Raw genomic sequence first — 57,671 nt, forward strand, 5'->3', positions numbered from 1 at the left:
GACGATTCGGATGCGATTAGCATCGACAACCTTACCTTATCTGAAGGCGATGCGTCCACAACGGCATTTACTTTTACAGTCAGTGTGGATGGCGGTGGCAATGCCGCGTCGGACATCGACTTCGTTTATAATACGGCTAATGGTACTGCGACTCTAGCGGATAGTGATTATGTTGCGGTTTCTGGTGGCAGCGGTACAATCACCGCTGGCACCCCGAGCACGACGGTAACGGTGCAGGTTAACGGAGACACGAATGTGGAGGGCATCGAGAACTTTTTGGTCAACCTGAGCGCACCTGTTAACGGGACGATTACCGATGGGCAAGGGGAAGGTACGATTACCAATGACGATTCCGATGCGATTAGCATCGGCAATGTGAGTTTAACGGAAGGGAATACAGGTACTAAGAACTTTACATTTACAGTCAGTGTAGATGGCAGCGGCAATGCCGCGTCTAACATCGGCTTCACCTATAACACGGCTAATGGTACTGCGACTCTAGCGGATAGTGATTATGTTGCGGTTTTAGGCGGTAGCGGTACGATCACCGCTGGCACCCCGAGTACGACGGTAACGGTGCAGGTGAACGGTGATACTAAAATCGAGGGCACCGAGAACTTTTTGGTCAACCTGAGCGCACCTGTCAATGCAACCATAACCGATGCCCAAGGGGAGGGCACGATTACGAACGACGATATTGCTATAATCAGCATCAACGACCCGACACCAGTAAACGAGGGTGATACGGGGACAGCGACACTAAACTTTACAATAACTATAGATACTTCCGACCCTGCCAATGATATAACGGTTGAATATCTGATAAGCGGAGGTAATGAAGACGGCATTAGTGATTTTTTGACTTTTTTGGCAGGTACGAATACATTTTCCCAACAGGTGCCTGTGACCACTAATGGAGATACTGGTGTTGAGGCGGACGAAGACATTAGTGTTTCCCTGAGTGTCCCAAGCGCGAACGCCACTATAAGTACGACCGATAACATTGGTACGAGCAGCTTTACCGATGATGACGCAGCCGGCTTGGTCATTAATGATATTTTTGTAAATGAACAAGACGGTACGGCAACATTTACGATTACCCTAAACGGGAACACTTTTTTTGAGACAACGGTGACCTATCAAACCAGTGATGACACCGCAGTTTCAGGAGAAGATTATACAGCCACGTCTTCATCGGTGACTTTTGTAGCGGGAAATAATCAAACCAGGACCATAAGCATCCCTATTATTGACGATTCTTTGTTGGAATCTGACGAAACATTTTTTGTTAACCTTATTTCTTCCGGCAGTCCTTTCATTTCTATTATTGATCCCCAAGGAATCGCCACTATTGAAGATGACGATAATTGTTTGGCTGCTCCAATATTAGATACAGATGTTTCTACACTTTATTGCGTTACTTCTGCAACTAGTGTAATTGCTGCTAATCTTTATGATTATACAAATACAGAAGCTCCAGGAGTATCTGTATTGACATGGAGCCCAGATTCTAACCCATTAAATATCGGATCCCATTTATCGCTTGACGAAGCACAGAAAATTCCTACTCCGGCTTCTTATTATGGATTCTTCTATGATGTAGCGAATAACTGTGCAAGTGAAACTATTGAAGTGCAGATTGTGCGCAATATTATTCCAACCTTAACGGTGTTGAATTTTGAAAGATGTGGTCCAGGAACCGTTTTGTTAAGTGCCAACTCTAGTGTTGGGGCTACCATAAATTGGTATGAAGCTAGTGATGCAGATACGCCAATAGCCTCTGGTCCAGAATATTCTACTCCAGAGTTAACACAAACAACTTCTTTTTTTGCCGAAGCAACAAGAGGTGGTTGTTTCTCGGTACGCGAGGAAATTATAGTGACCGTAGGGAATCAATCCAGCACGGGAACCGCCACAAATGGTGCCGTATGCAATATTACTACCAATGGTCCAACCATTACCGATTTGGATGACAGATTAACAGGCGCAAGTACAGGTGTTTGGAGCGTAAAAACCGACATGTCAAATTCCGTGACTATCAACGGTAATAATGAAGTAAACTTTGCCGGACTCATTTCTGGGGACTATGTCTTTACCTTTACTACCACCGATTTTACAGCACCCTGTACTGCGGAAACAGTAGATATTATTATATCGGTAAGCGATTGTAATACGGATGATGATTTAGATGGTCTTGTAACTGGACAAGAAGTGGCTTTGGGAACTGACCCTGATAATCCAGATACCGATGGTGATGGTATTGAAGATGGTGTTGAGGTGGGCTCAGATATAAATAACCCTTTGGATGAAGATAATGACGGCATTATAGATGCGTTGGATTCAAATATTTTGGATACGGATAGTGATGGGGTAAATGACCAACAAGATCCCGCCAACGAGAATCCCTGTATTCCTAATAATTCAAGTGCAGATTGCCCAGTTGATTTGGAAATAACAAAAACTGCTGACACCCTTGCGGCGCTTATTGGTGATGTGGTAACTTTTACTATTACGGTTAACAATTTAACGGATAAGGTGGTAGACATAGCTAGCGTAGGAGATTTGTTGGAAAATGGTTTTGAGTATGTTTCCCAATCAGTATCCACAGGGGTCTACGATGAAGTCTCTGGAGAATGGCTGATTGAAAACCTTCCAGCCCTAGGGAGTGCAACCTTAGCTATTGTTGTAACGGTGGTTGAAGGAGGCACGTACACAAATACGGCCCAATTATTAGAATCTACTCCTATAGACGAAAACGCAAGTAATGATGTTTCAGACATCGTGGTCATAGAAACAACCATTATAGAAGGAGTAGATTTGGTCATTACCAAAAATGCTTTAACCGATGTAGCCTTAGTAAATGATGAGGTTGTATATAAAATCACGGTAACCAATGAGTCTGAAAACGATGAAGTCTCGCAAGGTGCAATATCACAAATAATCATTAACGACGCGTTTGACCCAATTTCTGTAAATTTTGATATTATAAGTTCAAGTTTGGACAAGGGAACTTTTGACGAAGCTACAGGAGATTGGAGTATTCCCCAACTAGCTTTAAACGAGACTGCTACTTTGTTCATCACAATAAAAGTTTTAGAAATAGGGGAAATACTAAATACTGCAAGTTTGGCTAGGTCATCACCTCGTGATGGAGATGTTATAAATAATATAGCCACGGTAAGTGTTTCTGTTATTGAAAAAACAGCTGCATTTCCGGGGTTCTTATACAATCAGTTTTCACCGAACGGTAATGGCCAGAACGAAATTTTGCGAATAAATCTAACAAATCCACAAACGGGAATCGATGTTTCTATCAATTATAACATCGTTATTTTTGATCGCTATGGAAGTCAGATTTTTGAAATAAGTAAAGTGAACGACGGGGATGTCTGGGACGGCACCTATAAAGGTAAGGAAGCGCCTAAAGGCACCTATTTCTATGTAATGAAGTACATTCTAGATGGTGCCGCCGAAGTGACGGAAAAAGGTTGGATTCAGTTGATTAGATAAAAGCAATGATGCATACTTTACATTTTAAATTGAAATATACTTTTATACCCTGTTTGCTTTTTATGCTTTGCTCGGTAACGACCGTCGTGTTTGGGCAAAAGGAGCCACAGTACACGCAATATATGTACAATATAGGTAGTTTTAATCCTGCTTATGTGGGTACGGTTGAAACTCCAGAATTGACTGCGCTTTATAGGGCGCAATGGATAGACATTCCGGGTGCTCCTAGAACTATTCGATTTGGGGCGAACCTCCCTTTAAGTAATGAAAAAATGGGTTTGGGTATCAATATTGTTAATGATGGACTAGGTCCTGTTACGCAAACATATGCGGATATTTCATATTCCTATCAAGTAAAAGTGACAGATAAGACCAAGTTGTCTTTTGGAATTGACGCTGGCGGTTCATTTTTGAATGTTGATTTTAGCAAAGGCACCTTCGAAAACCCAGGAGAGCCACTGAGTCTGGAACGTATTAATAATTTCTATCCTACGGTAGGCGCTGGTACCTTTATGTACGGAGATCGGTGGTATATTGGTGCTTCCGTTCCAAACTTTCTTACACAAGGTATTTATAACGACGAAGTAGCCACTGTTGTAGAAGATAAATTACAGTTCAATTTTATTGGTGGATATGTGTTTAATCTATCCGATGGTTTAAAGTTTAAACCTGCCTTTCTAATAAATTCATTGGGAGGTGCTCCCCTTAACATCAATCTATCAAGTAATTTTTTAATATCTGATGTGTTTACGGCTGGTATTTCTTATCGGGTGGAGAATGCGTTTAGCGGTCTTGCAGGATTTCAAATATCAGACAGTATGTTCGTAGGATACTCTTACGACTATAATACAAATCCGTTAGGAGAATTTAATCAAGGTTCCCATGAGGTAATACTTAAATTCTACTTAGGTAGAGGTGGTAGCAGTTCAAATTCAAAGAAAGACAAAAACGGAAACTCAAAAGGGAAACCAAAACAAATAGATTCCCCAAGATTCTTTTAAATAGCAACAGATGAAATGGAACATATTCCTTATTTTTTTTAGTACTGCGACCTTCCTGTGTCTTGGTCAGGAAAACAGGTCTAAAGGAGATAACTACTTTTATGCCTATGAATACCAAAATGCGATTGAAGCCTATACCAAACAACGCTTAAAGCATCCGTTGAGCGATTCCCAAAATCTAAATCTTGCAGATGCCTATTTTAAGATGGAATCTTATAAGAATGCGTCAAAACTTTATTTGGAGGGCAACAAGAAAGACACCACTATGTCTGTTCATAGGTTTAATAAAATGTTACAAAGCCTTACCAGAACCAGCGATAAAGAGCGGGTAATCACTTTTTTGAGAACCAAGTCTACAGTGCTTTCATCGGAATTAATAGAAAACTCAAGCTTTAATTACGAGCTTATGGAAGGCGGTAAGGGTAATCTTCATTTTAATCTTTTTAATGTTCCTATAAATAGTCCGCAAGCAGATACGTCACCTGCATTTTATAAGGATGAACTCTTATTTAGTAGTAGCCGCTTTGGGGATGCTAAAAACACATATATACCCACAGGGGAATCTTACCTAGACATTTATGCCGCTTCAATTGATGAAAATGGAGCTGTCAACAATGCTTCGACTTTTTCGAAAATTCCATTTTCTGAATTCCATAAATCCACGCCATATTATTCGGTTGAATTACAAAATATTTTCTATATCCTTTCCAATACCGAAGATGATGAAATGGCCTTTGATGATAATGGAAAAAATGCCTTGTCATTAGGTATGCTAGATAAGAGCGGTGGTTTTAGATTTCTTTTACGGGATTTGAGTACATCGTTTTACTATCCTTTTTTTGATGCTGAAAGTAATCGCCTTTACTTTTCAGCAAATTTTGATGATAGTTACGGCGGTACAGATATTTATTATGTGACTACCAACAACGGACAGATTATGTCCGCTCCAACAAATCTAGGTCCTAGAATAAACTCTCCGGGAAATGAAATTTCACCTTACCTCTTTAAAGGTGATTTTTATTTTTCTTCTGATGTTTTTTATGGCTTAGGAGGCATGGATGTGTACAAGTCTAATATAACGTTGGATAGCGGTTATAGTATTCCGGTGAATCTGGGTAAAGGGATTAACACGCCTAAAGATGATTTTGGGTTCATTATCAAGGAAAGTGGTGAAGACACGTATTTAGGCTATTTGGCATCGAACAGAGAGGGTGGTAAAGGGGGAGACGATATTTACGGATTTAAAATTAATGGCATTCCTGGCCTAAAGACTTTTGCTTTAAGAGGGAAGACTCTAAATTCATCTTCCAATGATGGAATTAGTCAGGTTCAGATTACTGTTCTAAACACAACAGGAGAGATAATTAAAGAATTATCTTCCAAGGAGGCTGGTGCTTTTTCCTTAGAAATTCCTTGGCAGGAAGGAATTACAATTAAGGCTTCCAAAGAAAAGCATTCCATGTTTTCTATGAGCTTAACCCCGGAACAAATGAGGGATTTAAAAGGTGTTCTGTTTAACATTGGTTTCGAGGTATTTGATGACCTTGTGGAGGAAAAAGAGGGTCAGAAAGTAATAAAACTTAGTGAGTTCTATTTTGACAAGGGTAAAAGTGTAGTCAATGCAGCTATTGCTTTAGAGTTAGATAAAGTGGTGGAGATGGCGCGAAAGTTTCCAGAAATACGACTGGCGATAGCTACCCATACTGACAGCAAAGGCAGCTCTTCAAGTAATTTAAAGCTTTCCCAGAGCAGGTCTAAGGCTATACAATCGTACTTGATTAAAAAAGGTGTTTCTCAGACTACTATAGTTGAAGCTTTGGGTTATGGAGAAGAAAAATTGACTAACAATTGCGTAAACGGAGCATATTGTTTGGATTTTCTACATAAACAGAACGAACGTACCTTTATAAAGATAGTGCGTTGATAAATCATAATTTGTAATAGGTTTCAACTAGAAAATGACCACATAGAAATAGTACAAAGAAAAACAGGATAAAAACACAATTCCTAAGTAGGTCAAAACTCGTAATTTTTTGTTTGGTCTATGTTCCAGAGGAATGTCGTTACTCATGACATTCTTTAAGTTCATGTAACCTATGATTGGGGCTACTACAAAAGAAACAAACGTTGCGAGAGCCACAAGATTTCCCATATTTGCTCCGAACGCAGCTATAACTATAAAATTGATAACTGCCAATACGACCACTCCAATCGCAAAGTTCACCTTGGTGTTTATTGAGGGTTTATTGTGTCTCAGTAAACCTATGATATCCAAACTAACTCTAGTTACGGCATCGTGGGCCGTCATGCAGGTACTGAACATGGTGGCAAAGGCCGAAACGGCAATAAATAGATAGGCCCATGCCCCAATGTGAGTTGTAAATAGCTGCACCACCTGATCCGCAAAATTAACGGCATTACCACTGAGAACAGTATTGGTCCCATAAAGTGTAAACCATCCTATAGTCATAAAGAATAGTGCTAGGATACCCGTTAGAATATACCCTAGGTTAAACTCTTGAAGGGATTGCTTTAAAGAAGGTTTTTCTTGGTTTTTCCATTTTTCAATACTCCACAGACTTACCCAGCTAGAGGCTTCTACAGTGGTGGGCATCCACCCCATGAGGCCAATAAGAAATAAAATCCCTACTTCGTTGAAGATTGGTGTAGGCCTAAAGTCTGCAACGGTTTCTACCTGTCCTTGAAAAACCACTAAGGCGGTAGTAATGATCAATGCTATAAACAGAATGCTGACCACAAATTTTAAGCTTATTTCAAGAAATTTATATTTACCTATGATTAACAAGCCACTTATAAGCACAAATAGACCTAAGGCAATGGAGCTTATCGCTATAGCATCAATTTTAAAAAGGTTAATAAACAGACCGGCAGTTACCGTGTATAAGGCGGCAAGGATGGTAAAGGTGGTTACCAAGGTAATTGCCGTGTAGAACAACAGGTATCCTTTGCCTCTGTTTAGGTACCCTTCAATAAGGGTTTTGTTGGTAATGCTAGTGTAGCGTACCCCAAACTCGAAAAATGGATATTTTAAGACATTTGCTAAAATTATAGGAATAACCATAAGCCAGCCATATTGTGCACCCGCTTTGGTAGAGAGTACCAAATGTGAGGTTCCAATGGCCATGCTTGCAAATAGAAGGCCTGGCCCTAGGTTTTTTAGAAGTGCTTTTGTCTTGGACATGGGTTTTAATTTAATGTTTATGATGCAGGAAATGAGTTATTCAATGGTGATTTTATCTCCGTAAAATCGTGGTTGTACTTTTAGTGCGAGATCTAAAAATACTTTTACTCTTGCAAAATATTCCCGAAGTTGAACGCGTATTCCGGATTCGAAGGCAATATCCGTTGCATTAAAACCAATGGCTTTTAATCCTTTTTTTTCAGCGATATAGATAGCTCTTTCGTTATGAAATTTTTGAGATATGACCGTAACTTGGGTAAGCCCGAATACTTCTTTGGCTCGTACCATGGAGTCTAAGGTTCTGAAGCCCGCATAGTCTAAAAAAATATACTCTTCTGGAATTCCCTTAGCAACCAAATCTTTTTTCATGGTGGTGGGCTCGTTGTAGTAAATACTTCCATTATCACCGCTTACTAGGATGAAATTTATTTTGTTCGCATTATACAGGGCAACGGTAGCCGAGATTCTATTTTCATAATATGGGTTGGGTTGACCTCCTATTATTCTTTTAGAAGTTCCCAGTATCAGCCCAACCTGATTTTTTGGAATTTCTGAAGTGCTACTGTAGGTTTTTCCTTCTGCAAACGAGTTGATGAGGGAGTTACAGATTAATAAGGCTAAAAGGGGAACTGAAACTAAAACAATCCCAATTCTTAGTAGTTTTTTTCGCATACAAAAGCCTTATTGTCCTAAAGGCAGGAAAATGAAGTCATACCTCTAAGAGCTACAATGATACCATTGTTTTACTTTTTTAGGAAACAATTGTCTTCCTAAAATTATAGGAACCCTAAGCTTTTTATTAAAATCATGCTTTTCTTTTGTTTAAAGTAGTGATTCTGCTTAAAATCTCTACTATTTTAAAAAATACCAGGGTATTATTCACATGTGTTGACTTTATTGACTAACGAGAAAAGTCTTAAATTTGAGAGAGTCCGGTAATTCTAAATCCTTAATAATGAAAAATATAGCCGCTTACAAGCCTGTTCATAAAATAAGAATTGTGACGGCTGCTTCGTTGTTTGATGGGCATGATGCGTCCATCAATATCATGCGAAGAATAATTCAGTCTACTGGCGTGGAGGTTATTCATTTGGGACATGATCGTAGCGTTGGGGAGGTTGTGAATACCGCCATCCAAGAGGATGTGAACGCTATTTGTATTACATCGTATCAAGGAGGTCATAACGAATATTTTAAATACATGTATGATCTGCTCAAAGAGCGAGGCAGTGAACATATCAAAATATTTGGAGGTGGTGGAGGTGTCATTCTTCCACAGGAGATTAAGGAATTAATGGACTACGGTATCTGCCGCTTGTACTCCCCAGATGACGGTAGGGAAATGGGATTACAGGGAATGATTAATGATTTGGTACAGCAATCGGACTTTCCAGTTGGTGATAATATCCATAACGAGGCTGAAAGGCTTCCCGAAAAGAATCATAAGGCCATAGCCAAACTTATTTCTGCAGCAGAAAATTTTCCGGATTTGGCTAAAAATGCATTAGCATCGGTTGCCCTTGCGGCGGCCGACTCTAAAACTCCTGTTTTGGGAATTACGGGTACGGGAGGATCGGGTAAGTCCTCTTTGGTAGATGAATTAGTGAGACGCTTCCTAATGGATTTCCCAGAGAAAACCTTGGGAATTATATCCGTTGATCCTTCTAAAAGAAAAACTGGTGGCGCACTCTTGGGCGATAGGATTCGTATGAACGCTATTAATGATTCTAGAGTCTATATGCGGAGCTTGGCTACGAGGCAATCCAATCTAGCCCTATCTAAGCATGTGAACAAAACAGTGGAAGTATTAAAGGCGTCCCATTTCGATTTGATTATTCTGGAAACTTCTGGTATTGGTCAGTCCGATACCGAAATTATAGAACACAGCGATGTATCGCTCTATGTGATGACACCCGAATTCGGCGCCGCTACCCAGTTGGAGAAAATAGATATGTTGGATTTTGCTGATTTGGTGGCCATTAACAAGTTTGATAAAAGAGGTGCCTTGGATGCGCACCGCGATGTAAAGAAACAATACATGCGAAATCATAATCTTTGGGATACCAAACAAGACGACTTGCCCGTTTTTGGCACCATTGCGTCCCAGTTCAATGACCCAGGGATGAACCGTTTGTACAGCGCAGTATTGGGCGAGTTAGTAGGAAAATCAAAAGCACCATTGCTTTCTTCTATTGATTTTTTATCTGGTTCCTCGGAAAAAATCTATGTGATACCACCGGCCCGAACACGCTATCTTTCTGAAATAGCCGAAAGCAATAGGTCTTATGACGCTAATGTGGTAACACAGGCACAAACGGCACAAAAGCTCTATGGTATGTATAAGACCTTGGAATCGGTAAGTGGACAGCTTCCTGAGTTAACGGTGCAAGGCTTGGAAATGGAAACCGACGCTAAGCGAACAAACGGTGCATCTGATCTTTGTACGCTTTTATTGGCAGAGTTCGATAGCGTAAAGCTGAATTTAGATCCTTACAATTGGAAATTGATACTGGAATGGCAGGATAAAGTAGCCCGATATAAAAATCCTATTTATACATTTAAAGTACGTGATAAGGAATTAAAAATAGATACCCACACCACATCGCTTTCCCATTCGCAAATACCAAAAATCGCACTGCCAAAATACGAAGCTTGGGGAGATTTATTGAAATGGATATTACAGGAGAATGTGCCAGGGGAATTCCCTTTCGCAGCCGGACTATATCCATTTAAAAGAACGGCAGAAGATCCTACAAGAATGTTTGCAGGGGAAGGAGGACCGGAACGTACCAACAGAAGGTTTCATTATGTAAGTGCGGGACTTCCTGCAAAAAGATTATCCACCGCTTTTGATAGCGTTACCCTTTACGGGAACGACCCAGACTATAGACCGGATATCTACGGAAAAATTGGAAATGCAGGGGTAAGTGTTTGCTGCTTGGACGATGCCAAAAAACTCTATTCTGGTTTCAACTTGGCCGACCCTATGACATCGGTAAGCATGACGATTAATGGTCCTGCACCTATGCTGCTGGCCTTTTTTATGAATGCCGCCATAGATCAGCAATGCGAGTTATATATTTTGGATAAAGGACTGGAGCAAACGGTGACAAAGAAAATCAAGGCCATGTATGCCAATGCTGAAAGGCCCAAATACCATGGCGATTTACCTGAAGGAAATGATGGCTTGGGCTTACTCCTTTTAGGGGTTACGGGAGATCAGGTATTGCCAAAAGAAGTCTATCAACAAATAAAAATTAAAACGCTATCTGAAATCAGGGGTACGGTACAAGCTGATATTCTAAAGGAAGATCAAGCCCAGAATACTTGTATTTTTTCGACTGAATTTGCCCTCCGACTCATGGGCGATGTACAGGAATATTTTATTACCAATGCAGTGCGTAATTTTTATTCGGTTTCCATTTCTGGCTACCATATCGCAGAGGCAGGTGCTAACCCAATTACGCAATTGGCATTGACCTTGTCTAATGGTTTTACCTTTGTAGAATATTACCTTTCTAGAGGGATGGATATCAATGCCTTCGGGCCCAATTTATCCTTTTTCTTCTCCAATGGTATAGATCCTGAATACGCGGTCATAGGTCGTGTTTCCAGAAAGATTTGGGCCAAGGCCATGAAATATAAATACGGAGCAAACGAAAGGGCGCAAATGTTGAAATACCACATTCAGACCTCAGGTAGGAGTTTGCATGCCCAAGAAATAGATTTTAACGATATACGTACGACCTTGCAGGCATTATATGCTATTTACGATAATTGTAATTCATTGCATACCAATGCCTACGATGAGGCTATTACCACGCCAACTGAGGATTCTGTAAGAAGGGCGATGGCTATACAATTGATTATCAACAAAGAGCTGGGTCTTACCCAAAACGAAAACCCGCTACAAGGTTCTTTTATTATTGAGGAGCTGACCGATTTGGTTGAGGAAGCTGTACTATTGGAGTTTGATAGGATTACGGAAAGGGGAGGCGTACTGGGCGCCATGGAAACCATGTACCAACGCAATAAAATTCAAGAAGAAAGCTTGCATTATGAAACACTAAAACACAATGGCGATTTTCCTATTATTGGGGTTAACACCTTCTTGAGTTCCAAGGGTTCTCCTACTATTTTGCCGGATGAGGTCATTAGGGCCACCACCGAAGAAAAGGAATATCAGATTAAAACATTGGAGCATTTGCACAATAGGGAAAACCAAGTTGCTTTATTGGAAGCACTTCAAAAAAAGGCCATGGCCAACGAGAATGTTTTTGAGGAGCTTATGGAAGTAGCGAAATACTGCTCCCTAGGTCAGATAACCAATGCACTCTTTGCTGTTGGTGGCCAGTATCGTAGGAATATGTAAGTGTGCTTTGATGTGTATTGCCCTTAGTGTCTTTAATGCTCAATATTAGTGATTTAAATTAAACCAACCATGCTAACCGTACTGCCACGAGGCAAGCAACATGAAGCAATCTGTTTATTGATTTGAATAAAAGGAACAGTTTGCTTCGTGCCTCCCAAAGGTGCTAAAAATATTCTTTTTAGAATACCTCAAACAAAAATCAAAATATGTTTACAACTTTGGCTCCCAGCCTTTAGCGTATTCTCTTTTCCAGCTTTTCATTACTTTTTCATTGTTAAGTACTTTTCCTGTCTTTTGGTCTATTTTTAAAGTTTCGCCTGCATCCTGGGCCATGTTGCCTAGGTGGCATAGCATGGTTGAAATGCTTGCGTCGTTAATCTCTGCATGCAAGGAGGTATCCCGCCGTATGGCATCAAAAAAGTTACCTACATGGTCTACGTCCAGGTTTCCTTTCCCCCTCGTATTCGTTGTAGCGCTTTGGGCTTTTTCAAATTCAAACTTGAGGGAATTTCCTTGTAAATCGAATTGTTTGTAGAAATTTCGATCTAATTGTATAATTCCTTTGCTTCCATAAATGGTTACACCACGGCCTGGTTGTTCTGGCATAATGACACCGCGACTATGGCCTGTCCAAGTAATAAATTTGTTATCTGGATATTTAAAGGTGACCTGTTGGTTGTCTACAAATTCCCAGTCATCGTCAAAGGTGTATTTTCCACCAAAGGAAGTTACACTTTCCGGTAAATCGACACCTAATGCCCAGCGACAAATATCAACCTCATGGGTTCCGTTGTTGTGCATTTCGCCAGTTCCCCAAGTTTTGAACCAATGCCAGTTATAAGGGTGTATATTGTCCCTGTAGGACTCTCGTGGTGCGGGGCCTTGCCATAGGTCCCAATCTAATGTTTTTGGAACAGCAATTTCGTTTCCCTTTCCAATAGATCCACGGTTGTTGGAATAGTAGGCCTCTCCCTTGTAAACTTCGCCAATTTCTCCCGCTCTAATATCTTCAATAGCCTGTATGGACGTTAGGGCAGAACGCTGCTGGTTACCCATTTGTACCTTTTTGCTGTATTTGTTCTGCGCAGCGACCAAGAGGTCGTTCTCATGTGGATTGTGACTACATGGTTTTTCTATATATACATGTTTGCCTGCTTGCATAGCCATTATGGCCATTGGGGCATGCCAGTGTTCTGGAGTGGCTATAAATACCGCATCTACATCTTTGTCCTCTAGTATTTTTCTAAAATCCTTTTCCACTTTAGGAACATAACCGATATTCTTTTGGCACCAGATATTATGCGCTTCTATGATGACATCGTCTACATCACAATTGTAGAGAATTTTTGCATTGGTATTGGCATGAATTGCCAATACATGTGCTTTTGCCCTACTACGAACGCCTATGACAGCACAATTAATATGGTCGTTCGCCCCTAATATCCTAGCATTGGCCATCGCAGAAAATGGTAGTCCGCCCAGCGTTAATGCCAAAGAGCCAGCTGTTGTCTTTTTGATGAAATCTCTTCTATTGTTTGTCATGGTCTAGTTGTTGGTTAGTGGCTTTATTTTAATATTCTTAAAACTTACATGGTCTCCGTGGTCCTGTAGCAGAATTTGGCCACTTTCCAATTCCCCAAAATTGGGCCAAGTAAGGTATTTACTTTCGGATACCAGTTTTCTGTAGATATCACTTTTACGTTGGTATTCCAGCACCTTAGCTCCGTTAAGGTAGTGTTCTACTTGATTGTTTTTTGAGATAATATGTGCTGTGTTCCATTCGCCAATAGGATTTGTGGGTTTGTTTACATCGGCTTGGACAAGATCATAGAGTGATGCCACCGTTCTACTACCCTCGTGACTTCCTTTTTTTGCATCAGGATGTTTTTCGTCATCTAAAATTTGATACTCTAGACCAATGGAAGATCCTGAACCTTTGTTCAGTTCCGTATCCACATAATATTTAATACCACTATTTGCGCCTTCGGTCAGTTTAAAATCCAACATTAACTCAAAATCATTATATTTTTCTGTGGTCACAATATCGCCACCTGCAGCAGATTCTTCTCCTCCTGACGATAATACGGTAAGGACACCGCCTTCAATAGCCCATCCTTTTTCTGGGAAATTTTCCGATTTTGCACCTCTCCAGCCCTTGGTCGTTTGCCCGTCCCAAAGCATTTCCCAACCTTGGTCAGACTCGTTTTTGGTTAGTCGGTTTGTATTATTTATTAACGGTAAAGGGCTATTTTGAGCATACCTGTCAAGACTATCCGTGAGTATGCGAATATTTTTCCAAATGATTTCTGTTCCTTCTTTTTGCTCTTTGTTGATGGCGTGCACCTGCAGCCCAATGAATCCGCTGGCGGTTTGGTCATCTACCAAATAGGAAGCTGGAACACCATTAATCCATGTCTTAAGCGTATCCCCTAGCGCTTCTATACGATAGTGGTTCCAGCCGTTTTGTTTGAAGGCTTGTTTTGCTGCGGTGTTTTCATCCGAAAGAGGATGTAACCATCCTCTTCTAGATTCATCATAAATACCAGCGCTCCAAGCCCTGTCTGAAGGGTCTATTTCAATTTGATAGCCATGCACCCTTCCGTTTCTGTAATGGGGATAGCTATTGCTACGTATCTGTATGCCAGAGTTCATACTAGAGTCTACCTTGTATTCCAGTTCCAAGATAAAATCGCCATACATTTTATCCGAAGTAAGAAAAGAGTTTGGCGTGTTGGAGACCGTAGATCCTACAATGGTACCTTCTCTTACTTCGTAGGTAGCTTCACCACCTTTTTGCGTCCATCCGTTCAATGTTTCCCCATCAAAAAGAGAAACCCATGGAGTGTCATCCTTTTCCTGTTCTGCACAGGAATAAAAAAATAAGCTAATCAACACAAGAAGTATAATTGGGCCAAATGTGATAGATGGGATACGATTGGATGTTCTTTTCATTTTAAAAATTCATTTTCGGTTGTCCTAAAGGTATAAATTTTACTGGGAAAAATTTTGATTTCAGACTGTATCAAATTTGATGGACTTCGGGATATCAAAAAAATAGAACGGTTTTAACACGGAGCAAGAATTATTTTAAGGAAATAGATCAGATTCTCTAGTTGAAACCAGTATCTAAATATTGGAGGAGGTCATAGGAGTAGACATGTCTTTTAGATACCGAAACAAAGATTCACCTGTTTTATCAGAACGAAACAAATAGTTAGAAGCTAACCAAAGCTTAGGTTTCTACGCAGCAAATTTTGAGAGTTTCATTTCAAATAAAAAAAGCTATAACAAAAAATCATGTTCATTAAAAATTGTGGGTTGTAGGTAAAGGCAGTGTAAGCTTGTATTATCGAGTAACCTTTTGTTCCTATGTTCAATTGATAATATGGAGTCAACAATAATAAATAGTAGTACAGCCAAGAGCAGTATAGAAGGAGGTAGTTGCCTTTACCATTAGTTCTGAAGTACAAAATATATAGTTCTTGGAGCAGGATAGCAACCCAAGTTGGATAAGGATTTGACTAGGTATCTATGGCTTTATGAAATTCTCAATATTTTGCTTATAACAGTTATAAAAATATAATATATTATGTTAAAATAGACAAAAAAAAGCCATCTTCTTTAACGGTATTACTAGGCTTACTTTTGTATTTTTAGTAAATCAATCAGAACACAACCACATGACAATTCTTTTTAAGTTTCAGAATATAATAGCTTCTCACATACGTTTGTCCTCATTTTCCATAAATATGCATAGGGTAAGAATATTACTTTTTGTCTTCTTTTTTGTAGGAGTATTACCGCTAGCTGGTCAAGAACCTGTTGTTGTGTCAGGCGTATACAACCAGGTATCGCTTGAAGAGGTGATTTTGGATTTGGAGAAAAAAAGTGGCTATAACTTCTTTTTTTTAAAGGATTGGGTCGCTCAGGATTCGGTTACGCTCACGGTTAACAATGAAGCTATTTTTTCCGTTCTAGACAAGGTTTTGGAAGGTACTCCCTTAAACTATCACATACTTGAAAATGAGAAACGCATCATACTGTTGGAAAATACGATTGTATATGATGAATTACCACTGTATTTTTTTGGCAGGGACAGCACCAATGTAAATACTGAAACGACTAGGGGTATTAGAAACGTACCGCCTCCTACCTTTTTTAATGAGGATGTGCGCCAAACACAAAAAGAGTATGCTGTTTCCAGGGTAGGTAAGGCTGATGTTACAAAACTGAAATCAGCGTATATGCTAAATGGCAAAGCTTTTAATGCTAGAACGGGAACGGTTATAGAAGATCTTGCCATTAGGATCAAGGGTACGAATATGTTGAGCGTGACCAATACCCAAGGAGATTTTGAGTTGGAGTTGCCCGCAGGTTATAATGTGTTAAGCATTAGAGCCATGGGAATCGCTTCTACCGAACGTGAAGTAATCATGTACAGTGATGGCAGCCTTAACTTGGTGCTGGAAGAAGGCCTGCAGCAATTAGATGAGGTAGTGGTCGAGGCCGATGCCGCTAAAAACGTGGAAGATGCGATAACAGGGAGTGAGCAAATCGATTCCGAGGAATCTAAAAACATTCCCTTGGTACTAGGAGAGCGAGATGTTTTACAAGTAGCGAAAGCACTTCCAGGCATATCGTCGGCAGGTGAAGGGGCTACAGGCCTAAATGTTCGGGGTGGGAAAACGGACCAGAATCTCGTGCTCTTAGACGATGCTGTGATTTACAATCCACAACACTTTTTCGGTATTTTTCAGGCCTTGAATCCATTTACGACCAAAGGCGTTGATATATACAAAGGAGCCGTACCCTTAGAATTTGGAGGCCGTCTATCCTCTGTTTTTGACATCCGCACAAAAAACGGAAACGTTGAGGAGGTTTCGGGTGAAGCATCTATAGGTCCTGTTACCGCAAATTTAGCCTTAGAAATACCGTTACAAAAAGATAAGTCCTCCTTGGTCGTTGGCGCTAGGGGAGCCTATGCCGATTGGATTTTGCGCTCCCTTGATGACGAATCCCTGAACAATAGCCAGGCCTCTTTCTTTGACGGTATCCTGAAGTACCATAACCGTATGGATGACAACAATGAGGTTAAAGCCACCGCTTATTACAGTCGGGATGCTTTTAGTATCACCTCTGACTCCTTGTATAACTATGATAACCGATTGTTTTCGGCACGCTGGGACCACAGGTATAACGAGAAAACTAATTCCGCCCTTATCGTCGGTAATAGTCGCTATGGTTTCGGAATCGATTTTGATAGTGAGGCCAATACCGATTTTGATCTCGACTATACCATAGAGGAAACGGAACTCAAGTATAAGCTGCGCACCCTGCTTAATGAAAAACATAAATTGGACTACGGTATTTCTACAAAATTCTACGCGGTAAATCCGGGCAGCATACAGCCTACAGGAGGCGATTCCAATGTCACAGCTAATTTTATAGATCAGGAACAGGCCTTGGAAGGTGCACTGTTTGTAGGAGACGAAATTACGCTCAGCGAAAAGCTTCTGGTTAATGTTGGACTACGGTATGCCTTTTTCGCCGCCTTGGGGTCTGGTACCCAGCGTACCTATCAAGATGGGTTACCCAAAAATGAGTCCACCGTATTGGACACCATAAGTTATGGTAGTGGCGATGTGGTAAAAACCTATGGCGGGCCGGAAGCTCGAATTTCTGTACGTTATTTGTTAAAACCGGACTTGTCCATTAAAGCAAGTTTCAATAATTCATATCAGTTCTTGCATACGCTGTCCAATAATACCACAGTCTCGCCTATAGACACTTGGAAGTTGTCCGACCTCAATATAGCGCCCCAGCAAGGGTATCAAGCCTCTTTAGGAATCTATAAGAACTTTAAGAATAATGAGTATGAACTGAGTCTGGAGGGGTACTATAAACGAATGGATAATGTACTTGACTTTAAGACAGGTGCCGACCTGTTCCTGAACGAAAATGTGGAGACGGAAGTGCTTCAAGGTGATGGTAAGGCCTACGGAGTTGAGCTGCTACTGAAAAAGAACAGGGGCGACTTTAATGGTTGGTTGAGCTATACCTATTCCAGAAGTCTATATCGGTTCGATAGTGAGTTTAGCGAGGAACGTGTCAACAACGGGGATTTCTTTGCTTCCAACTTTGATAAGCCACATGATGTAAGCTTAATCACCAACTATAAGTTTAGCAAGCGGTACAGCCTATCGGCCAATTTTGTATACCAGACCGGGCGCCCGGTAACCTATCCCATAGGAACCTTTAGATTCAATAATGCCGATTTTGTTGCCTTTAGTAACCGTAATGAATTTCGAATTCCTGATTTCTATCGGTTAGACCTAGGCTTCAATATTGAGGGCAACCATAAAAAGAACAAACTGGCCCATAGCTTTGTGACCATTTCGGTGTATAATGTACTGGGAAGAAACAACCCCTACTCCGTATTTTTTGTAACCGATAACGGGGAAGTCAAGGCTCTGCAAAGTTCCATATTTGCAGTTCCTATACCTTCTATAACGTATAATTTTAAATTTTAACTTTTGCAGATAAAAACAAGACCAAATATAGTAATATGGATTTTTGCAGGCAGTATATGCTTCGGCTTATCGGCTTGTATAGAAGAATTTGAGGCTGAAAATATAACTGATGCTTTAGCGGGTGCACTAGTCGTCGATGCCAGAATTTCTGACCAGAACAGGGAGCATACTATTTTTTTATCACGTACTTTTTCTTTGGAAGCGTTTGAGCCATTGCCTGAAAAAGGGGCACAGGTCGGTATTTCAGATGAATTGGGTAATCGTATTGATTTTTTGGAAATTACGCCAGGTGCCTATAGTACCAATGGTGCCATAACACTAGAGCAGGATAAGATGTATACCTTAGAAGTTCTAACTATAGATGGTGTTAGATATACCTCAAATGAAGCTAGTTTACCTGGCAAGGTCGAAGTAAAGGACCTTCGTGCGGAAAGAAGAGTTAATGGCTTTGAAAAGGAGGGTATTGCTATTTTAGTTGATAATGAGGATACGTCCAATAGGCCAAATTACTTTCGCTATGAATATGAGGAGACCTATAAAATTGTTGCTCCATATGTGAACCCTTTTGATTGGGATGAAATTGACTACGATATTAATGACGGTGATGGTTGGGAAGTTACCATTGCTTCTCGCGATGAACTAGTAAATGTTTGCTACGGCAACAACAAGTCTAACGATATCATTCTTGCATCAACGGCTGTTCTCGATGCCAATAATTTAGATGATTTTGAGGTGCGATTTTTAGGAAGTGAGAATTATGCTATTTCTCATCGGTATAGCATTTTGGTCAAACAATACCATCATGATATTAATGCAGCCTCATTCTTTGGTTTACTAGAAGATTTCTCAAGTATAGAAGGAATTTTTAGTAATGTTCAAACAGGACGGTTAGAAGGTAATATAGCTGTTCAAAATTCCGATATGGCCATTGTTTTTGGGTATTTTGAATTGAGCTCTTACAGTGAGAAGAGAATATTTTTTGAATATGAGGACTTTTTCCCAAACGAACCTTTGCCTCCTTACCTGACGAATTGCGCTACAGGAGCACCACCATTGTATCCAGAAGGGTTCCATATAACACCCGTGCCAGAGGGTGGCGAATTTATAATCGATGGGACTGCCGGTTCCCCTTTAATCGACGGAATTTTAACTGGGTTGTATGCCTATCATGCGGATAACGAGGATTATGAAGAGTATATACTTAGAGAAGGTTTGGGTGGGGCTGCACCATTTTTTGTCAAACCTTTGGGATGTGTTGATTGCCGTGTATTTGGAAGTATTATAGTACCTAAATTTTGGACAGAAGAATGAGAAAAATTAGTTACATAGGAATTTTGACAATGTTAGCAGTATCAAGCTGCGTAGAACCCTTTGATATTTCCAGTGAAATACAAAGTGGAGAGACTATTGAAATACTGTTGGTTGTAGAAGCTACCCTTACCAATGAATTAAAACAGCAGGAAGTGCTTTTGGGAAAAGGTAGGAGTTTTGCCAACGACTCCATACAACCCGTGGCTCAAAATGCGAATGTTTCTGTTATTGATAGTAATGGAATTACTTTTTTATTTTCTGAAATAGAGCCGGGGCGTTATGCGTCCGATGAATCTTTTCAAGCACTACCAAATGTAGCGTACCAGTTGAATATACAGACTGCCGAAGGTAATTCGTATGCATCTGAATTGGTTTCTCTTCCTGAAAACGCTACGTTGACGGCGGTTTACGCAGAACGGATAACCGATGATTTAGGCATTGAAGGAATAGCTATTTATGCAGATGCTGAAATCATGCCTAGCGAGGCGCCTTTTTTGCGTTACCAGTATGAAGAAACCTTTAAGATTATTGCGCCCCTATGGTCTCCTTTTGATATGATAGTGACCAATCGAAATCCGCCTTATGACTTTGCCTTGGTTCCTAGAGAGCAAGAAGAGCGCATATGTTATGGCACGCAACCGAGTAATCGCATCATACAAGCACTAGACCTAAATAGGTCTGGAAACAAGGTAAGTAGAAATCTAGTACGGTTTATCCCAAGAGATGATTTTATCATCAGCCACCGGTACAGTATATTGGTAAGGCAACTGGTTCAGACTCCGGATGCCTATTCTTTTTACCGTATCTTGGAGGAGCAATCAGGTAACGAAAGTCTTTTTACCGAAATTCAACCGGGGTTTATTGAAGGCAATATATCGAACACGAGTAATCCTGTTGAAAAAGTACTTGGCTATTTTGAAGTAGCTAACGCAAGCCAAGGAAGGATTTTCTTTAACTACGAAGATTTTTTTCCTGATGAGAATTTACCCCCGTATGCGATAGGTTGTGTTTTTTTGGGTGCACCACCAACCATTAATCCCGCTGGAGACTCACCTTTAATGGATGCAATAGATAGTGGCTTTTTTATATACGTACGTGATAATGAAGGTGAAGTAGGCTTGCCTGCTGGCCCTTATTTAACCGCGCGTAGGGCCTGCGGAGATTGTACGGTTTTAGGAAGTAATGAAATACCTGATTTTTGGATAGAATAATTGGAGAGTTATGAATAGAATAATTGTTTTGAGTTTGGTTTTTCTGATGTATTCCCTCGAAGGTTCGTCTCAGTATGTCGTAAAAACTCCGTCCGAGTTGGAAAGTTTAAAAAAACTTCCCCAAGAAAAGATGTATATAGACCATACCGGGCCCGTAGTTTTTGCCGGAGAATACTTTTATTATGCCCTATACTGTTTTAATGCGCAGAGCAATAAACTTACGAATATCAGCAGACTGGCATACGTTGCCTTGGTCAACGATGAAAAGGAATATGTTTTTGAGCATAAATTAAAGATGCAACAAGGTCTAGGACAAGGCGATTTCTTTATTTCGGCCAATGTGCCATCGGGCACATATAAGCTTTTGGGGTATACGCAATGGATGAAAAATAATGGGCTAACACAAGTATTTAAGGACGATATCGTCATCATAAACCCCTATCTGGCCGATCAATCTAAATTATTGTCCGGCAATACTAAGGAAAGTAATAAAAGCAAAGAAGCATTAAGTCCAAAGAACAAAGCCATTGATTCTTCTACCGTTGCATTTTCTATCGATAAAACAAGCTATAGCAAACGAGAGAAAGTAAAACTATCCTTAAAAAATTATAAAGGTTATTTAGGAAATGGAGCGTACACGGTAAAGGTTATGAACAAAGAGTATCTGGGAAAGGATTCTTTCATGGATGCTACGAACTATGCCGATGCCTATTTTAATACCGAGGGACAGTTGAAACAGCAGGTAGGCGATAGTCTATTTTTACCAGAACAGCGTGGCGAGCTTTTCTATGGGAAAGTAACAGATGCCAACGGCAGTCCTGCGGTGGATAAACCTGTGGTTATATCCATCCCTGGAAAGGAATTTTTATTGAAATTCTCAAGGACCGATGACGACGGTAATTTTTATTCCTACTTGAGAAAGGATTATAAGGTTTCAACGGCAGTGGTTCAAGTGGAAGATGAATCGGCCAAGTATGATATTAAAAAGGGAACTATTGGTGATTTGGATTTGTCGGAGTTGACCTTCTTAGATTATACTTTATCCGCAGAAGATAAAGAAACTATTGCAGCCCGAAGTGTTCATAATCAAATTGAAAATCATTTTTTTCAGGTAAAACCGGATTCTATTTTACAAGGGGATTCCATCGATCCTTTTGATGGCGGAATACCGGAAACCCTTATTTTGGACGAGTATACCCGCTTTCCTACTTTTGAAGAAACCATGGTAGAAATTGTCACTAATGCTGGGTACAGGAATGGGGGTAAGGGAGACGACTATGTGAAGGTGGCACAGGACTTCGAAACCTATGACGAAGAGTTTAACAATTTCCCCTCGATTATTTTAATAGATGGCGTTTTTATACCCAACCACGAAAAAATAAGAACCTTTGATGCACGTAACATAGAGAAAATTAGCTTGATACGGGATAAGTTTGTTCTTGGTGGTAGCGAGTATCAGGGAATTGTTTCGGTAGAAACCTTTAACGGTGATTATCTAGAAACACATGCCTATGAAAACAGTTCTGTTATCAATTTTAAAAAATCAGAACCGATAAAAAATTATTATAATCAAAGTTATGATGTGGAAGCCAACGAATTTTCTAGAATTCCAGATTATCGCAGCCTTCTTTTTTGGAAACCCCATGTGGTAATCGATAAAAATAGCTATGAATTTGAGTTTTTTACGTCAGATGTGGAAGGTGAATATGAGATTATGCTGAACGGATTTACCTCTTATGGTAAACCAATAACACTTACAAAAACCTTCAGCGTTTCTGAAAACACAATGAATTAATCAGGATGTATTACCACCAAACCAAATTATATTCTTTAGTCACAGATGGGATTACTTCAAACTCATAAATAGTATAAAACCATGCTATGAATAAAGTGCTGTAATGTCATTTTTAAACTTCTCGCGGATGACCCTTCTTTTTAATTTAAGGGTAGGAGTAAGTTCGGCTTCAGCACCATCTTCATGTATGGGCAGCCATGGTGAACTGATGAGTTTAAACTTTTTTACCTGTTCAATATGACTGAATTGAGGATTGTAGGCATCAATCACTTTTTGATATTTGGAGATGACGTCTTTATGCTGTATCATGTCATCCAAAGTACTCCAACCTAATTTTTTGTGCTGACACCAATTTTTTAGTGACGCTTCAGAGGGAAGAATAAGGGCGGTCACAAATTTTTGCTTGTCGCCCACCACCATCATTTGTTCGATTAAGAAGTCTTCTTTCATTTTATTTTCAATTGGGGCAGGGGCAACATACTTACCTCCGGAGGTTTTCAATAGCTCCTTTTTACGATCTGTTATTTTTAGGAATTCGTTGCCTGTGGCATTTTTAATTAATTTACCTATATCGCCCGTACAGAACCATTTTTCACCATCGATTTCTTTAAAGACTTGGGCGTTGATTTTTGGTTTTTTGTAGTAGCCTTCCATTACATTGGGTCCATGTGCTAAAATCTCTCCTTCGTCGGTGGCGTAGTTACCATCTGACAGGTCTATTTTGAGGGAAACTCCAGGAATGGCATATCCTACTGTCCCAATAAAGGTGCCGCCGGGTTCCAAACTATTGATAGTTAGGGTGGGCGAGGTTTCTGTAAGTCCATAGGCCTCGCGTACAGGGATCCCGGCTGCACAGAAAACACGAAGTATGTTTGATGGACAAGGAGCAGCCCCCGTAACAATCATGCGAATGTTACCTCCTAAAGCATCGCGCCATTTGCTGAAGATAAGTTTATCCGCAATCTTCCATTGTAGTTTTTTGGTACTGGAACGTTTTTGGTCTAGCTCAAAATCATCGGTGAGGTTCAAAGCCCAAAAAAAGAGCTTTTTCTTTATTCCTTCAAGGGCAAGCCCTTTATTGTAAATGGCCTCATAGACTTTTTCCAATAATCTGGGAACGGTAGTGAAGACTACAGGCGCCACGCTTGCTAAATCTCCATCTGGTCCGCTTAGGTTGTCGGTGCCACAAAAATGAACTGCAGCACCCTTATAACAATAAGCAAAGGAAACCGCACGCTCATAGACATGACATAACGGCAAAAAGCTGATGATTTTTTCACTTTGCTCCAACGGAAGAAATTTGGAAGTTTCCAGAATAACATGCAGGATGTTTTTATGTGTCAACATCACCCCTTTCGGGTTTCCGGTGGTACCGGAGGTATATATGATGGTGGCCAAGTCTTCCGATTTTATACCTGACTTTATTTCTTCTACCTCATTTTGTTTTGAGGTATCGAATACAGTTTCCCAAAAAGGCCCTTTTGAATCTTTGTCAAATGCGTAAATACGCGTCAGCTTAGGGCTATTTTTTTGTGCTTGTGTTAGTTTGTCGAACAAATCTAGTCCACCACAAAAAGCAGCTTTTACTTCGGCTTCATTCAAAATATATTCGTATTAGCTTGGGCTGATAGTCGGATACATGGGAATACTAATCATTCCTACCATTTGTATCGCAAAATCCATAATGACCCATTCTGGGCGATTTTTATAGGACGTAATCGCAATTTTGTCTCCAGGTTCAAACCCTAAATTCAATAATCCTGAAGCTGCCAACTCTGCAGATTCTAGTACCTTTTGTGAACTATAAGATATCCATTGGCCGTCGGCATCCCGTGCGTTTAAAGCATTATCAATAGGGAAATTGGCAACTTGGTGGTACAAAAGGTCAAAGAGTCTTTTCATGGTGCAGTATGGGATTGGTTAATTTAATTGTAAATCGATGAAAAACAGTTTAATATACAAATAATCCCGCTGTTTTATACCGTTGCCTTCCCAAGTTTTCTTTTTTGCTTAAAGCATGTTTTTTCTGCTATGTAGATAGTTTTGCGTACTTCACAGTATACGGTTTTTCTGCTTGTCGGTAAGTTTCGTTTTCTTTACAATATCGATTTCCTTTTGCTCCCTTACCATCTTCCTTATGTTGTCTAGCTCACGAGGGTCAAAACAGAAATCGGCATACAAGGCTTTACGTGCAGGGCGTTTGAAATAGATTTCTGGCCAACTTGTCCCAAACGATATAATCATCGCCTAAGAGCTGCATGAGCTGTACGATAGGTATAGGGTCTACCGCCGCAAACATACTTCCCCAAAAAATGGAACCTACAAAATTTTTGTTTTTGTACGTGTAGCTGGCTTTGATACTGATACGTAACATGTCTTTCGAAATACCAATGATTTTTCCAGAACTCCTACGGTACATGGGAGACCAGTTGAAATCCTATTTGAAGAGTAGTTCTTTGGCAACGAATCGGGTGCCTATTTTAGCTATTTTTTGATAGAAAGACATGTAGTTGTAGGTTGGTATGGGTTACTCAAACATCAGACTTAAAAATTCCGCTACACAGGCGGGTTTTTCTGTACCTTGGATTTCTACTGTGCAGTTCCAAGTAATTTTTAATCCGTTATCGCCATACGCATCCATTGCAGAAATGACGGTGTGTAGTCGAATTTGGCTGTCGACCAAAACAGGGCTTGGAAACCGTACTTTATTCAATCCGTAATTGACGCCCATTGTTGCTGAATCTACCGTTATGAGGTCTGTCAATAGTTTGGATAAAAGTGAAACTGACATAAAGCCGTGGGCAATTGCTTTTTTGAATGGCGAATGTTTTTTGATTTTCTCAAGATCCACGTGCACCCATTGAAAATCTTGGGTAGCCTTCGCAAAATCGTTAATCATTTCTTGGCTTATTGTCAACCATGCTCCCGCAGGAATTTCTTTGCCTACCAAACTTTTGAACTCGGTAAAATTTACAATATGTAGTTGTGCCATAGTTTTTGTTGTTCTTAAATTAAGTCAAAACCAGTTCTGTGATGTTAGCTTATGAGATTAGTGAAGCTGTCTTTCAAAAGTAAGCGGTTCCCAGTTGCAGTTGGCAGTACTAAAATTAACAAGCTCAGTTACTGCTTATAGCAACTGCTTACTTTCATTTATAATGGCCAAATAACACCTTTCCTGTATGTTTAAATCATTAAGTAGTTTACGCACGGTTTAATTATCTAGCCGTTCCGCCATCAATGGTAAGACAAATTCCTGATACGAATCGAGCCTCGTCTGAGGCAAGGTATAGATAGCCGTAGGCAATATCGATAGGTTGTGCAGCGGTTTTAAGTGGAATACTTGCTTTAATTGCGTCTAAATGGGCCTCCGGAATGTCAGCGACCATGTCGGTCAGTGTAAAACCTGGTGCCACGGCGTTGGCTGTAATGCCAAACTTACCTAGTTCCATGGTCCATGTCTTAGCCATGGCAATAACTCCCGCTTTGGTGGCGGCATAGTTGGTCTGCCCAAAATTTCCACGTAGCCCTACATTGGATGCTGCACTAACTATGCGTCCGTAGTTATTAGCCTTCATATAGGGAGCAACAGCTTGGGAGCAAATAAACACCCCTTTCAAGTTCACGTCAATAACGGCATCCCACTCGTCCATACTCATTTTTTCTAAAGTACGGTCTCTGGTAATGCCTGCATTATTGATGAGGATGTCAATTTTACCATGGGTGGTGTTGATGTTTTCGAACAGGGTGTCAATTCCTATTTTATCTGTAACCGAAACAGCATGATATTCTGCTACACTACCACTGGCAATAATATCTTCTGCAACGTGTTGCCCTTGGGGCAACAAATCAATAATAATAACTGTTGCTCCTTCCTTTGCAAACAATTCCGCAATGGCTTGTCCGATACCTCTTGCACCACCCGTAACAATGGCGACCTTATCTTTTAGTCTCATATTTATTTTTTGTTTCTAGTCTCTTGCTTCTTTTTTCTTAATTTTAAGCTCACTTTTAATCGGCCACACGAATTACTAATTTTCCCTTTACTTTTCGCTGCATCATGGCTTTCAATGCTTTTGGGGCATCGGCAAGGGAATATATTTTATCGATATGAGGTTTTAATTTACCTTCAGCATACCATTGCATTAAGGTTATGGTGTTTTGCATATTTTCTTTGGGTTGTCCCATGGCGAAGCCGCCCCAAAAGACGCCTACTACGGAAGCCCCTTTTAACAAAGGTAGGTTTAGGGGTAGTTTGGGAATTTCTCCCGAGGCGAACCCTACGACCAAATACCTACCGTTCCAAGCCATGCCCCTAAAGGCTGCTTCTGAATAAGAGCCACCTACGGGGTCATAGATAACATCCACTCCTTTGTTTTTTGTCACAGCTTTTATGGTCGATTTTAAATCTTCTTTACTGTAGTTGATTGTTTCATCGGCACCGTAGTGTTTGCAGAGCTCCAATTTTTGATCTGAAGAGGCTGCAGCAATAACATGCGCACCCATAAGTTTACCCAGTTCCACAGCAGCAAGGCCAACACCACCCGAAGCTCCTAAGACGAGCAAGGTTTCCTCTTTTTGTATTTTAGCGCGGTCTTTTAGCGCATAAAATGAAGTGCCGTAGGCCATCATAAAAGATGCGGCTACAGGGAAGTCCATTTGCTTTGGTTTGAGAAAACACGCATTGGCAGGTATTAAAACTTCCTCGGCCATGGCGCCATGGGCCACAAAACCAAACACTTCATCGCCTACTTTTAGATGCTTTACGTCTTCCCCTATTGCCTTTACAACGCCCGCTACATCACTGCCTGGAGTAAAAGGTAACTCCGGCTTGAATTGGTACAAGCCTTGAATGATGAGTGTATCCGGAAAATTAACACCGCAAGCTTTCACACGGACTAACACCTCTTTTTTGTCTGGTTTTAAATTTACTACTTCTTCCAAGGTTAAGGAGGAAGGAGGGCCGTAATTATTGCATCGTATTGCTTTCATTTTTTTTACTTTTCGCTGTTTGCTTTGATAATTCGGGCGTTTAGCGATTATTCTATCACCTTCAATACTAACTTTCCTTTCTTGTCTCCGGTAAACAAGCGATTATAAGTCTCAGGAAAGTTTTCAATACCTTCATAAATAGCTTCGCGGCTTTTTAACTTGCCTTCGGCCATCCATGTACCAAGCTGCAGGGCACCTTCTTTATAACGATCTGCATAATCAAATACCACCATACCCTGCATGCTAGCGCGGTTTACGAGCAGTGATAAATAGTTGCTAGGTCCTTTTATCGCAGTTTTGTTATTGTATTGGGAAATGGCACCACAGATCACTATGCGCGCGTGGCGACGTAATCTAGTCAAAGCGATGTCCAAGATATCGCCGCCTACATTATCAAAATACACATCGATTCCTTTTGGACAATATTCTTTCAACTTGGTTGCCACATTTTCGTTCTTGTAGTCGATACAGGTATCAAAACCGAGTTCTTCTACCACGTATTTGCATTTATCGGCTCCACCGGCAATTCCCACTACGGTACAGCCTTTGATTTTTGCTACTTGCCCTACAATACTACCTACGGCGCCTGCAGCGCCGGAAACCAACACCACATCCCCTTCTTTTATTTTTCCAACTTCTGTAATGCCAAAATAAGCAGTCATTCCAGTCATTCCTAAAGTTCCAATATACGTAGGTAAAGGAGCCATTTTAGGGTCTACAGGGTAATAGCCTTGTCCGTCGGTTACCGCATATTGCTGAACGCCACCGATGCCTGCAACGTACTGACCCACTTGAAAATCTGGATTTTTTGATGCGATGACCTCACCGACCGAGCCAGCTCGCATCACCGAACCTATTTCCATTGGGGCAATGTAGGATTTAGAATTATTCATCCATCCGCGCATGGCAGGGTCTAAGGATACATAATGTTGTTTTATCAAGAGTTGCCCTTCCTCAATTTCTGGAATTGGGTTACTTGCCAATTCCCAAGTGGTAGCATCTGCGTCTCCTATGGGTCTTTTTACAAATAATAGTTGTTTGTTCATTAAATGATATTTTTATGTCATTCCTGCGAAGGCGGGAGTCCGTTTTTGTACTGTATTATTTTGTGCTCTTTATAATCGAATCAAGACGTGTGTCTATTACTATGCCTATCACTTTTTTTTACTGGAAAAACTATCCACATAGGCTTCCATTTTAGCTCTGATATCAGGTTTCCACCAAAGCTCCGAGGCTTCCTTTAGTGCATTTTCCGCTTTTAAATCTAGTTTGTCCAGTAGGTGTTTTCGAACCTTGTATTTGGTGTTCACTAGAATTTCTTGGTCGGCTTGCAAATATTTTTTCATTTGCTGTTCGGCACGATCTACTACACTTTCCAAGGGAACTAATTCATCTACCAAGCCGGCAGCCAAGGCTTCTTTTCCTGATAATAATTTACCTTCCATGATATAGCGACTGGCCCGTCCATTACCCATCCAAAAGGCATAAATCTCGGTTAGGTTTTGACTGATTTGTATGTTGACGGCTACTTCATTGAGCCCAATAACATATTTGTCGCCTTCAGCCATATAGCGATTATCGCTCGTAACAGCTAATACGCAACCACCCGCTGGCGAATGGCCGGTAATGGCAGAGATAAAAGGTTTTTTGAACTGCACCAGCTCCAGATATAAGGCGCCAAAATCGGTAAAAAAAGAAGTGATTTCTCCTTTGTTGTATTGAAACAGTTCAATTAAATCCAGTCCAGCAGAAAAATAGTGTGGTTGCCCCGATAGTATCACACCTTTTACCCCAGGGTCTTTTTCTAAGGAAGCAAACACTTGGCGGAGTTCACGTACCATATCACGGTTGATGGCGTTCACTTTTCCTCGGTTCATTTGAACTACGGTATAGCCTTCTTTTTGTGTAAGTATTACGTTTTGCATAGTTAATTATAAAGATGTACCTCCATCTAAGGTGATGGTTTGTCCAGTTACGAATTTAGAGCTATCGGAGGCGAGCCAACAAATAGCTTCTGCAATTTCATCGGCTTCTCCAAAGCGGCCCATGGGAATCATGTGTTTGATTTTTTCTTCTATGGTGGGGCTAGATGCCAATAATTGATTCAATAAAGCGGAATTGGTAAAACCCGGACAAACCGCATTAATGCGGATTTTTTTTCGGCCGTATTCCAAGGCGGCGGATTTGGTCATCCCCACAACGGCATATTTACTGGCGCTATACGAAAGGTTGTTGCCAGATGCTTTCAATCCCGCTAAAGATGCCACATTTACTATGTTTCCATGTCCTTGCGCCGTCATCTGTTGCAGGGCTACTTTCATACAATAAAAAACACCAGTCTGGTTCACGGCAATCACATTATGCCAATCGTCATGGGTATGTTCTGCGGTTTTTAGTTGTTGCTTTCCGCCGATTCCAGCATTATTTACCATCACATCTAATTGGCCATAGGTTGCCACTGTTTTAGAAATTAATGCTCCAACCGCATCAAATTGAGTAACATCGGTTTGTATAGCTTCTGCTTTGCCGCCAGCCGCTACTATTTGGCTAGCTGTGTTTAAGGCGTTCTCTAGGTGGATATCCGAAACAACGACTATGGCGCCATGTGTTCCAAATAGTTTTGCCGTGGCAGCTCCGATACCACTTCCGGCACCTGTGATAATGACTACTTTATTTTTTAGATTCATTAATACGTCTTTTATTTTCATTTCCGCGCTTGTGCTAAACTTGTTTCAGAAAAGGCGGGAATCACTTTGTTATATTTCTCCTTAATCCTTCAATTTTTACAATCCAATCAAATAGTTAATCTTTCCATTTCAGCTATTTTTCAATGCATTAGACTATTTCAATACAAATCATCGATTTGATTTTTTTGAATGGCCTGCCAAGCGTTGGTACAACATAATTCCGACGCTTTATTGAGCTGCGCAAACTTTGGGTCGCTTGTATAGCCATGTTTGTAACGGTAATAGATTTGCTGTGCGATGACCGCAATTTTAAATAGTCCGTACACATAATAAAAAACCAAGTTGTCTATGCTTCTACCGCTCTTAAGGGCATATTGCTGTACAATGTCCGTTCGGGAAGGATTACCTTCCATCACGGTGGGCGAGGGGAGTCCTTGTTTCATAATATCGGGGTCATCGGCAGTAATCCAATAGCCCAAGGATGTACCCAAGTCCATCAAAGGATCTCCGAGCGTGCACATTTCCCAATCCAATAGCGCTGAAATTTCGGTCCAACTATCATCCTTAAATACTACATTATTATATTTAAAATCGTTGTGTATAAGGCTATGATTGTAGTTTTTTGGTTGATTCTCCTGCATCCATTCCATTACTTTTTTTGCCACGGTAACATTATCAGTTGCCGCTACAAGGTATTGCTTGCCCCAATTGGTGACCTGTCGTTCTACATAGCCCTCCGGTCTTCCTAAATCGGCAAGGCCAGCAGCTTTATAATCTATTTGATGAAACGCAACAAAAGTATCCAGCCAAGTATTCGCAATGGTTTTAAAGGCATGTGGTGTTATGGCTTTTTGCCTGGCGGTTTTCGTCGTTATTATTTCGCCATCAATTTTACTCATAATATAAAAAGGAGCCCCTAAAATAGTTTTGTTTTCGGTATACACATAGACTTTTGGTGTCTTGTCAAAAACTGGATTCAAATGTTGTAGCACTTTATACTCCCTACCCATATCATGACCGCGTTTTGGCGCTGAAAACGGAGGTCTACGAAGTACCAACTCCTTGCCTTCAATTTGTAACAAATAGGTCAAATTGGAATAACCGTTCGAAAACTGATACACTTTTAGGTCGCTCTCGGCGGAATTAATGAGTCCGTACTCCAATAAAAACTGTTTTATCTGTTTTTTAGGAAGTCCCTCGCCTTTGCGGACCGGTTTTGTGGTTGGGGTCACTTCCATAATTAGAGCGAATTGTATTTTTTAATGGTGTTTTTTCCCAATTGACTCATATGGACTTCATCCGGGCCATCGGCCAATCGCAGTATACGTGCCGAGGCATAGAAATGTGCCAAAGGAGTGTCATCGCTAACCCCCTTACCTCCCATGATTTGTATGGCGCGGTCAATCACTTTTAGAGCCATGGTCGGGGCCACGATTTTGATCATGGCTATGAGGTTTTTTGCTTCCTTGTTGCCCGATTTATCCATTTTATCGGCAGCAGAAAGTGTCAATAAACGTGCTTGTTCTATGGCACAAGCCGATTTTGCAATATCCTGTCGGATACTACTATAGGTATCCAAGGTGCGACCAAAAGGCTTGCGTTGCACTGTCCGTTCCGACATGAGTTCCAAGGATCGTTGTGCCATGCCGATAAGCCGCATACAATGATGAATACGACCGGGTCCCAAACGCCCTTGGGCAATTTCAAATCCTTTTCCTTCACCAACCAATATATTCGATTTTGGGACTCGGACGTTCTCTAATAAAATTTCCGCATGGCCTTCAGGCGAATCGCTATAGCCAAAAACCGGTAAATGCCTGATGATTTTAAGCCCTGGTGTATCCATGGGAACCAAGACCATACTTTGTTGTGCATGCCTTGGGGCATCAAAATCGGTCTTGCCCATAACGATGACAATTTTACAATGTGGGTCCATTGCTCCAGACGACCACCATTTTTTCCCATTGATGACATAATCGTCTCCATCGGAAACTATAGCGGTTTCAATGTTGGTGGCATCTGAGGAAGCTACATCGGGCTCGGTCATTAAAAAGGCAGAGCGTATATGACCTTCCAATAGAGGGGCAAGCCATTTTTCTTGCTGCGCAGGAGTTCCATATTTGGCTAAAACTTCCATATTTCCGGTGTCGGGCGGACTACAATTAAAAACCTCCGAGGCCCATAAGATACGGCCCATGATCTCTGCCAAGGGCGCATATTCCAAATTCGTGAGTCCGGCACTAAAATTCCCATAGCTATCAGGCAGAAAGAGATTCCACAAACCTTCTGCCTTGGCCTGGTCTTTTAAAGCCTCCAAGCCCGGCCATTTGGTCCAGGCATTTTTTGGGTCAAGATTAAAGGTATCCACCTCACGCTCCACCGGAAGAAGATGTTCGGAGATAAAGGCCTTCAATTTATCTTGAAGTATTATTGATGTTTCGCTATGGTCAAAATTCATGAGTTCGTTTTATCCTGAAATTAAATATCCGCCATCGGCAGCATATACACCACCGGTCATATAGGAACCAGCATCCGAGGCTAAGAGCATTACCAAGCCTGCCATTTCATCTGGTTCTGCCATACGTTTTAAAGGTACCATTTGTTCATAACCAGCAACTAACTTTTCGTTAGACCATAAGCTTTCGCTAAACTTGGTCTTAATGAGTCCCGGACATACTGCATTGGAACGGATATCATAACGACCCCATTCCTTTGCCTGATTTTTCGTCATCATAATCAACGCTGCTTTGGTTATGCTGTATAGTCCCAACCTAAACCCTGGATGAATACCTTCAACCGACGAAATATTGATAATACTGCCTCCTTGCGCCTTCATGTATGGTTGTACTAAATTAGAAAGCAACCAGGGTGCTTTTACATTGATATTCATAATCTTATCAAAAACGGCGTCATCGGAATTTTCCAAAGGGCCGTAATACGGATTGATAGCGGCATTGTTGACCAAAATATCGATACGACCATAGGTAGCAATGGTCTGTGAAATTAAGTTTTCACATTGGGCTTTGTCGCCAATATGGCAAGCGATGCCTATGGCTTCCAATCCCATTTCTTTAAATTCATTGGCAACCGAATCCACGGCATTCTGTTTCCTGCTGCTGATGACCACTTTTGCCCCGTTCTCTGCCAAACCTTGGGCAATGGATTTTCCAATACCCTTGCTAGAGCCAGTAATGATAGCCACTTTACCACTAAGGTCAAATTTCTGTTTTATGCTCATTGTTTTGTTATTTCACGTTGCGCTGCACGCCATACATGGTTATCCTTTGTTTGATCAATCTTACTAGTTACTTCACATTTGGTTATTGCTCAGACTAACTTCTAGGATGTCTTAGGCAAAAACCTTTTTATCAGAACCTATAGTTAATGCTTTTCCGTTCATTAAGATTTCTGCTAGTCCGGTTGTTTTCGGTAATTCGTATGTAAAGTAGAATTCCATGGTATGAATTTTACTTTCATAAAAGTCACTACTGTTTTCGGTAGCTCCCATAACCAAAGCCTGTTGAGCTTCTCGGGCCATATCTAACCAAAGCCATCCGATAAGAATATTAGAGAAAAATTCCATAAAAGGAGTAGCATCGGCCAAGAAGCGTTCGTAATCACCTTTTATGGCATAGCCCATAAGCGATTGTAGTACTTTCTGGGTCAATTCTAGTTTTTCGGCTAATTTGTGAGCATAGGGTGCAAGCAATTCGTGCGTCATACTCGCCTTGATGGATTTGGTGATTTCTTCTGATAGTAGTTGTAGTGCCTTACCATTTTCCATCGTTACTTTTCGACCCAATAAATCTTGGGACTGAATGCCGGTAGTGCCTTCATAAATAGAAAAAATACGGATATCACGCAGGTATTGTTGTAAAATGTAATCGGAGCAGAAGCCATAACCTCCTAAGACTTGAACGCCATTGTCCACCGCAACGCGACCCATTTCTGACGGATAGGTTTTTACAACAGGTGTCAGTATCTCTAATAGTAATTTATACCTTTTTCGTTCTTCTATATCTGTATGTGAATTAGAATAATCGTGATATTTGGCTGTAAGGAAGACCAAACTCAAAGACCCTTCCGAAACGGCCTTTTGTAATAAAAGCATCCTGCGCACATCCGGATGGTTAATGATTAGCGTCTGTGCCTGTTGTATATTTTTTTTCCCCGTATTGGATAATTTACGGCCTTGCGATCTTTCGTGAGCATAGTTTAACGAGGCATGGTAGGCTGCTGTTGCAATAGCGGCCGCACCCCTACCAACGGCAATACGTGCCCCGTTCATCATTAAGAACATATATTTTAGACCTTGGTTCACTTCGCCTACCAGCCATCCTTGGCAATCTTGCTTGTCGCCGAAGAATAAATGTGTAGTACAGTAGCCTTTTTGGCCCATTTTCTCAAAATCGGCTACCGTTTGTACATCGTTGTGCGCTAGACTATTATCTGTAGTCGGTCTGTGTTTAGGTACTACAAAAAGTGAAATACCTTTGGTGCCAGCTGGTGCTCCCTTGATTCTGGCTAAAATAAGGTGTACTATATTTTCTACCCCTTGGTAATCGCCGCCAGAAATAAATATTTTTTGGCCATGTATTTTATAGGTATCTCCATCAGCTTCCGCTGACGTTGTAATATCAGATAATGAACTCCCAGCTTGTGGTTCTGTTAAACACATAGTACCTCCCCAACTGCCATCTAGCATTTTAGGAACATAGGTAGTATTCAATGCTTCATTGCCAAAATGGGTAATCAGTTCCGCCGCTCCAATGGTAAGTCCAATATAGCCCGGTAGATGATTATTCGCCGCCTCTTGAATATAGCCTGAAGCGTTAATGACCATCGCGGGTAATTGCATACCGCCATCTTTATACGGAAAAGCTCCAGCGATAAACCCCATTTCCCCACCAGCTTTCATGTATTTAGGCACTTGCGGGTGCACTATAATTTCCCCATCCTTAAAATGGGCTGGATTTTCGTCCATCTCTTTAAAATAGGGATACATTTCTTTGTCTGAAAATTCTTTAACCGAATTCAATAGTAGATCAATGGAACCGATATCGTAATCGGAGTAGTTGGGCAAGTTTAGGACATCTTGCAGCCCATGAACCTGGTATAATAGAAATTTAAGGGATTCTAAATCGATATACTCGTTTGCCATGATGGTGTCCATTTTATGATTGGACTTCAAGGTAATCCAATTTATAGCTAATTCCATTAAACTAGTTTAATAAACAAAAAAGTGGATATGTCATTTTGTTTTATATCGCACTAGGCGTTAAGTTCCTGATGCATTAGCGCTTTAGAATACACTATCAGAGAAGATTTATTCACTTATATTTAAAATCTAAATAACTAAAAGAAGGCTTTAGCTTATGGATTCAGTCTCCAATGCCATTTGGGCCCTTTCGTTGATTATAAGCATGTTCGGAATGGGGCTATCGTTAAGTATTGGGGATTTTGCAGCTGTTTTTCAGCGTCCTAAAGCTATCATTATAGGGCTTATCTGTCAATTGATATTGCTTCCTATTGTGGGTTTTTCCTTAATTGACATCTTTTCATTACAGCTTGACATAGCTATAGGAATCATCATTTTGTTTGCGTGCCCAGGTGGACTTACATCCAACCTGATTACCCATTTGGCCAATGGCGATACGGCACTTTCAGTCTCCATGACGGCTGTCTGTAGTTTTATTACATTGCTTACAATACCCTTCATTATTACTTTAGGATTACAAAAGGTTCTGGGAGCAGGCACTTTAATTCGACTTAATGTTTCACAGACTATTTTGCAAGTGTTCCTAGTAGTCATAGTTTCTGTGGCCCTTGGCATACTCTTAAAATCAAGACGCCAAAAGTTTTCCCTTCAGAGGAAGAACCCCGTAAAGCGTGCTTCGAGTATCTTTTTTGTAGTGGTGTTTATAGCGGTTATTATTAAGGAAAGGGCATTATTGTTTTCAAGTCTGGATGAAGCTGGCTTATTTATTTTTTGGAGTAACCAACGATAGAAAAAGGAAGTAGGGGTCTAGAATTTATGATTACGAGTTTCGAATGACGAAATGGAACGTGCGAAATTAGAAAGGTGAAAAGGGTGTAGTTGAGGTTTTAAGTTTCTGTTGTTTCAGGTTTTGAAAGTCTGTATTTTAGAGCGTAGTTGGTGTTATTGGCTATAGCGTAAAGCCACTTTTGAATTTGTTTTGAACTGTACACTTTATTCAACCTATCCCCAAACGTTTTCTAAGCTTGGAAAGACCTACGGGCGTAATCCCCAAATAAGAAGCGATGAGGTATTGTGGCACACGTTGGAAGAGGTCCGGTCGTTTCTGCAGAATTCTTTCATAGCGTTCTTCGTTGCTGCGATGGTTGAGGCGATCCACCCGATTTAACATTTTGATAAAGGCCTCTTGCATCGATAACCTGCCAAAGCGTTCCAATTGGTGAGAACGATCAAAGGAGGCTTCGGCCAAGTCCTTTCGCACTGCCAGAATGGTACTGTCCTCAACCGCTTCTAAAAAATAGTTGGATGGTGTGCCTTTTACATAGGCCATCAAATCGGTAAAAAAGACATCTTGAGTGTAGAACTCTAATACTTTTAATTCTCCCTCTTCGATTTTATAGTAGGAGATGCAGCCACTATCCAGATAATAAAAATGGTTGACGTGACTACCTTCAGAAATTAGTTTTTCACCTTTTTTTAGGTGGATAAGGTCATAAAAACTTAGGGCATAATCTAGCAGGTCACTGTCCACAAGGGTATAGGATAATACCTTTTGTTTAATGTTTTTAAATGCATCTGGGTTGGTATGCTGCTTCAAGGTTATGGTTTAATGTAATGTCAGCTAAGATAAGCATTTGGGATATCCTATGATGTGATGGGTATCCGAGTTGGTCTTGAGAAACCTAAGGGAATTTGATTGCTATAGAAGATCTACACTTCTTAAAAAGGAATTCAGCATTAATCTGAAATCGTTAGTCCTAATTTATAGATTGTCTCATCAAACGCACAGATATATAGTTCGTTATCGTTGTCCGTTCCAAAGGAAGTGATGCTCAATCTAGATTCCAATACTAGTTCATTCGTATTGTCCGTGGTGTTCAAAGCCCAAATACGGCCACTCACAAAATCGCCATAAATATATTTACCACTTAGGGAAGATATGGCAGTGCCCCGATAAACAAAACCACCGGTTATGGAACGGTCACCATTGTCATGGCCATATTCAAATACAGGTGCAGTAAGTCCGGTTGTTTCCCAATCCCCAGAAAAGCAAGACGTGCCCTTAAGAATTTTCCAGCCATAATTACCTCCCGAAATAATTACATTTATCTCCTCACGTTCCCCTTGCCCAACATCACTGGTCCAGAGCGACCCATTTTGAGAATCAAAACTCAGGCGCCAAGGATTGCGAAGGACGTAAGCATAGATTTCGGGTCTTACCTGTGGCTCGTTTACAAATGGGTTGCTGGAAGGAATGGCATAATTTAATCCGTTTTCACGATTGTCCACATCAATTCTGAGTATATTTCCCAATAGGTTATTTCTATTCTGCGCATTATTTTCTGGGTCTCCTCCTGTTCCTCCATCACCCACGGCAAGGTATAAAAGGCCGTCTGGGCCAAAGGAAATCTAATTACCATTATGGTTGGTGAGTGGCTGTGGAATTTCTAAAAGTACCTCCTCGCTACCAGCATCGGCTATATTGGCATCTGAAGATACTGTAAATCTTGAAATAATAGATAACGTTGCGGTGGGTGTGTAATAAACATAAAAGTATCCGTTACTACTATATTTAGGATGGAAGGCTAATCCCAACAGGCCCTGTTCACTGGTGGTAGAAATGTTTGATAGATTCAAAAAATTGGTGGTGTTCATTGCGGTGGTATCATTTTCGAAGACCACAATACGTCCTCTTTTTTCAACTACAAAAAGAGGTTCGGTATCATCGACAGGTGTCTGAAGGTCCAAAAGCTAACTAAAAGATAAGCTTGGAAATAGCTCGATAAGAGCAATGGTTTTTTCTTCCTCATCAATTAATTCTATTTTGGAGTCGTCGGAATGACAAGAAAAGAGGATTGTTAAAAGTAGGCTTTAAATAATTTTAAAACCTTAATAACATGTAGGGTTTACTATCATATACGGAGATAAATACCCAAATGGATTATGTGGATAATCTTAAATTATGCTAAAGTTTTCCATATAGTATTTTGAAAAGTGCAAAAGAGTTGTAAACCAAAAACAAGAGTTACGGAATTGATTACAGGCAAAGTATAAAAAGTATAGTTAGAAGTTCTTGCTTGGCAGGTATTATAGGTAGGTGTTACTATGGTAATAGCATTAGAATATCCTATTCATAAGGCTTTTGGTACGCTTTAGGTATAACAGCTTAAAATATGAATTATCTGTAAGAATTTAATGTTCAACACTAGCTTAGTTTCGGTCAGTTTTGTTAAAGGATTACTGGAAATTTTATTTTTAATTCTTTTTTTGAGCTACGCCGAGCGAATAAGTTTTTTTAGTTATCTAAACCGCATTTATATTTTAACTTGTACGTACAAGTTAAAATAACTATATTACCTTTTAATTTAGTTTGTTTTTAGAGGATATCATAAAAACCTTTAAATGGATATAAATTTTATAAAGAAAACATTATGAGAATCGCCATGCTAGGCTCGGGTTTCATCGCCCGTTTTTATGCTGAATCATTACATGCCCAACGCAGAAAGGACCATGTTGTCATAGTCTATTCAAGAAACAAGGATAATGCAAAACGTTTTTCCGATGATTATGGACTTCCATATTTCAGTACCAATATGGACGAAGCTATCGCGCACCGCGAAGTCGATATAGTACTCATAGCGCTTCCCAACCACCTCCATGAAGCTGCAGTTATGGCCTGTGTAAAAGCAAAAAAGCATGTCATTTGTACCAAACCACTCGGTCGAAATGCGGAGGAAGCCAAACGTATGCTCGATGCCGTTGAGGAAGCTGGAATTTTTGGGGGTTACCTAGAAGATCTTTGTTATACGCCAAAATTTTTAAAATCTATGGAGAGTGTAAAACGTGGGGATATTGGGAGGGTGCTATGGGCCAAGTCTCGTGAGGCACACCCTGGACCTCATAGCGACTGGTTTTGGGACAAGGAAAAATCTGGCGGGGGTGCCATTATAGATCTCGGTTGCCATTGTGTGGAAATCAGTCGGAATTTTATCGGCAAAAATATAAAGCCTTTAGAGGTTATGTGCTGGGCAGATACCCAAGTGCATCCCATTGATGCGGAAGACCATGCTATTGGCCTTGTGAAATACGCTAACGGAGCAATAGGTCAATTTGAGGTTAGCTGGACCTTTAGGGGTGGTATGGACCTCCGCGATGAGGTTATGGGCACCGAAGGAACCATTTGGGTAAATAGTTTTTTACGTACTGGTTTTGAGATGTTCACCACAGGAAAAGGAGGAGACGGCTATGTGGCTGAAAAGGCCGAATCTAATACAGGTTGGTTATTTCCGGTAGGTGATGAGGCGCACGAATTGGGCTATCCGCACATGTTCACGGATATGTTTACGGCCATAGAGGAAAAGCGCGAGTCATTAGAAACCTTTTATGATGGGTACGTAGTCAATGCTATTTTGGATGCAGCTTTCAAATCTGCAGAAACTAAACTTTGGGAACCTGTACTATTGGAAGATTGGCGTGGTGACGAACCAATTGAATCCGAAAAGCAATGGCACTCCTACGATGACGAACATTATTTGATTAAAGAAGAAGTCTTGCCAAACGGTGATGTGACCTTAATATTAAAGCATAAAAAATCTGGTAAAATATCCCATAAGGTAACTAAGGTGTAGCAATTTTTACTACTTATAGTTGCTTGCAAGAGACCTATCTAAAAGCAGACCACGTCTTAAATTTAAAGTTTAAAATAGGAACATTAACGGAAAGGGAATCACGAAAAAAACCTCTTTGACCTGTATGATATTGACAGTAAGGGCAGCGGATTCTACCGTTAAGGAATTAAATAAAATGAACTTTTAAGGAATTTCGATGAAAAGAAAAGTATGTTTAAATAGATTAGTTCTAGGTACGCACACGGCTATTTTACGTTCTTCGGTTAGCTTATTAGAAAGCGGTTCCTGCACGTCAAAATTGAGCAGTATAATTTCCCAAGTAGATGTGCCCTTTTTGGATACACAGGCACATTACTTTAATATATTAAAAACTATGACTTTTTTAGGTTATTTTACTTCGAAAATTGGCAGTATTCAAGCACGCCAATACGTATCCCTTCTTAAAAATTTGAAGCATATATTTCCAACAACCTAGGTACTAAAGTATGGGCGACATAACAACTATGGATTTTAAGAACACTACATACATCATCATGGGCGGCACCACAGGAATGGGTCTCGCTGCAGCAATGGAATTAAAGGCAAACGGAGCAAATATACTCGTTGTAGGTAGAAACGAGGATAGTTGTAGGATTGCCACACAGGAATTAGGTAAAGATACATTGGTCTTATCTGGTGATGCAATAAATGCCAAAACCATGGAGAAAGCCATTAAAATGGCACATAATACTTTTGGAAACATAACTGGACTCTTTCATGTTGCTGGCGGAAGCGGTCGCCAATGGGGCGATGGACCGTTGCACACCATTAGCTTGGAGGGTTGGAATAAGACCATGGAGCTTAATCTTACTTCAATGATGCTTTCCAATCAGGCTATGGTTAATTATTTTTTGGAACATAAAGCTACAGGGGTCATTCTAAATATGGGGTCTGTTTTAGGCTACTCGCCTTCGCCTAAATATTTTGTAACACATGCGTATGCTGCAGCGAAATCTGCCATCATAGGATTTTCAAAATCTATAGCGGCGTATTATGCGGAAAATAATATTCGTGTAAATGTAATTGCGCCTAGTCTTTTTAGTACTCCAATGGCACGACGAGCGGCCGAGGATGAAAAAATCCTGAGGTTCATAAAAACAAAACAACCTTTGGACGGTGGGCGTACCGGCGTGTCCGAAGATATTAACAATGCCGTTTTGATGTTTCTTCATCCTCATTCCAAATTTATCACGGGTCAAGTTTTAGCCGTAGATGGCGGATGGGCATTGAGCGAAGGGCAATATTGATGGGAGCTTTATAATGGAAAAATACTATTTAGGAATCGATATTGGAGGAACAAAAATAAAGCTTGTTGTTCTTGATGAACACGGCACTATCCTTGAGAAAAACGAGACGTTGACCGAGGACGGTGCATCCGAACAGGAACTTTGGAGGAGAAAAATAATTACAATTATTCAACAAAAAACTAAGCAGTATGACGAGACTGATCAAAATGATTTTCGTATTGGTATTTCCGCACCCGGTCTGGTTGATTCAAAAAATAAAATGATACTTCACATGCCAGAACGTTTAAAGGGTATTGAAGGTTTCAATTGGTCGTTGGAACTCGGTCAAGATATTAGTGTGATAAATGACGGACACTCTGCTTGCCTGGCAGAATACGAGTCTTTTTACCAAACCAAAGGCGTTCTACATTTTTTAATGCTGACTTTGGGTACGGGAGTTGGCGGCGGCATTATCATCAACGGGCAATTATACCAGGGAAACCTGCAGCGCGCTGGGCATGTTGGGCACATGAGCGTGGACTACAACGGTGCGCCAACGATGACTAATATGCCCGGTAGCTTGGAACACGCCGTAGGTAATTTTTCGATTTATGAACGCACAAATGGACAGTATAATAGTGTTAAAGAGCTTGTAAACGCCTACGAGAAAGGAGATTCCAAAGCTGAAGTTTGGTGGTTGGAATCCGTTCAAAAATTAGCCATCGGTTTGGCGTCGTTGACGAATATACTTTCTCCAGAATACATTGTTTTGGGCGGAGGAATTTCTTCAGGGGCAGGGAAGGGCATTTTTGAACCGCTTGAAAAGTTTATGTCCGACTACGAATGGCGACCGGGTAATTACCAAACCAAAATTAAAGGTGCAAGATTGGGAGCATATGCAGGTGCTATAGGAGCGGCCTATTTTGTAAAGAACAATAGTTAATCAAAACAAAGCAATGAGCGTAACAAAGCAATATTTAGAAAAAGGGAAACATATTAGTTCCGTTGTGGAGCAACAGGAATCTATGATACAAGAAGTGGCAAAATTGTTTGCACAATCTATTTTAAATGGCAGAATGGTTCATCTCTTTGGATCCGGCCATAGCCGAATGATGGTAGAGGAAATGTGGCCAAGATATGGCTCCTTTCCGGGGTTCAATCCCATTGTAGAGCTCTCACTTTCATTCCATAATATGGTCGTAGGTGCGAACGGACAACGACAAGCGATGTTTCTGGAAAATGTTACGGGATTTGCTGCTAGGATTTTACGAAATTTTGATACGAGTACCCATGATACCGCCCTGATTGTTTCTTCTAGCGGTTGTAATGTGGTACCTATTGAAATGGCAGAGGAGTTTCAAAAACGAAAGATTAAGGTTGTTGCGCTGGTAAGTAAATTGCATTTGGAAGGAAGTACATCCAAAAAGGCCGATGGAAAAAAATTAATAGATTTTGCCGACTATGTCTTGGATACTGGAGCTCCCTTGGGTGATGCAATGATTTATTTAGATGGACTGGATTCCCCTGTGGCTCCCGGGTCCACCTTGGGCGGGGTACTGCTGATCAATTGCCTGAAAGCTGAGATTGCAAAAATACTTCATGAAAGCGGAAAGTCCCCCAAAGTGTTGAGTAGTGGTAAAATCGTAGGCGAACAACGCGCCATAGATCTCTTTGAATCTGCGTATGACGAGCATGCACATTTAATGGCCAAATTATACGAGAATGTAGGAAATCCAAAGAAAGCATAAATGAATTTTTCAACAGTCGTATCCAAGGCCTTCCAGACCGATATCCTTATTATCGGCAGCGGTAGTGCCGGTGCAACGGCCGCTATCGCTGCAGCACAAGGAAAGTATAAGGTCATCCTAGTAGAACGCTATGGTTTTCCAGGTGGCACCTCCACACAAATGCTGGATACCTTCTACGGGTTTTTTACTCCTGGGGAAACCCCGCGCAAAATTGTGGGCGGTATCCCCGATCGCATTGTAAACGCATTGAATGCAACGGGCGATATGTTTTTACGTCCAAATACCTATGGTGCCGGAACGGGTGTTAATTATAATCCAGAGAAATTGAAATTGGTGTGGGATCAGCAATTGATAAAGAGCGGTGTTGCTCTTTATTACCATTCCACTTTAGTCGGGGTCGAACAAATTGGAGAGACGTCAACATGTGTATTTTTCCATAAGGGCATTGGGTTTTTTACCATAACTGCAAAGCGAGTTATTGATGCTTCTGGAGATGCCGATTATTGTCATTGGGCAGGTATTCCCTATGAAAAGGCAGGGGAAAAGGAACCGGCTCAAAGTATGACCACTACGTTTCGCATGTCAAACGTGGAGCATAAGGAATATGAAGCGGCGGGTGGTAAAAAAATGCTCAGGGAAAAAATGGCGGAAGCGTATGAAAAAGGAACACATCCCTTGCCACGAAAAGAAGGTTCGGCGCATGAGATGTGTCAACCGAAATGTATTTCTACCGTTGCTGTCAAAGTAACCGATTTAGACCCATTGGACGTGGAGGGAATAACAAAAGCGGAAATTGAAGGTCGAAAGCAATCGTTTATTTTTGAGGACTTTTTTAGGGCGGAAATACCCGGATATCAGAATGCTAAGATTATAGGACTATCACATCAAATCGGCGTTCGTGAAACGCGGCGTGTGTATGGGAATTATCGCCTTACCAAAAAAGACTGTATGACTGCAAAAACTTTTGACGATCAAATTTTTCTTTGTGGTGCACCCATAGAAGACCACAGAAAAGGGAGCAATGGCTATTCTGAGACCTATTGGCAATACGTGCCTAAAGGGGGAACTTACGGGGTTCCTTATGGCACCATCGTGCCAAAGGAAAGTAGTAATACGTGGGTCGTTGGACGTTGTTTTTCGGCTACCCATGATGCGCATGCTTCCTGCCGTTCCATGGCGCAGACCATGAGTATGGGTCAGGCGGCGGGTACTGCTGCGGTATTATCCCTAGATAGCGATTTAGACGCACAAAACATAGCTGTAAAAAGGCTACAGGATTCACTTATACAACTAGGGGCTATCGTACAGATGCCAGATAAAATCGCGAATATTTCCCGCAACGGTTGGACCAATAATTAAGAATATGTCAAAGAAGTTTTTTAGAACAATTTTAGGCGATACATCCAGTACAGAAATGGGGCTGACCTATTCCCACGAACATATCATAATCGATGACGGGTATGTAACGGGCAAACATCCAGAGTTTTTATTGAATGATGTAGCTAAAATTTCTGAAGAACTTGGTCATTTTTACCAAGCTGGAGGAAGGACTGTGGTAGACGCTATGCCTGCCAATACAGGGCGAAATATTTTGAAATCGGTTGACGTAAGTAAAAGAAGTGGTGTTCAAATCATTCAAACTACGGGGATTCATTTAGAACAATATTATCCAGAAAATCATTGGCTATACGCGTATACGGAAGACGAGCTTACCCGACTTTTTATTGCCGATGTAGAAGAAGGAATAGATGAATTTGATTACTCCGGCCCGTTTGTAAAAAGGACTGCACATAAGGCCGGATTGATAAAGCTTGCAACGGATGACAATCCCTTTACAAAACATCAAGAGAAAATATTCCGTGCTGTCGTCAACACCCACTTAGAAACGGGTGTACCCATTCTTACCCATACCAATTTTGGTAGACAGGCACTAGAACAGGCCAAACTTTTTGAAAAACTGGGCGCAAAATTGGACCATGTGGTGCTTTCTCATGTAGATAGGGCTAAAAGTGTAGACTATAACCGTGCCGTTCTGGATGTTGGGGTTCGTGTGGAATATGACAGTGCTTTCAGATGGAAAAAGGATGAACCCAACCATACGCTGAACCTTTTGGAAGTTATACTACCGGCCTATCCGGACCAGATTACCTTAGGTATGGATATGGCCAAGAATGCCTATTGGAAAAGTTATGGTGGCAGCCCCGGACTAAATTATTTAATCGAGATTATTCCAAATTTTTTGAAGTCAAAGGGAATCGAGGTTTATTATAAGAACCTGTTTTTCGAGAACCCGAAACATCTGTACTCATTTTCTTAACCATACCCGTATCACAAAAAGTAGCTATTACGAATGGGATATTCTATAGTGTTACAATACAAATCTCCGTAAAGGTTAAAACCAGGTTTACTCGTTCGGAAGCGTACTGAAATATGTAAAATAGAATCCCCTTCCGTAACACCAAGATTTTCTGCTACTTCTTTCGATGCGGAAATTGACTTGAGTTCCTGTTCGGCACCCATGACTTCAATAAAATATTTTTGGCTCAGTGTTTTGAAAAACGAACCCTGTACAAAATCATGCGGTTTGATTATGTCCATAGCGTCAAGTGCATACCAATTATTTTCCAAAACAACGGGTTTGTTGTTAATACGTCTTACCCTTTGAAAATAAACACATTTTGACTCTCGTTCCTCCTTAGTTAAAGGGAAAGCTATAATAGGATCCCAATGCGTAATCTTTGGCTTTTTAGTTAGTATTGTTTGGACTTCATAATCCGTAGCTCCAGAAAAACCTTTGACTGTTAAAAGCCCTAAGGATTTCCTTCGTTCAATTACTTTACTGCCTTTGCCTTGTTCCTTTTCAATAAAACCTTCTTTCAATAATTCGTCCAAGGCTTTTCTGGCTGTAGTTCTCGTAGTTTCAAATTTTTCGCAAATATCGTTTTCTGAGGGTAAATAAGTACCTACGGGATATGTTCCCGTTTGTATGCGCTTCTTTATAAATTCGTGAATTTGATAATATTTTTTAGTTGCTTTCAATCGTTAATTTAAAATTGGGTTGTTCTTTCTTAAATATAACTATTAAATTACCCGATACATTCCTAATTATATGGAAAAGAAAAGGCGGGAACTGCCCTCTGTGATATTTGCGTATTTTTAAACGAGTGTAGATGGTAAATAATCATATGTAGACGATATGTTTGTTTTAGACTTAAAGCATGCCGTTAGCGTAAAAGGCTTGCTTTAGAGAGTTGCTAAATTATTGGATGTTACCAGCTACTGGTAGCCCGCTAGGAACAGATTTAGGAATCTCTTTATCCAAAATATCGTCGTTTAATGTGTTCAAAAAGGATAAAATAAAAGACATTTATTTCACACTAAGTTCAAGCGCTCTAACAAATGAATCATATCCTTTAGGGGATATATTTTTGTTACGAATCTTTCCAATGGAAATATCTTCGTAAAACTCCAAGACATGCCTCAAATTTTGGAAACTGCCTTTGTGCATGTAAGGTGCGGTACATCTGAGATTACGTAAAGAGGGGGTTCGGAACGCAAAGGTGTCTGCTACACCAGCATTTGGAATCTCTAATTTATTATTTTCAGGAGCTCCCATAACATGTAATTTTTAGTCTGAAAACATAGGGCCATTGTGGCAATTTATACATCCTACAGATTTAAAAAGTTCCATACCTTCTTTTTCTGAAATAGGTATAGCGTTTCGCTTGCCACTCTTGTATTGGTCGAAACGCGAAGTATTACTAATAATAGTTCGTTCAAAGGTGGCGATTGCCTTGCCTAAGTTTTCTACGGTAACCGCATCTTTTTCACCAAATGCCTGCTCAAAGAGTTTTTGATATTCAGGTATAGCGTTTAATCGGTCAATTACGTTTTGCAGTATCGCTATTTCGGTAATCCCATGACCTCGCATCTCTTCAAAGGCCTTAATGGGTTCCAATGCTTTGGTCTCTTGACTTTTAATTCTCTTGTCCCAAAACATTGTGGCAAGTTTTGGGTCATATCTGTTGTGCTCATTTATTTCGTTAAAGGCGGCGTTGATTATAGTTTGGGCATTTCGTTTTACAAAAGGAATATCGTTAGGAACATTACATTTACGTTTACTACCCAAACCTTTAGCATTGGGACCTATGCTAATCTCTAAAAATTCTGTGTACCCATTTTTAGGATGATGGCAGATAGCACATGCTACATCTTTGTTTCCTGAAAGAATAGAATCAAAGAACAGCAATTTCCCTAAAGTCTCTTTTTATACGGATGCGGGATTGTTTAAGGGTGCTTTTACGTTTTGTGGCAAGGCTGATAAGCGTTTGGAAACACTTGGCCTGGCTATATTCTTTTCTTGTTCTTTTAAAGCATCGGCACAATTTATCAAGCCTAGAACTAAAAGAACATATAAAAAGATATTTTTTGCTTTTAGCATTTTGGTTTTAATCTAAAAACAAAAAATACGAATTTTAAACATCAGTTTTATAAGCGTGTTTTTGGATTTATTCAAAATGAGTTATTTGATAGCGGTTTTGATTCCTATGGATATATTTTTTGATATGCTTGAAAAACAAATAGGAAAGAAGCTTTTGTAATCAGGTTGGTTTATGAACTCATATATTCAAAAAACCCTTGATAATCAGATGATTAACAAGGGTCTTCGTACTCGAGATGGGACTTGAACCCATACGGACTAATGTCCATTGGATTTTAAGTCCAACGTGTCTACCAATTCCACCACTCGAGCTCCTCTTACCTTATTGAAAAGGTATGGACAAAAAAAACGCTGACTAGCAGCGTTTTTTGGAGCGAAAAAAGGGATTCGAACCCTCGACCTCCACCTTGGCAAGGTGATGCTCTACCCCTGAGCTACTTTCGCGTATTTATTATTTTAAAGAACATTATTCGTCTTGAATGCGGATGCAAATCTAATACATTTCTATAAATTCTAAAGTATTTTCTTTTAAAAATTGACGATTAATGGCTTTTTAAAAATGAATACATCAATATAAAAACCTAACTGGTTGCCTGCTTGTTCTTTGTGAGTAATCGTTTTATTTCGTTTAACTTCATAAGGGCCTCCACAGGAGTAAGGGTATTAATATCTAAATCAAGGATTTCTTCCTTTATTTCCTCTAAAAGTGGATCATCAAGGTTAAAAAAGCTCAACTGCATTTCGTCTTGCGTGGACTTTAGTTTGTCCGTCAATTCTTCGCTGGAATGCGATTTTTCTAGTTTCTTCAGGATTTTGTTCGCCTTTTGAATGACCTGTTGCGGCATTCCGGCCATTTTAGCAACATGTATTCCAAAGCTGTGTTCGCTGCCTCCTGGTGTCAATTTTCTTAAAAATAGCACGTTGTCTTTGAGCTCTTTTACCGATACATTGTAGTTTTTAATACGATCAAAGGTGGTGGACATTTCGTTGAGTTCATGGTAGTGGGTAGCGAACAAGGTTTTTGCCCTTGCAGGATGTTCATGCAAGAACTCTGAAATGGCCCAGGCGATTGAAATACCATCGTAAGTACTTGTTCCGCGTCCTATCTCGTCAAGCAGGACCAAGCTGCGCTCAGAGAGGTTGTTTAGAATCGAAGCAGTTTCATTCATTTCTACCATAAAGGTAGATTCTCCCATGGATATGTTATCACTTGCACCTACACGGGTAAAGATTTTGTCCACATAGCCAATAGTAGCTGCTTCTGCCGGCACAAAGCTCCCCATTTGCGCCAAAAGAACAATCAAGGCAGTTTGCCTCAATATAGCCGACTTACCACTCATGTTTGGACCGGTAATCATGATAATTTGCTGATTATTTCTATCTAGTACTACATCGTTGGCAATATAGACTTCCCCCAGGGGTAATTGTTTTTCGATTACAGGATGCCTTCCATTGGTGATAGTGATATCAGTGGATTCATTTAGCTCTGGAGCTACGTAATTATTTTCCTTAGCCAATTGTGTAAAACCGCAAAGACAGTCGATTTGCGCGATAAGCTGCGCATTGTTCTGTACGGGGGTAATATACTCCTGCATCCAAAGTATCAATTGGGAAAATAACTGCTGTTCCAAACTTGTAATACGTTCTTCGGCGCCTAGTATTTTAGCTTCATATTCTTTAAGTTCCTCGGTAATATAACGTTCTGCATTTACCAAGGTCTGTTTCCGTATCCATGTTTCCGGAACTTTGTCTCTATGCGTATTTCGTACTTCTATGTAATAGCCAAAAACATTGTTCGATGCTATTTTTAAGGAAGTAATTCCAGTTATTTCTGTCTCCCTAGCTAACATGTTGCTTAAATAGTCCTTCCCTGTGTTGGCAAGACCACGTAACTCGTCTAATTCCTTGGAATAACCTGCAGCGATAGCGTTTCCTTTTAGAATATTTACCGGAGCTTCCTCGTTTAGCATTTCTTTAATCTTTTCGCTTAGCAAATCACAGGATTGTAGTTGGTCTCCAATGAGCGCCAAAGCATCATTATCCGAATCAGTAGCTAATTGCTTAATAGGGATAATCGCTTCCATGGAATTTTTAAGTTGTACCACCTCTTTTGGATTGACTTTGCCAGTAGAAATTTTTGAGATTAGCCGTTCCAAATCCCCCATTTGGGAAATATTTGATTGAAATTTTTTCAGCAGTTTTTCATTCTCGACCAGATGGCTTACCACTTGGTGTCTGCCTTTTATCTTTTGAATATTCTTTAGCGGAAGTGCCAACCATCGTTTTATCATTCTCCCGCCCATGGGAGAAATCGTCTTGTCTATAATATCTAATAAGGTTACTGCATTAAGGTTCGTAGAGTGGTAAAGCTCTAGGTTTCTGATGGTGAAGCGGTCCATCCAAATATACTCGTCTTCTGCAATACGTTGTAGGGTGTTAATATGCTGTAACTGTCTGTGCTGCGTTTCGGATAAATAATGCAACACCACTCCTGCAGCCACAACGCCATTTGTTAAGTGGTCTACACCAAAACCTTTCAGTGTTTTGGTCTTAAAATGATTGGTAAGGTTCTCAAGAGCATAATCTTCTTGGAATACCCAATCCTCCACGTAAAAGGTGTGAAATTGGGATCCAAAAACTTCGTTAAATTCATTTTTGTGCGCCTTTGAAATAAGGACTTCGTTCGGCGCAAAATTTTGTAATAATTTATCTATCTGCTCCTCGCTACCTTCAGATGTTAAAAATTCTCCTGTGGAAATATCAACAAACGAAACGCCTAATTTTTTTCTTCCAAAGTGTACGGCACATAAAAAGTTATTACTTTTTGCGCTAAGGATATCATCGTTTAGGGATACGCCCGGTGTCACCAATTCTGTAACGCCCCTTTTTACAATAGTTTTTGTTAGTTTTGGGTCTTCTAATTGGTCGCAAATAGCTACCCGCTGTCCCGCTTTTACTAGTTTTGGTAGATAGGTGTTAAGGGAGTGGTGGGGGAATCCTGCCAGTTCGGTGCGTTCGCCACCATTGTTTCTGTTGGTTAAGATGATTCCTAAAATTTTAGAGGCTTTTACCGCATCGGCACCAAATGTTTCGTAAAAATCCCCAACACGGAAGAGCAATAACGCATCAGGATATTTGGTCTTGATGGTATTGTACTGCTTCATCAAAGGGGTTACCTTTTTTATTTTTTCTTTGCCTGCCACTTCTTTATTATCTACCTATTTTTGCTTAATGTAACGAATATAAAGTATTCCAAACGGGATTCTAATTTTTGTTGATATCTAAAGGGCGATAGTTGAAAAGTAGTGCTATGAGAAAGCTAAAAAACGAGGAACTGGACAGGTTGGATGTAACCGAGTTCAAGGATGCAACCAAAACCAAGGTGAGTATTGTGTTGGACAATATACGTAGCCTTAACAACATAGGGTCGGTATTTAGAACGGCAGATGCCTTTCTTGTTGAAAAAATATACCTCTGCGGTATTACGGCAAAACCACCACATAAGGATATTCATAAGACGGCCTTGGGTGCTACGGATAGTGTGGAATGGGCCTACGCCTCGGATACATTAACCTTAATAGAGGAGCTAAAAAAAGAAGGTAAGGTAACGATTGCCATAGAGCAAGCGGAAGGCGCGCTGCTATTGCAGGATTATGCTATCGTTGCCGATAATTCTTATGTATTGGTTTTTGGTAACGAAGTAAAAGGTGTAGATCAACAGGTGGTAGCTACATGCGATACAGTATTGGAAATTCCCCAGTTTGGAACTAAACACTCCTTGAATATTTCAGTAAGCGTTGGAGTGGTCGTCTGGGACTTTTGGTCCAAGTTAAACACATAAAAAAAGCCTAACCGAAGTTGGGCTTTTAATATAGTTTGAGTTAGTTAGTTTGTCTCTCAAGACATATGCAATTACGTAAATACATTGCTATTGTGCAAGATTTTTCACAAGATTGTGTTAATCTAATTGTGAGATGGCAAAGTTTTCGATGGTTTCTAACAGGTAGTTGTAGTCTTTTTTTTGATTAACAAAGTCCAATTCCGATACATCGATAATAAGTTGATTTTCTTTGGGATAGGTCTTTAAGAAGTCCATATAGCCCCTGTTGATATTTTCTAAATAATCGCCCTCAATTCCCTGTTCATATTCTCTGCCTCTTTTTTTAATTTGTTCCAATAATCGTTCTGTGGTTTGGTACAGGTACACGTATATTTTAGGCTTTCTGACCTCCTTGTACATGAAGTTGAAGATTTTACGATATAGATTATACTCCTGTTTTTGAAGCGTAACTTTGGCGAAAATAAGCGATTTAAAAATATCGTAATCACTAATCATAAAACTCTTGAAAAGATCAAATTGGTTGGTATCGTCTGAGAATTGCTGGTAGCGATCTGCTAGAAAAGACATTTCTAACGGGAAAGCGTATCGTGCCTGGTCTTGATAAAAACTAGGTAGGAATGGGTTCTCGGCAAAACGTTCCAAAATTAACTTTGCATTAAAATCTTCGGAAATCTTTGTAGCTAAGCTGGTTTTGCCCGCACCAATGTTTCCCTCTATGGTTATAAACTCTAGGCTAGCAAAAAGAGCCGTTCTGCTCATGTAGAGTTCCCCTTCAGTTTTATCTAGCCTACCGTTGTCCCTGCATTGTTGCAGTAAGTTTCTGCTATCTTTTCTTAAGGTAGGATGATAAAACTGTGGAGCAATATCCGCTAATGGTTTTAATACAAATTTGCGGTCTACCATTCTTGGGTGCGGTATGATTAAATTTTCTTGATGTATGACATAACTTCCGTAGTAAATAATATCCAAATCAATAAGCCTACTCTTGTATCCTTTTCCGATTGTTCGCTCCCTGCCCATGCTTTTCTCTAGCTGCATCAATAGTTCAATACAAGTCTCTGGTGTTTTGTCGGTTTCAAGACATAGGCATGCATTCAGGAAATCTTCCGAATCAAAGCCCCATGAGGGTGAATTATAAATGGGGGAAATATGGGTAACTTTACCCAGCTGTTCGTTCATACGAAAAACAGCTTTTTGTAGATTAAATTTGCGGTTTCCTAAATTACTTCCTATGGAGATGTATACTGTTTCTTTTACAATCATAATATAATGGCAAAATAAACAAAACAAATTCACTTTGGTTATCTTTGTCACCTAATAAAAATTGCTATTTCATGAATTTTTTGAGAAATCTTCTCGCAGCCATTATTGGTTGCTTAGTGGCTTTTGGTATCGTTTTTATCATGTTTTTTGTCCTGATTAGTTTGCTGGGTAGCGGCGAGGACGCAGTAACTGTAAAGGATGAATCAGTGTTGGAATTACAGTTGCAACGGCCTATCGCCGATTATACGGGTAGTGATGAACTGAACCCATTCGCAGGTATTTTTGAGAGTCCACAGGATTTAGATGAAATACTACATGCTATTACAGTGGCCAAGGATGACGAACGCATCAAGGGAATCAGTCTAAATAATAATTTTATGCTGGCTGGACTGGCGCAGACGCAAGCCATTAGAAAGGCCTTGGTGGAATTCAAGTCTACTGGAAAGTTCATTTATACCTACGGAGACTTTTATACTCAAAAAGACTATTATTTAGCCTCAGTGGCGGACTCTATCTTTATAAACCCGGTCGGGGTATTGGATTTTAAAGGTTTATCGTCAGAGGTTTTATTTTATAAGGATTTGCAGGAGAAAACGGGTGTAAAGATGGAGGTTATCCGGCATGGAAAATATAAGAGTGCGGTTGAGCCCTATCTAGAAAACGAAATGAGCGAGGCTAACAGAGAACAGATTAAAGAATTGATACAATCGCTGTGGAATTCTATGTTAACTGATATTGCTATTGGAAGAGGTATTTCTGAGGCCGATTTGAATATCATTGCTGATACTTTGGGTGGTAGGTCACCAAAATATGCTAAGCAATCCGGTTTAATAGATGATATTGTTTTCTTTGATCAATACGAACAAAAAATATCAAACGCACTTTCACTTTCGGAAGGTACCGATATCAACTATATTGCTTTGGACGATTACGCTACCTATTCCAATAAGAAAAACTTAAAATCTGGCACGGATAAGATTGCCGTTGTCTTTGCACAAGGCGAAATTTTATATGGCGAAGGGGGTCCTGATATTATTGGACAGGGAATTATCAATAAAGCATTGATAAAGGCTAGGGAGGACAAGAACGTAAAAGCCATAGTACTGCGTATAAACTCTCCCGGGGGTAGTGCTTTGACTTCCGATATTATTTGGCGTGAGGTAGAACTGGCTAAAAAGGCAAAACCCGTAGTGGTTTCCATGGGTAACGTAGCGGCATCTGGTGGATATTACATCGCAGCAGGTGCGAATAAAATTTTTGCTGAACCCACAACAATTACTGGGTCTATTGGTGTTTTTGGAACGGTTCCAAACATAAGTGAGCTTGCCAAGGAAATAGGGGTTAATGCAGAGCAGGTGGGTACCAATGTCAATTCTGTAGACTACTCGTTGTTTGAACCCATGAGCGAAGCATTTCGCAATCAGGTTCAGGAAAGTATAGAGGATACGTACACTACGTTTTTAGAGCGCGTTGCCCAAGGCCGTGGTATTTCTGTAGCCCAAGCGGATAGTTTGGCACAAGGCAGGGTATGGAGCGGAGTGGATGCAAAGCGTATTGGTCTAGTCGATGAATTGGGTACCTTGCAAGATGCCATTATAGCTGCGGCAGAGCTAGCTAAAATCGAAGCCTACGGAATCAGGAAATATCCAAAATATAAGTCGGGCTTTGAACGTTTTATGGAGGACTTGGAAGGTGCTAGCGTTCAACTAAAGAATAAGATAATAACCGATGAAATAGGCGAGGAGTCCTACCGACTTTTAAAAGATTTGAAATCGAGTATGGAACAAAAAGGCGTACAAGCCAGAATGCCTTTTATTTTGAACATAAAATAGGGGATGACGCAAAAGGATACCTTAGTAGCGCGTAAGATATATTTGTATCTCGGGGCCCTGTTTATTACTTCTTTGGTCGTTTCCAACCTCATTTTTCAAAAGTTTTTTTATTGGAATCCTTTTGGGGAGGTGACAATTTTTGGAGCGCCTCTTTTTGAGATATCCGTTGGGATATTACCTTATCCTGTAACTTTTTTGATTACTGATTTGATTTCGGAGATGTTTGGTAAAAAGAAAGCCAACCAGATAGTAGTAGCCGGTATTTTTGCATCTTTCTTTTCTTTGCTTATTGTGTATACGGCTAATGCGGTTCCGGCCACATCTTGGTCGCCAGTTCAGGATAGTTTGTTTACCTCGGTATTTGGAAATACCATCGTAGCAGTTTTTGCTTCCATGATGGCCTATTTGATAGCACAATTTGTGGACATACAGCTCTATCATTTTTGGAAACGTCGGACAAAGGGGAAATATCTGTGGTTGCGAAACAATTTTTCAACCTTTTCCTCACAATTGATAGATACTTTTACCGTTGTAGCGCTATTGTGTTGGTTTGGTGAAATCCCATGGGACAAGTTTACGGGCTTGGTCATTAGTGGATTCATTTTTAAGATTATTATAGCATTTTTGGACACCCCTTTGCTCTATTTATCCGTATACCTAATGCGGAAGCGTTTTAACTTAAAAGTAGGCGAGGAAATAGATTTGGATGCTCAGGTTTCAACCACATAATAAGTAGGTTTTTTCTAAACATATAGAGTATGAAAAAGAAAATTATAAGAATAGTTGCACTATTATTTTTGTTGATTATTGGAGTTTTGGTAGCAGCACCTTTCTTTTTGGAGGCAAAAATTGGAGATATTATCAAGAACAACGTTAACAAGAACGTAAACGCTACGTTAGATTTCTCGGATGCAGATTTAAGTCTATTCAGTAGTTTTCCCAACGCAGCGGTGCGCTTGAATAATGTAAGCTTGTTGAATAAGACTCCTTTTGCAGGTGACACCTTGTTTTCTGCACAGGCCGTTTCGTTGACCATGGGTGTTATGCAGCTTTTCAATGGGCCAAACGAACCTATTTCCATTACAAGCCTCAATCTAGACAATGCTTTGGTTAATGTAAAAGTAGACGCTAATGAGAACGCTAATTATGATATAGCTATGGAAGCGGATTCGCAAGAAACAGCCCCTACAGATGCCGTTTCGGACGGGTTTAAACTGAATATGGAATCCTACGAAATTACCAATTCACGTATTTTTTATTCTGATGTTGCGATGGGCATCAGTTTGGTATTGACCGATTTTAACCACAAGGGAACGGGAGACCTTTCGTTGGCAACGTTGGAACTGGATACACATACTGATGCCTTGGTCTCCTTAGAGATGGATAGCACCAATTACCTGAATAAAAATAAAGTAAGTTTGGACGCCCTTATCGGTATCGATTTAAAGGAAAGCAAGTATTCGTTTTTAAAGAATGAGGCGCTCATAAATCAATTGCCTTTGGTTTTTGATGGTTTTGTAAAGTTGAATGATGAGGATATGGAGTTGGACGTCAATTTTAAAACACCTTCCTCAGATTTTAAAAACTTTTTGGCTGTTATTCCTGAGGAATATTCTAAAAATATTGAAAACGTAACCACAACAGGAAACTTTATGCTGGCCGGAAATTTTACAGGTATCATAGATGACCTGCATATTCCCAAATTCAATATAAACATCAATTCGGATAATGCCTCCTTTAAATATCCTGACTTACCAAAAGCGGTTAACAATATCAATATGGATATCGCTATAAATAATGCTACAGGAATTACCGAAGATACTACGGTAGATATTAAAAAGACCTCCTTTACTATAGATAAGGACCGCTTTAACCTCACATCAAAGCTTTCCGAGCTTATGGGAAATACCAAGGTAAATGCACACATGGACGGTAAAATGAATCTAGCTAATTTGGAAAAAGCCTATCCCGTTCCTGTGGGCCTAAGTTTAAAAGGGATGCTGGATGCGGACATCACTATGGCTTTTGATATGGAGATGCTTGAAAAAAAGCAGTACGAAAGAACCAGAACTGAGGGAAAAATGGTCTTGACCGATTTTGAGTACAAATCGGATGAAATTCCTAATCCGGTCGGGCTCAAATCCACCACGGTAACCTTTAACCCAAAGACTGTAAGCCTAAACGAGCTAAACGGTTCTACAGGAAAGACCGACTTTAACGTAACTGGTACCATCAACAACTTTTTAGGTTATATGTTTAATGATGAGAACGTAGAAGGCAATTTTAACCTAAATTCCAACACCTTTGATTTGGGCGACTTTATGGTGGCGGAAACCGAAACAGCGTCCGGGAGCACAGCAAAGGATGCACCTCCCGTTGCTACAGAAAAGGTTAAAATACCTTCGTTTTTAGATGCCACGTTCAATGCTACCGCTAATAATGTCATCTACGATAATATTGTTCTAAAAGATGTGAAGGGAAACCTTAGGATAAAGGACGAAACAGCTGTATTGAGCAATATGACTTCTTCCTTATTTGATGGTAAACTTTCTTTTAACGGAGAGGTCTCTACCAAAAATACGGTACCTACATTCGTTATGAAGTTGGGAATGAATCAGCTGCAGATTAGTGAAACTTTCAAAGCTGTAGCGCTTTTTAAGGTGTTGGCTCCTGTTGCTCAGGTGCTTCAAGGTAAGTTTAATTCGGATATTGAATTGTCTGGTAACTTGACTGATGATTTTACGCCAGATTTATTATCACTGAGTGGTACTATCCTTGCAAATTTAATGGCTAATGAAATCAATACTGAAAGCGCTCCTGTACTCTC

The 57,671-nt window shown here is 40.3% G+C and carries 42 protein-coding genes, 2 tRNA genes and 3 pseudogenes (1 of these 47 cut by a window edge); 20 read left to right on the top strand and 27 right to left on the bottom strand.

All coding sequences use genetic code 11. The features are described 5' to 3' along the window. The 3 genes from Q360_RS24900 to Q360_RS0117635 all read left to right on the top strand — a co-directional run. The coding region (locus tag Q360_RS24900) for a Calx-beta domain-containing protein (protein WP_169734670.1) at positions 1–3,510 on the top strand (3,510 nt) is incomplete at its 5' end. 5 nt (positions 3,511–3,515) lie between these two features. After that, positions 3,516–4,511 carry a PorP/SprF family type IX secretion system membrane protein gene (locus tag Q360_RS0117630; protein ID WP_316931544.1) on the top strand — a complete coding sequence of 332 codons (996 nt, stop codon included), beginning with the start codon at positions 3,516–3,518 and terminating at the stop codon, positions 4,509–4,511. Between the two features lie 10 nt (positions 4,512–4,521). Then, positions 4,522–6,435: an OmpA family protein gene (locus tag Q360_RS0117635; protein WP_027078253.1), complete on the top strand. Its 1,914-nt coding sequence runs from the start codon at positions 4,522–4,524 to the stop codon at positions 6,433–6,435. 27 nt (positions 6,436–6,462) lie between these two features. Here Q360_RS0117635 and Q360_RS0117640 read toward each other — a convergent pair whose 3' ends face one another. Both Q360_RS0117640 and Q360_RS0117645 read right to left on the bottom strand, forming a co-directional pair. Continuing rightward, a complete protein-coding gene (locus Q360_RS0117640) occupies positions 6,463–7,713 on the bottom strand; it encodes an NRAMP family divalent metal transporter (RefSeq protein ID WP_027078254.1) in 1,251 nt (416 codons plus the stop codon). Positions 7,714–7,749: 36 nt separating this feature from the next. After that, the gene (locus Q360_RS0117645) at positions 7,750–8,385 is read right to left on the bottom strand and encodes a SanA/YdcF family protein (protein WP_027078255.1); all 636 of its coding nucleotides are present in this window, start codon (positions 8,383–8,385) and stop codon (positions 7,750–7,752) included. 283 nt (positions 8,386–8,668) lie between these two features. On the opposite strand from Q360_RS0117645, the gene Q360_RS0117650 reads away from it, so the two are divergent. Beyond that, the gene (locus tag Q360_RS0117650; protein ID WP_027078256.1) at positions 8,669–12,085 is read left to right on the top strand and encodes a methylmalonyl-CoA mutase family protein; all 3,417 of its coding nucleotides are present in this window, start codon (positions 8,669–8,671) and stop codon (positions 12,083–12,085) included. A gap of 210 nt (positions 12,086–12,295) precedes the next feature. On the opposite strand, the gene Q360_RS0117655 is transcribed toward Q360_RS0117650, so the two are convergent. Together Q360_RS0117655 and Q360_RS0117660 are read right to left on the bottom strand one after the other, a co-directional pair. Next, positions 12,296–13,627 carry a Gfo/Idh/MocA family oxidoreductase gene (locus Q360_RS0117655; protein WP_027078257.1) on the bottom strand — a complete coding sequence of 444 codons (1,332 nt, stop codon included), beginning with the start codon at positions 13,625–13,627 and terminating at the stop codon, positions 12,296–12,298. 3 nt (positions 13,628–13,630) lie between these two features. Beyond that, positions 13,631–15,037 (bottom strand): 3-keto-disaccharide hydrolase, encoded by a 1,407-nt coding sequence (locus Q360_RS0117660; protein WP_036196276.1) that lies wholly within the window; start codon positions 15,035–15,037, stop codon positions 13,631–13,633. Positions 15,038–15,765: 728 nt separating this feature from the next. Between Q360_RS0117660 and Q360_RS0117665 the strand changes: the two genes are divergently transcribed. The 4 genes from Q360_RS0117665 to Q360_RS0117680 are packed head-to-tail and all read left to right on the top strand — an operon-like array spanning position 15,766 to position 22,932. Next, positions 15,766–18,615, top strand: a complete 2,850-nt coding sequence (locus Q360_RS0117665; RefSeq protein WP_245603285.1) for a TonB-dependent receptor — start codon at positions 15,766–15,768, stop codon at positions 18,613–18,615. Positions 18,616–18,618: 3 nt separating this feature from the next. Further along, the gene (locus Q360_RS0117670; protein WP_027078260.1) at positions 18,619–19,926 is read left to right on the top strand and encodes a DUF4249 domain-containing protein; all 1,308 of its coding nucleotides are present in this window, start codon (positions 18,619–18,621) and stop codon (positions 19,924–19,926) included. Beyond that, positions 19,923–21,137 (top strand): DUF4249 domain-containing protein, encoded by a 1,215-nt coding sequence (locus Q360_RS0117675; protein ID WP_027078261.1) that lies wholly within the window; start codon positions 19,923–19,925, stop codon positions 21,135–21,137. The genes Q360_RS0117670 and Q360_RS0117675 overlap by 4 nt, the downstream gene beginning before the upstream one ends. A gap of 10 nt (positions 21,138–21,147) precedes the next feature. After that, a complete protein-coding gene (locus Q360_RS0117680; protein WP_027078262.1) occupies positions 21,148–22,932 on the top strand; it encodes a hypothetical protein in 1,785 nt (594 codons plus the stop codon). Between the two features lie 84 nt (positions 22,933–23,016). On the opposite strand, the gene Q360_RS27600 is transcribed toward Q360_RS0117680, so the two are convergent. The 13 genes and pseudogenes from Q360_RS27600 to Q360_RS0117745 form a co-directional block, all read right to left on the bottom strand. Next, a complete protein-coding gene (locus tag Q360_RS27600) occupies positions 23,017–23,586 on the bottom strand; it encodes a hypothetical protein (protein ID WP_449405302.1) in 570 nt (189 codons plus the stop codon). After that, a pseudogene (locus tag Q360_RS23835) lies at positions 23,584–24,834 on the bottom strand (AMP-dependent synthetase/ligase); the annotation flags it as partial. The gene Q360_RS27600 and the pseudogene Q360_RS23835, both read right to left, overlap by 3 nt. 283 nt (positions 24,835–25,117) lie before the next feature. Beyond that, entirely contained in the window at positions 25,118–25,351 is a 234-nt protein-coding gene (locus Q360_RS26795; protein ID WP_245603286.1) for a hypothetical protein, read from the bottom strand. Positions 25,352–25,459: 108 nt separating this feature from the next. Beyond that, on the bottom strand, positions 25,460–25,924 hold the full coding sequence (locus Q360_RS0117700; protein ID WP_027078264.1) for a MaoC family dehydratase: 465 nt from the start codon (positions 25,922–25,924) through the stop codon (positions 25,460–25,462). A 223-nt stretch (positions 25,925–26,147) separates the two neighbouring features. Then, positions 26,148–26,885, bottom strand: coding sequence for an SDR family NAD(P)-dependent oxidoreductase (locus tag Q360_RS0117705; protein ID WP_027078265.1), 738 nt, complete (start codon positions 26,883–26,885; stop codon positions 26,148–26,150). 55 nt (positions 26,886–26,940) lie between these two features. Continuing rightward, positions 26,941–27,921: an NADPH:quinone oxidoreductase family protein gene (locus tag Q360_RS0117710; RefSeq protein ID WP_027078266.1), complete on the bottom strand. Its 981-nt coding sequence runs from the start codon at positions 27,919–27,921 to the stop codon at positions 26,941–26,943. A gap of 47 nt (positions 27,922–27,968) precedes the next feature. Then, positions 27,969–28,967: an NADP-dependent oxidoreductase gene (locus Q360_RS0117715; protein ID WP_027078267.1), complete on the bottom strand. Its 999-nt coding sequence runs from the start codon at positions 28,965–28,967 to the stop codon at positions 27,969–27,971. A gap of 108 nt (positions 28,968–29,075) precedes the next feature. Next, positions 29,076–29,846, bottom strand: a complete 771-nt coding sequence (locus Q360_RS0117720) for an enoyl-CoA hydratase/isomerase family protein (protein ID WP_027078268.1) — start codon at positions 29,844–29,846, stop codon at positions 29,076–29,078. 6 nt (positions 29,847–29,852) lie between these two features. Next, positions 29,853–30,629: an SDR family NAD(P)-dependent oxidoreductase gene (locus Q360_RS0117725; protein WP_245603287.1), complete on the bottom strand. Its 777-nt coding sequence runs from the start codon at positions 30,627–30,629 to the stop codon at positions 29,853–29,855. Between the two features lie 137 nt (positions 30,630–30,766). Then, positions 30,767–31,846 (bottom strand): phosphotransferase family protein, encoded by a 1,080-nt coding sequence (locus tag Q360_RS0117730; protein WP_027078270.1) that lies wholly within the window; start codon positions 31,844–31,846, stop codon positions 30,767–30,769. 2 nt (positions 31,847–31,848) lie between these two features. Continuing rightward, on the bottom strand, positions 31,849–33,066 hold the full coding sequence (locus Q360_RS0117735) for an acyl-CoA dehydrogenase family protein (RefSeq protein WP_027078271.1): 1,218 nt from the start codon (positions 33,064–33,066) through the stop codon (positions 31,849–31,851). Between the two features lie 9 nt (positions 33,067–33,075). After that, positions 33,076–33,846 (bottom strand): glucose 1-dehydrogenase, encoded by a 771-nt coding sequence (locus tag Q360_RS0117740; protein WP_027078272.1) that lies wholly within the window; start codon positions 33,844–33,846, stop codon positions 33,076–33,078. 111 nt (positions 33,847–33,957) lie between these two features. Then, a complete protein-coding gene (locus Q360_RS0117745; RefSeq protein WP_245603288.1) occupies positions 33,958–35,826 on the bottom strand; it encodes an acyl-CoA dehydrogenase in 1,869 nt (622 codons plus the stop codon). A 157-nt stretch (positions 35,827–35,983) separates the two neighbouring features. Between Q360_RS0117745 and Q360_RS23845 the strand changes: the two genes are divergently transcribed. Continuing rightward, on the top strand, positions 35,984–36,616 hold the full coding sequence (locus Q360_RS23845) for a bile acid:sodium symporter family protein (RefSeq protein WP_051554796.1): 633 nt from the start codon (positions 35,984–35,986) through the stop codon (positions 36,614–36,616). 207 nt (positions 36,617–36,823) lie between these two features. Here Q360_RS23845 and Q360_RS0117755 read toward each other — a convergent pair whose 3' ends face one another. Beyond that, positions 36,824–37,423, bottom strand: a complete 600-nt coding sequence (locus tag Q360_RS0117755) for a Crp/Fnr family transcriptional regulator (RefSeq protein ID WP_027078274.1) — start codon at positions 37,421–37,423, stop codon at positions 36,824–36,826. 140 nt (positions 37,424–37,563) lie between these two features. Then, positions 37,564–38,574: pseudogene (locus Q360_RS25935) on the bottom strand (PQQ-dependent sugar dehydrogenase). 683 nt (positions 38,575–39,257) lie between these two features. On the opposite strand from Q360_RS25935, the gene Q360_RS0117765 reads away from it, so the two are divergent. The 7 genes from Q360_RS0117765 to Q360_RS0117795 all read left to right on the top strand — a co-directional run bounded on the left by Q360_RS0117765 (position 39,258) and on the right by Q360_RS0117795 (position 45,784). Continuing rightward, the gene (locus Q360_RS0117765) at positions 39,258–40,454 is read left to right on the top strand and encodes a Gfo/Idh/MocA family protein (RefSeq protein ID WP_051554797.1); all 1,197 of its coding nucleotides are present in this window, start codon (positions 39,258–39,260) and stop codon (positions 40,452–40,454) included. A 196-nt stretch (positions 40,455–40,650) separates the two neighbouring features. Next, positions 40,651–40,929 (top strand): gluconate 2-dehydrogenase subunit 3 family protein, encoded by a 279-nt coding sequence (locus Q360_RS0117770; RefSeq protein WP_027078276.1) that lies wholly within the window; start codon positions 40,651–40,653, stop codon positions 40,927–40,929. Positions 40,930–40,939: 10 nt separating this feature from the next. After that, on the top strand, positions 40,940–41,740 hold the full coding sequence (locus Q360_RS0117775; protein WP_211251604.1) for an SDR family NAD(P)-dependent oxidoreductase: 801 nt from the start codon (positions 40,940–40,942) through the stop codon (positions 41,738–41,740). Between the two features lie 13 nt (positions 41,741–41,753). Beyond that, the gene (locus tag Q360_RS0117780; protein ID WP_036196278.1) at positions 41,754–42,662 is read left to right on the top strand and encodes an ROK family protein; all 909 of its coding nucleotides are present in this window, start codon (positions 41,754–41,756) and stop codon (positions 42,660–42,662) included. 13 nt (positions 42,663–42,675) lie between these two features. Further along, positions 42,676–43,467 carry a sugar isomerase domain-containing protein gene (locus Q360_RS0117785; protein ID WP_027078279.1) on the top strand — a complete coding sequence of 264 codons (792 nt, stop codon included), beginning with the start codon at positions 42,676–42,678 and terminating at the stop codon, positions 43,465–43,467. Then, positions 43,468–44,826 (top strand): FAD-dependent oxidoreductase, encoded by a 1,359-nt coding sequence (locus tag Q360_RS0117790; RefSeq protein ID WP_027078280.1) that lies wholly within the window; start codon positions 43,468–43,470, stop codon positions 44,824–44,826. 4 nt (positions 44,827–44,830) lie between these two features. Beyond that, a complete protein-coding gene (locus Q360_RS0117795; RefSeq protein WP_036196279.1) occupies positions 44,831–45,784 on the top strand; it encodes a phosphotriesterase family protein in 954 nt (317 codons plus the stop codon). Between the two features lie 11 nt (positions 45,785–45,795). Here Q360_RS0117795 and Q360_RS0117800 read toward each other — a convergent pair whose 3' ends face one another. From Q360_RS0117800 to mutS, 7 genes and pseudogenes are all read right to left on the bottom strand, one after another. Beyond that, entirely contained in the window at positions 45,796–46,506 is a 711-nt protein-coding gene (locus Q360_RS0117800) for a GntR family transcriptional regulator (protein ID WP_027078282.1), read from the bottom strand. Between the two features lie 328 nt (positions 46,507–46,834). Then, complete coding sequence (locus tag Q360_RS26800; protein ID WP_245603289.1) at positions 46,835–47,083, bottom strand: hypothetical protein; 249 nt, start codon at positions 47,081–47,083, stop codon at positions 46,835–46,837. 12 nt (positions 47,084–47,095) lie between these two features. Next, positions 47,096–47,719, bottom strand: a pseudogene (locus Q360_RS26805) (cytochrome-c peroxidase); the annotation flags it as partial. A gap of 15 nt (positions 47,720–47,734) precedes the next feature. Next, the gene (locus Q360_RS26810) at positions 47,735–47,908 is read right to left on the bottom strand and encodes a hypothetical protein (RefSeq protein ID WP_245603291.1); all 174 of its coding nucleotides are present in this window, start codon (positions 47,906–47,908) and stop codon (positions 47,735–47,737) included. 228 nt (positions 47,909–48,136) lie between these two features. After that, a tRNA-Leu gene (locus Q360_RS0117815) sits at positions 48,137–48,220 on the bottom strand. A 57-nt stretch (positions 48,221–48,277) separates the two neighbouring features. Then, positions 48,278–48,352 (bottom strand) — tRNA-Gly (locus tag Q360_RS0117820). 137 nt (positions 48,353–48,489) lie between these two features. Continuing rightward, positions 48,490–51,072, bottom strand: a complete 2,583-nt coding sequence (gene mutS / locus Q360_RS0117825; protein ID WP_036196386.1) for a DNA mismatch repair protein MutS — start codon at positions 51,070–51,072, stop codon at positions 48,490–48,492. Positions 51,073–51,218: 146 nt separating this feature from the next. Between mutS and Q360_RS0117830 the strand changes: the two genes are divergently transcribed. Further along, positions 51,219–51,749, top strand: a complete 531-nt coding sequence (locus Q360_RS0117830) for an RNA methyltransferase (protein ID WP_027078284.1) — start codon at positions 51,219–51,221, stop codon at positions 51,747–51,749. A 117-nt stretch (positions 51,750–51,866) separates the two neighbouring features. Here the strand turns inward: Q360_RS0117830 and folK are convergent, their stop codons facing one another. Further along, on the bottom strand, positions 51,867–53,012 hold the full coding sequence (folK, locus tag Q360_RS0117835; protein ID WP_027078285.1) for a 2-amino-4-hydroxy-6-hydroxymethyldihydropteridine diphosphokinase: 1,146 nt from the start codon (positions 53,010–53,012) through the stop codon (positions 51,867–51,869). A gap of 71 nt (positions 53,013–53,083) precedes the next feature. Between folK and sppA the strand changes: the two genes are divergently transcribed. The 3 genes in view from sppA to Q360_RS0117850 are tightly spaced (at most 29 nt apart) and all read left to right on the top strand, a layout consistent with a single transcriptional unit that may run on beyond the window. Then, positions 53,084–54,844, top strand: coding sequence for a signal peptide peptidase SppA (sppA, locus tag Q360_RS0117840; protein ID WP_027078286.1), 1,761 nt, complete (start codon positions 53,084–53,086; stop codon positions 54,842–54,844). Positions 54,845–54,847: 3 nt separating this feature from the next. Continuing rightward, positions 54,848–55,573: a queuosine precursor transporter gene (locus Q360_RS0117845; RefSeq protein ID WP_027078287.1), complete on the top strand. Its 726-nt coding sequence runs from the start codon at positions 54,848–54,850 to the stop codon at positions 55,571–55,573. A 29-nt stretch (positions 55,574–55,602) separates the two neighbouring features. Further along, positions 55,603–57,671: the 5' portion of an AsmA-like C-terminal region-containing protein gene (locus tag Q360_RS0117850; protein ID WP_027078288.1), read on the top strand. Its footprint extends 670 nt past the window's final position; the window shows 2,069 of its 2,739 coding nt (coding positions 1–2,069); it begins with the start codon at positions 55,603–55,605; the stop codon falls past the right edge of the window.

The sequence above is a fragment of the Maribacter antarcticus DSM 21422 genome, from assembly GCF_000621125.1.
GTDB lineage: Bacteria > Bacteroidota > Bacteroidia > Flavobacteriales > Flavobacteriaceae > Maribacter > Maribacter antarcticus.

Coding starts and splice junctions, on each gene's coding strand:
- Q360_RS0117630 (WP_316931544.1), top strand. CDS start 3,516: ATGATGCATACTTTACATTTTAAATTGAAATATACTTTTATACCCTGT.
- Q360_RS0117635 (WP_027078253.1), top strand. CDS start 4,522: ATGAAATGGAACATATTCCTTATTTTTTTTAGTACTGCGACCTTCCTG.
- Q360_RS0117640 (WP_027078254.1), bottom strand. CDS start 7,713: ATGTCCAAGACAAAAGCACTTCTAAAAAACCTAGGGCCAGGCCTTCTA.
- Q360_RS0117645 (WP_027078255.1), bottom strand. CDS start 8,385: ATGCGAAAAAAACTACTAAGAATTGGGATTGTTTTAGTTTCAGTTCCC.
- Q360_RS0117650 (WP_027078256.1), top strand. CDS start 8,669: ATGAAAAATATAGCCGCTTACAAGCCTGTTCATAAAATAAGAATTGTG.
- Q360_RS0117655 (WP_027078257.1), bottom strand. CDS start 13,627: ATGACAAACAATAGAAGAGATTTCATCAAAAAGACAACAGCTGGCTCT.
- Q360_RS0117660 (WP_036196276.1), bottom strand. CDS start 15,037: ATGAAAAGAACATCCAATCGTATCCCATCTATCACATTTGGCCCAATT.
- Q360_RS0117665 (WP_245603285.1), top strand. CDS start 15,766: ATGACAATTCTTTTTAAGTTTCAGAATATAATAGCTTCTCACATACGT.
- Q360_RS0117675 (WP_027078261.1), top strand. CDS start 19,923: ATGAGAAAAATTAGTTACATAGGAATTTTGACAATGTTAGCAGTATCA.
- Q360_RS0117680 (WP_027078262.1), top strand. CDS start 21,148: ATGAATAGAATAATTGTTTTGAGTTTGGTTTTTCTGATGTATTCCCTC.
- Q360_RS27600 (WP_449405302.1), bottom strand. CDS start 23,586: ATGGAAGGCTACTACAAAAAACCAAAAATCAACGCCCAAGTCTTTAAA.
- Q360_RS26795 (WP_245603286.1), bottom strand. CDS start 25,351: ATGTACCGTAGGAGTTCTGGAAAAATCATTGGTATTTCGAAAGACATG.
- Q360_RS0117700 (WP_027078264.1), bottom strand. CDS start 25,924: ATGGCACAACTACATATTGTAAATTTTACCGAGTTCAAAAGTTTGGTA.
- Q360_RS0117705 (WP_027078265.1), bottom strand. CDS start 26,885: ATGAGACTAAAAGATAAGGTCGCCATTGTTACGGGTGGTGCAAGAGGT.
- Q360_RS0117710 (WP_027078266.1), bottom strand. CDS start 27,921: ATGAAAGCAATACGATGCAATAATTACGGCCCTCCTTCCTCCTTAACC.
- Q360_RS0117715 (WP_027078267.1), bottom strand. CDS start 28,967: ATGAACAAACAACTATTATTTGTAAAAAGACCCATAGGAGACGCAGAT.
- Q360_RS0117720 (WP_027078268.1), bottom strand. CDS start 29,846: ATGCAAAACGTAATACTTACACAAAAAGAAGGCTATACCGTAGTTCAA.
- Q360_RS0117725 (WP_245603287.1), bottom strand. CDS start 30,629: ATGAAAATAAAAGACGTATTAATGAATCTAAAAAATAAAGTAGTCATT.
- Q360_RS0117730 (WP_027078270.1), bottom strand. CDS start 31,846: ATGGAAGTGACCCCAACCACAAAACCGGTCCGCAAAGGCGAGGGACTT.
- Q360_RS0117735 (WP_027078271.1), bottom strand. CDS start 33,066: ATGAATTTTGACCATAGCGAAACATCAATAATACTTCAAGATAAATTG.
- Q360_RS0117740 (WP_027078272.1), bottom strand. CDS start 33,846: ATGAGCATAAAACAGAAATTTGACCTTAGTGGTAAAGTGGCTATCATT.
- Q360_RS0117745 (WP_245603288.1), bottom strand. CDS start 35,826: ATGGAATTAGCTATAAATTGGATTACCTTGAAGTCCAATCATAAAATG.
- Q360_RS23845 (WP_051554796.1), top strand. CDS start 35,984: ATGGATTCAGTCTCCAATGCCATTTGGGCCCTTTCGTTGATTATAAGC.
- Q360_RS0117765 (WP_051554797.1), top strand. CDS start 39,258: ATGAGAATCGCCATGCTAGGCTCGGGTTTCATCGCCCGTTTTTATGCT.
- Q360_RS0117770 (WP_027078276.1), top strand. CDS start 40,651: ATGAAAAGAAAAGTATGTTTAAATAGATTAGTTCTAGGTACGCACACG.
- Q360_RS0117775 (WP_211251604.1), top strand. CDS start 40,940: ATGGGCGACATAACAACTATGGATTTTAAGAACACTACATACATCATC.
- Q360_RS0117780 (WP_036196278.1), top strand. CDS start 41,754: ATGGAAAAATACTATTTAGGAATCGATATTGGAGGAACAAAAATAAAG.
- Q360_RS0117785 (WP_027078279.1), top strand. CDS start 42,676: ATGAGCGTAACAAAGCAATATTTAGAAAAAGGGAAACATATTAGTTCC.
- Q360_RS0117790 (WP_027078280.1), top strand. CDS start 43,468: ATGAATTTTTCAACAGTCGTATCCAAGGCCTTCCAGACCGATATCCTT.
- Q360_RS0117795 (WP_036196279.1), top strand. CDS start 44,831: ATGTCAAAGAAGTTTTTTAGAACAATTTTAGGCGATACATCCAGTACA.
- Q360_RS26800 (WP_245603289.1), bottom strand. CDS start 47,083: ATGGGAGCTCCTGAAAATAATAAATTAGAGATTCCAAATGCTGGTGTA.
- Q360_RS26810 (WP_245603291.1), bottom strand. CDS start 47,908: ATGCTAAAAGCAAAAAATATCTTTTTATATGTTCTTTTAGTTCTAGGC.
- mutS (WP_036196386.1), bottom strand. CDS start 51,072: ATGAAGCAGTACAATACCATCAAGACCAAATATCCTGATGCGTTATTG.
- Q360_RS0117830 (WP_027078284.1), top strand. CDS start 51,219: ATGAGAAAGCTAAAAAACGAGGAACTGGACAGGTTGGATGTAACCGAG.
- folK (WP_027078285.1), bottom strand. CDS start 53,012: ATGATTGTAAAAGAAACAGTATACATCTCCATAGGAAGTAATTTAGGA.
- sppA (WP_027078286.1), top strand. CDS start 53,084: ATGAATTTTTTGAGAAATCTTCTCGCAGCCATTATTGGTTGCTTAGTG.
- Q360_RS0117845 (WP_027078287.1), top strand. CDS start 54,848: ATGACGCAAAAGGATACCTTAGTAGCGCGTAAGATATATTTGTATCTC.